53 protein-coding genes (1 of these 53 cut by a window edge) are annotated in these 56,434 nt (G+C 65.4%); 30 read left to right on the top strand and 23 right to left on the bottom strand.

Features of this window, described 5'->3' with window-relative positions:
• The first annotated feature begins 196 nt into the window (after positions 1–196).
• The 4 genes from mhpA (at position 197) to BMY06_RS07235 (ending at position 4,573) form a co-directional block, all read left to right on the top strand.
• On the top strand, positions 197–1,837 hold the full coding sequence (gene mhpA / locus BMY06_RS07250; RefSeq protein ID WP_074982364.1) for a bifunctional 3-(3-hydroxy-phenyl)propionate/3-hydroxycinnamic acid hydroxylase MhpA: 1,641 nt from the start codon (positions 197–199) through the stop codon (positions 1,835–1,837).
• Between the two features lie 15 nt (positions 1,838–1,852).
• Positions 1,853–2,911 (top strand): maleylacetate reductase, encoded by a 1,059-nt coding sequence (locus tag BMY06_RS07245; protein WP_074982363.1) that lies wholly within the window; start codon positions 1,853–1,855, stop codon positions 2,909–2,911.
• A gap of 33 nt (positions 2,912–2,944) precedes the next feature.
• A complete protein-coding gene (locus BMY06_RS07240) occupies positions 2,945–3,784 on the top strand; it encodes an intradiol ring-cleavage dioxygenase (protein WP_074982361.1) in 840 nt (279 codons plus the stop codon).
• 321 nt (positions 3,785–4,105) lie between these two features.
• Complete coding sequence (locus BMY06_RS07235; protein WP_244144367.1) at positions 4,106–4,573, top strand: hypothetical protein; 468 nt, start codon at positions 4,106–4,108, stop codon at positions 4,571–4,573.
• 31 nt (positions 4,574–4,604) lie between these two features.
• Here the strand turns inward: BMY06_RS07235 and BMY06_RS07230 are convergent, their stop codons facing one another.
• Complete coding sequence (locus BMY06_RS07230; RefSeq protein WP_074982357.1) at positions 4,605–6,356, bottom strand: IlvD/Edd family dehydratase; 1,752 nt, start codon at positions 6,354–6,356, stop codon at positions 4,605–4,607.
• Between the two features lie 574 nt (positions 6,357–6,930).
• Here BMY06_RS07230 and BMY06_RS07225 point away from each other — a divergent pair.
• Genes BMY06_RS07225 through BMY06_RS07215 form a run of 3 tightly spaced genes read left to right on the top strand, consistent with a single transcriptional unit; the run spans position 6,931 to position 10,774 of the window.
• Complete coding sequence (locus BMY06_RS07225; protein WP_231957582.1) at positions 6,931–9,075, top strand: TonB-dependent hemoglobin/transferrin/lactoferrin family receptor; 2,145 nt, start codon at positions 6,931–6,933, stop codon at positions 9,073–9,075.
• A 29-nt stretch (positions 9,076–9,104) separates the two neighbouring features.
• On the top strand, positions 9,105–10,181 hold the full coding sequence (locus BMY06_RS07220) for a hemin-degrading factor (protein WP_074982354.1): 1,077 nt from the start codon (positions 9,105–9,107) through the stop codon (positions 10,179–10,181).
• Between the two features lie 38 nt (positions 10,182–10,219).
• Positions 10,220–10,774 (top strand): Fur family transcriptional regulator, encoded by a 555-nt coding sequence (locus tag BMY06_RS07215; protein WP_124260535.1) that lies wholly within the window; start codon positions 10,220–10,222, stop codon positions 10,772–10,774.
• Positions 10,775–10,838: 64 nt separating this feature from the next.
• Here BMY06_RS07215 and BMY06_RS07210 read toward each other — a convergent pair whose 3' ends face one another.
• The 4 genes from BMY06_RS07210 to BMY06_RS07195 all read right to left on the bottom strand — a co-directional run bounded on the left by BMY06_RS07210 (position 10,839) and on the right by BMY06_RS07195 (position 14,112).
• A complete protein-coding gene (locus BMY06_RS07210) occupies positions 10,839–11,177 on the bottom strand; it encodes a zinc ribbon domain-containing protein YjdM (RefSeq protein ID WP_065060663.1) in 339 nt (112 codons plus the stop codon).
• A gap of 109 nt (positions 11,178–11,286) precedes the next feature.
• A complete protein-coding gene (locus tag BMY06_RS07205; protein WP_074982668.1) occupies positions 11,287–12,201 on the bottom strand; it encodes a glutaminase in 915 nt (304 codons plus the stop codon).
• A 181-nt stretch (positions 12,202–12,382) separates the two neighbouring features.
• On the bottom strand, positions 12,383–13,051 hold the full coding sequence (locus BMY06_RS07200) for a helix-turn-helix transcriptional regulator (protein ID WP_065060665.1): 669 nt from the start codon (positions 13,049–13,051) through the stop codon (positions 12,383–12,385).
• 71 nt (positions 13,052–13,122) lie between these two features.
• Positions 13,123–14,112 carry an ornithine cyclodeaminase family protein gene (locus BMY06_RS07195; protein WP_074982353.1) on the bottom strand — a complete coding sequence of 330 codons (990 nt, stop codon included), beginning with the start codon at positions 14,110–14,112 and terminating at the stop codon, positions 13,123–13,125.
• 196 nt (positions 14,113–14,308) lie between these two features.
• Here BMY06_RS07195 and BMY06_RS07190 point away from each other — a divergent pair, with 196 nt between their 5' ends.
• The gene (locus BMY06_RS07190; RefSeq protein WP_074982666.1) at positions 14,309–15,127 is read left to right on the top strand and encodes an ABC transporter substrate-binding protein; all 819 of its coding nucleotides are present in this window, start codon (positions 14,309–14,311) and stop codon (positions 15,125–15,127) included.
• A gap of 31 nt (positions 15,128–15,158) precedes the next feature.
• On the top strand, positions 15,159–16,403 hold the full coding sequence (locus BMY06_RS07185) for an NAD(P)/FAD-dependent oxidoreductase (RefSeq protein ID WP_074982351.1): 1,245 nt from the start codon (positions 15,159–15,161) through the stop codon (positions 16,401–16,403).
• Between the two features lie 12 nt (positions 16,404–16,415).
• Here BMY06_RS07185 and BMY06_RS07180 read toward each other — a convergent pair whose 3' ends face one another.
• Positions 16,416–17,996 (bottom strand): DHA2 family efflux MFS transporter permease subunit, encoded by a 1,581-nt coding sequence (locus BMY06_RS07180; RefSeq protein WP_074982349.1) that lies wholly within the window; start codon positions 17,994–17,996, stop codon positions 16,416–16,418.
• Between the two features lie 242 nt (positions 17,997–18,238).
• Here BMY06_RS07180 and BMY06_RS07175 point away from each other — a divergent pair, with 242 nt between their 5' ends.
• From BMY06_RS07175 to BMY06_RS07135, 9 genes are all read left to right on the top strand, one after another.
• Complete coding sequence (locus tag BMY06_RS07175; RefSeq protein WP_208490368.1) at positions 18,239–19,627, top strand: amidase family protein; 1,389 nt, start codon at positions 18,239–18,241, stop codon at positions 19,625–19,627.
• Positions 19,628–19,645: 18 nt separating this feature from the next.
• Positions 19,646–20,530: a polysaccharide deacetylase family protein gene (locus tag BMY06_RS07170; RefSeq protein ID WP_065060669.1), complete on the top strand. Its 885-nt coding sequence runs from the start codon at positions 19,646–19,648 to the stop codon at positions 20,528–20,530.
• An 83-nt stretch (positions 20,531–20,613) separates the two neighbouring features.
• Positions 20,614–21,951: an MFS transporter gene (locus tag BMY06_RS07165; protein ID WP_065060670.1), complete on the top strand. Its 1,338-nt coding sequence runs from the start codon at positions 20,614–20,616 to the stop codon at positions 21,949–21,951.
• 29 nt (positions 21,952–21,980) lie between these two features.
• Entirely contained in the window at positions 21,981–22,736 is a 756-nt protein-coding gene (locus BMY06_RS07160; RefSeq protein WP_074982347.1) for an SDR family NAD(P)-dependent oxidoreductase, read from the top strand.
• 79 nt (positions 22,737–22,815) lie between these two features.
• Positions 22,816–23,574 carry an SDR family NAD(P)-dependent oxidoreductase gene (locus BMY06_RS07155; protein ID WP_065060672.1) on the top strand — a complete coding sequence of 253 codons (759 nt, stop codon included), beginning with the start codon at positions 22,816–22,818 and terminating at the stop codon, positions 23,572–23,574.
• A gap of 74 nt (positions 23,575–23,648) precedes the next feature.
• Positions 23,649–23,948 (top strand): hypothetical protein, encoded by a 300-nt coding sequence (locus BMY06_RS07150; RefSeq protein ID WP_065060717.1) that lies wholly within the window; start codon positions 23,649–23,651, stop codon positions 23,946–23,948.
• Positions 23,945–25,045 carry a CobW family GTP-binding protein gene (locus BMY06_RS07145; protein WP_074982345.1) on the top strand — a complete coding sequence of 367 codons (1,101 nt, stop codon included), beginning with the start codon at positions 23,945–23,947 and terminating at the stop codon, positions 25,043–25,045. Before BMY06_RS07150 ends, BMY06_RS07145 begins: the two co-directional genes overlap by 4 nt.
• A 77-nt stretch (positions 25,046–25,122) precedes the next feature.
• Positions 25,123–26,337, top strand: a complete 1,215-nt coding sequence (locus tag BMY06_RS07140) for an ABC transporter substrate-binding protein (protein WP_074982662.1) — start codon at positions 25,123–25,125, stop codon at positions 26,335–26,337.
• A 19-nt stretch (positions 26,338–26,356) separates the two neighbouring features.
• Complete coding sequence (locus BMY06_RS07135; protein ID WP_074982343.1) at positions 26,357–27,412, top strand: GntR family transcriptional regulator; 1,056 nt, start codon at positions 26,357–26,359, stop codon at positions 27,410–27,412.
• A gap of 12 nt (positions 27,413–27,424) precedes the next feature.
• Here BMY06_RS07135 and BMY06_RS07130 read toward each other — a convergent pair whose 3' ends face one another.
• Genes BMY06_RS07130 through BMY06_RS07115 form a run of 4 tightly spaced genes read right to left on the bottom strand, consistent with a single transcriptional unit; the run spans position 27,425 to position 30,239 of the window.
• The gene (locus tag BMY06_RS07130) at positions 27,425–27,889 is read right to left on the bottom strand and encodes a tyrosine-protein phosphatase (protein ID WP_074982342.1); all 465 of its coding nucleotides are present in this window, start codon (positions 27,887–27,889) and stop codon (positions 27,425–27,427) included.
• Positions 27,876–28,391: a hypothetical protein gene (locus BMY06_RS07125; protein ID WP_074982340.1), complete on the bottom strand. Its 516-nt coding sequence runs from the start codon at positions 28,389–28,391 to the stop codon at positions 27,876–27,878. The genes BMY06_RS07130 and BMY06_RS07125 overlap by 14 nt, the downstream gene beginning before the upstream one ends.
• The gene (locus BMY06_RS07120; RefSeq protein WP_074982660.1) at positions 28,388–29,536 is read right to left on the bottom strand and encodes an MGDG synthase family glycosyltransferase; all 1,149 of its coding nucleotides are present in this window, start codon (positions 29,534–29,536) and stop codon (positions 28,388–28,390) included. Before BMY06_RS07120 ends, BMY06_RS07125 begins: the two co-directional genes overlap by 4 nt.
• Positions 29,537–29,555: 19 nt before the next feature.
• On the bottom strand, positions 29,556–30,239 hold the full coding sequence (locus BMY06_RS07115) for a YdcF family protein (RefSeq protein ID WP_065060677.1): 684 nt from the start codon (positions 30,237–30,239) through the stop codon (positions 29,556–29,558).
• A 430-nt stretch (positions 30,240–30,669) separates the two neighbouring features.
• Here BMY06_RS07115 and BMY06_RS07105 point away from each other — a divergent pair, with 430 nt between their 5' ends.
• The 3 genes from BMY06_RS07105 to BMY06_RS07095 all read left to right on the top strand — a co-directional run bounded on the left by BMY06_RS07105 (position 30,670) and on the right by BMY06_RS07095 (position 33,783).
• Positions 30,670–31,317 (top strand): alpha/beta hydrolase, encoded by a 648-nt coding sequence (locus BMY06_RS07105; protein ID WP_065060678.1) that lies wholly within the window; start codon positions 30,670–30,672, stop codon positions 31,315–31,317.
• 393 nt (positions 31,318–31,710) lie between these two features.
• The gene (gene mreB, locus BMY06_RS07100; RefSeq protein WP_065060679.1) at positions 31,711–32,784 is read left to right on the top strand and encodes a rod shape-determining protein; all 1,074 of its coding nucleotides are present in this window, start codon (positions 31,711–31,713) and stop codon (positions 32,782–32,784) included.
• A gap of 213 nt (positions 32,785–32,997) precedes the next feature.
• Complete coding sequence (locus BMY06_RS07095) at positions 32,998–33,783, top strand: alpha/beta fold hydrolase (RefSeq protein WP_065060680.1); 786 nt, start codon at positions 32,998–33,000, stop codon at positions 33,781–33,783.
• Positions 33,784–34,015: 232 nt separating this feature from the next.
• On the opposite strand, the gene BMY06_RS07090 is transcribed toward BMY06_RS07095, so the two are convergent.
• Positions 34,016–34,417, bottom strand: coding sequence for a hypothetical protein (locus tag BMY06_RS07090; RefSeq protein ID WP_065060681.1), 402 nt, complete (start codon positions 34,415–34,417; stop codon positions 34,016–34,018).
• A 364-nt stretch (positions 34,418–34,781) separates the two neighbouring features.
• Between BMY06_RS07090 and gltA the strand changes: the two genes are divergently transcribed.
• Together gltA and BMY06_RS07080 are read left to right on the top strand one after the other, a co-directional pair.
• On the top strand, positions 34,782–36,083 hold the full coding sequence (gltA, locus tag BMY06_RS07085; RefSeq protein ID WP_065060682.1) for a citrate synthase: 1,302 nt from the start codon (positions 34,782–34,784) through the stop codon (positions 36,081–36,083).
• 251 nt (positions 36,084–36,334) lie between these two features.
• Positions 36,335–38,605, top strand: coding sequence for an amylo-alpha-1,6-glucosidase (locus tag BMY06_RS07080; RefSeq protein ID WP_065060683.1), 2,271 nt, complete (start codon positions 36,335–36,337; stop codon positions 38,603–38,605).
• 80 nt (positions 38,606–38,685) lie between these two features.
• Here BMY06_RS07080 and BMY06_RS07075 read toward each other — a convergent pair whose 3' ends face one another.
• Positions 38,686–39,753: an asparaginase gene (locus BMY06_RS07075; RefSeq protein ID WP_074982336.1), complete on the bottom strand. Its 1,068-nt coding sequence runs from the start codon at positions 39,751–39,753 to the stop codon at positions 38,686–38,688.
• A gap of 67 nt (positions 39,754–39,820) precedes the next feature.
• Here BMY06_RS07075 and BMY06_RS39525 point away from each other — a divergent pair, with 67 nt between their 5' ends.
• Both BMY06_RS39525 and BMY06_RS07070 read left to right on the top strand, forming a co-directional pair.
• Entirely contained in the window at positions 39,821–40,249 is a 429-nt protein-coding gene (locus BMY06_RS39525; RefSeq protein ID WP_161495534.1) for a hypothetical protein, read from the top strand.
• A gap of 123 nt (positions 40,250–40,372) precedes the next feature.
• Positions 40,373–41,530 carry a porin gene (locus BMY06_RS07070; RefSeq protein ID WP_065060685.1) on the top strand — a complete coding sequence of 386 codons (1,158 nt, stop codon included), beginning with the start codon at positions 40,373–40,375 and terminating at the stop codon, positions 41,528–41,530.
• A 133-nt stretch (positions 41,531–41,663) separates the two neighbouring features.
• Here BMY06_RS07070 and BMY06_RS07065 read toward each other — a convergent pair whose 3' ends face one another.
• The gene (locus BMY06_RS07065; RefSeq protein ID WP_074982334.1) at positions 41,664–43,238 is read right to left on the bottom strand and encodes an MFS transporter; all 1,575 of its coding nucleotides are present in this window, start codon (positions 43,236–43,238) and stop codon (positions 41,664–41,666) included.
• A 133-nt stretch (positions 43,239–43,371) separates the two neighbouring features.
• Here BMY06_RS07065 and BMY06_RS07060 point away from each other — a divergent pair, with 133 nt between their 5' ends.
• A complete protein-coding gene (locus BMY06_RS07060; RefSeq protein ID WP_065060687.1) occupies positions 43,372–44,250 on the top strand; it encodes a LysR family transcriptional regulator in 879 nt (292 codons plus the stop codon).
• Between the two features lie 15 nt (positions 44,251–44,265).
• Here BMY06_RS07060 and BMY06_RS07055 read toward each other — a convergent pair whose 3' ends face one another.
• The 4 genes from BMY06_RS07055 to BMY06_RS07040 are packed head-to-tail and all read right to left on the bottom strand — an operon-like array spanning position 44,266 to position 47,846.
• Positions 44,266–44,715 (bottom strand): hypothetical protein, encoded by a 450-nt coding sequence (locus tag BMY06_RS07055; protein ID WP_074982332.1) that lies wholly within the window; start codon positions 44,713–44,715, stop codon positions 44,266–44,268.
• On the bottom strand, positions 44,702–45,385 hold the full coding sequence (locus BMY06_RS07050; RefSeq protein ID WP_080180206.1) for a nucleotidyltransferase domain-containing protein: 684 nt from the start codon (positions 45,383–45,385) through the stop codon (positions 44,702–44,704). The genes BMY06_RS07055 and BMY06_RS07050 overlap by 14 nt, the downstream gene beginning before the upstream one ends.
• A 48-nt stretch (positions 45,386–45,433) precedes the next feature.
• Positions 45,434–46,597 carry a M20 aminoacylase family protein gene (locus tag BMY06_RS07045; RefSeq protein ID WP_074982328.1) on the bottom strand — a complete coding sequence of 388 codons (1,164 nt, stop codon included), beginning with the start codon at positions 46,595–46,597 and terminating at the stop codon, positions 45,434–45,436.
• A 34-nt stretch (positions 46,598–46,631) separates the two neighbouring features.
• Positions 46,632–47,846: a diaminopropionate ammonia-lyase gene (locus tag BMY06_RS07040; protein ID WP_074982326.1), complete on the bottom strand. Its 1,215-nt coding sequence runs from the start codon at positions 47,844–47,846 to the stop codon at positions 46,632–46,634.
• A gap of 173 nt (positions 47,847–48,019) precedes the next feature.
• On the opposite strand from BMY06_RS07040, the gene BMY06_RS07035 reads away from it, so the two are divergent.
• From BMY06_RS07035 to BMY06_RS07025, 3 genes are all read left to right on the top strand, one after another.
• A complete protein-coding gene (locus BMY06_RS07035; protein ID WP_074982324.1) occupies positions 48,020–48,511 on the top strand; it encodes an Lrp/AsnC family transcriptional regulator in 492 nt (163 codons plus the stop codon).
• Between the two features lie 162 nt (positions 48,512–48,673).
• Complete coding sequence (locus tag BMY06_RS07030) at positions 48,674–49,783, top strand: NAD(P)H-dependent flavin oxidoreductase (RefSeq protein ID WP_074982321.1); 1,110 nt, start codon at positions 48,674–48,676, stop codon at positions 49,781–49,783.
• Between the two features lie 64 nt (positions 49,784–49,847).
• Positions 49,848–50,726: a LysR substrate-binding domain-containing protein gene (locus tag BMY06_RS07025; RefSeq protein WP_074982319.1), complete on the top strand. Its 879-nt coding sequence runs from the start codon at positions 49,848–49,850 to the stop codon at positions 50,724–50,726.
• Positions 50,727–50,767: 41 nt separating this feature from the next.
• Here the strand turns inward: BMY06_RS07025 and BMY06_RS07020 are convergent, their stop codons facing one another.
• Positions 50,768–51,445 carry a TetR/AcrR family transcriptional regulator gene (locus BMY06_RS07020; RefSeq protein WP_074982317.1) on the bottom strand — a complete coding sequence of 226 codons (678 nt, stop codon included), beginning with the start codon at positions 51,443–51,445 and terminating at the stop codon, positions 50,768–50,770.
• Positions 51,446–51,545: 100 nt separating this feature from the next.
• Here BMY06_RS07020 and BMY06_RS07015 point away from each other — a divergent pair, with 100 nt between their 5' ends.
• The gene (locus BMY06_RS07015) at positions 51,546–52,688 is read left to right on the top strand and encodes an FAD-dependent oxidoreductase (protein WP_074982313.1); all 1,143 of its coding nucleotides are present in this window, start codon (positions 51,546–51,548) and stop codon (positions 52,686–52,688) included.
• A 44-nt stretch (positions 52,689–52,732) separates the two neighbouring features.
• Here BMY06_RS07015 and BMY06_RS07010 read toward each other — a convergent pair whose 3' ends face one another.
• The 5 genes from BMY06_RS07010 to BMY06_RS06990 form a co-directional block, all read right to left on the bottom strand.
• On the bottom strand, positions 52,733–53,494 hold the full coding sequence (locus tag BMY06_RS07010; protein ID WP_065060694.1) for a YoaK family protein: 762 nt from the start codon (positions 53,492–53,494) through the stop codon (positions 52,733–52,735).
• Between the two features lie 255 nt (positions 53,495–53,749).
• Positions 53,750–54,025: a DUF4148 domain-containing protein gene (locus BMY06_RS07005; RefSeq protein WP_065060695.1), complete on the bottom strand. Its 276-nt coding sequence runs from the start codon at positions 54,023–54,025 to the stop codon at positions 53,750–53,752.
• Positions 54,026–54,116: 91 nt separating this feature from the next.
• On the bottom strand, positions 54,117–54,698 hold the full coding sequence (locus tag BMY06_RS07000; RefSeq protein ID WP_074982310.1) for a c-type cytochrome: 582 nt from the start codon (positions 54,696–54,698) through the stop codon (positions 54,117–54,119).
• A 255-nt stretch (positions 54,699–54,953) separates the two neighbouring features.
• Positions 54,954–56,249: a sensor histidine kinase gene (locus BMY06_RS06995; protein ID WP_074982307.1), complete on the bottom strand. Its 1,296-nt coding sequence runs from the start codon at positions 56,247–56,249 to the stop codon at positions 54,954–54,956.
• A gap of 40 nt (positions 56,250–56,289) precedes the next feature.
• Positions 56,290–56,434 carry the 3' end of a response regulator transcription factor gene (locus BMY06_RS06990; protein WP_074982305.1) on the bottom strand. Its footprint extends 545 nt past the window's final position, so the window shows 145 of its 690 coding nt (coding positions 546–690); the start codon falls outside the window, past its right edge; it ends in the stop codon at positions 56,290–56,292.

Genomic DNA, 56,434 nt, shown 5'->3' with positions numbered 1-56,434 from the left:
AATGATCCGCGATCATTGACTATGAGCGAATATCGTATCTGAGCGTTTACCATATGTGACGAACATTCAGTTTTGATCTACATTCTGTCTCAAGCGGCGTGCGGATGCGCGGGTGGCCGGGCGGCAGGCGTCCCGGGCAGCGGCATCGCACCTTGCAACATCAGCCCAGCAGGGCGACGAATCCAGGAGACAGAACATGAACGCCCCCGCCTCAAGCCCGAATTCCCGCTTCGATGCCGACGTCGCCATCATCGGCGGCGGTCCCGTCGGCACGCTGCTCGCCATCCTGCTCGGTCAGCGCGGCAAGCGCGTCACGCTGGTCGAGCGCTGGTCGAAGGCGTACGGGCGGCCGCGCGCCGTCACCTACGACCACGAAATCGCCCGCATTCTCGCGACGCTCGGGATCGACTCGGAGCACGATCCGGCCATCTCGTATCACGACGAGCTGTATTACTGGAAAGACGCGCGCGGCGAGAATCTGCAGATCGTCGATTGGCAGAGCCAGTCGGCGTCGGGCTGGCGCGTGCGTTACTGGTTCAATCAGCCCGACCTCGAAGCGCGGCTCACGCGCATCGTCGACGGTATGCCGGGCGTCACGCAATTGCGTGGATGGGAGGGCACGGAGCTGGTCCAGGACCGCGACAGCGTGACGGTGTCGCTCAGACGCACGCCGCAGGAAGTTGGCGAGGGTGGTGGTGATGTCGATGTCGATGCCGATGCCCGCGTGCTGCGCGCGCAGTACCTGGTGGGCGCGGACGGTGCGAACAGCTTCGTGCGCGAGGCGCTCGGCATCGAGAACGAGGACCGCGGTTATTTCTTCGACTGGCTCATTCTCGACCTCATCCCGCGCGAGGCCTACACCGCGCAGCCGACGCAGTGGCAACTGTGCGATCCGAAGCGGCCGACGACGATCGTGCCCGGCGGCCCGGGTCGTCGACGCTGGGAGTTCATGGTCCTGCCGGGCGAGTCGGCCGAGGAATTGCAGACGACGCGACGCGCGTGGGAACTGCTGGCGCCCTGGGGCATGACGCCCGACAACGCCGAACTCGAACGCAGCGCGGTCTATCGCTTTCAGGCGCGCTGGGCGAAGACCTGGCATCGCGGCCGTTGCGTGATTGCGGGCGACGCCGCGCATCTGATGCCGCCGTTCGCGGGCGAGGGCATGTGCGCGGGGTTGCGCGATGCGTTCGCGCTCGGCTGGCGTCTGAACGCGATGCTCGAAGGCCGGATGTCCGACGCCGTGCTCGACAGTTACACCACGGAACGCCTTGAACACGCGAAGCATTACATCGAGTTCAGCCAGGCGCTGGGCAAGATCATCTGCATTGCGAACGAAAACGAGGCCGCCGAGCGCGATGTGAAAATGAAGGCCGATTTGCTGGCACGCAACCATCAGCCGGTGCCGACCGATGTGTGCCATCTGGGACCGGGCGCCTGGTCCGCTGGATCGGCGCATGCGGGCGAGTTGTCGGTGCAGGGCGTGGTCGAGGCGAACGGGCGGCGCGACCGTTTTGATCAGGCCGTCGGGCATGGCTGGTTCGTGATCGGTCTGGATGCCGATCCGGCGCAGGCGCTCGGGCCCGAGCGGCTGGAGCAACTGGCGCTGATCGAAGGCCGCACGGCGCGCATCGCCACGCCGGGTGGTGAAAATACGGCTTGCGATGCGCTGGATATCGACTCAACGTACCAGCAGTGGCTCGAAAAAATCGAGGCAAGCTATGTCGTGCTGCGGCCCGACTTTTATGTGGCGGCCACGGCGAGCAGCGCGGCGCAGTTGCGTGAGCGTTTCGACGAAGTCATCGCGAAGCTCCATGTTCGCGTTCGCGACGTTGCCTGAGTACGGAGGGCGTTCATGACTGCGAGTTTCACCTACGATATGCATCCGGGCCGCATTCTGTTCGGACCGGGAACGCTTGACGCCGTCGCCGACGAAATCGCGCGACTGGGCGCGAAGCGCGCGCTGATTCTCTCGACGCCGTCGCAACGTGCCGACGCGCAGAAACTGGCCGCGCAGATCGGCCCGCTGGCGGCGGGCGTGTTCAGCGAGGCGGCGATGCATACGCCCGTGGCGGTCACGCGCGATGCGCTCGCCGCGTTCGATGCGGCGCGCGCGGATTGTCTCGTGTCGCTCGGCGGTGGATCGACGATCGGCCTGGGCAAGGCCATCGCGTGGCGCAACGACGCCCCGCAGATCGTGGTCGCGACGACCTATGCCGGTTCGGAAGTCACGCCGATCCTCGGCCAAACCGAAGACGGCATCAAGACGACCGTGCGCGATCCGAAGATCCTGCCGGAAGTGGTGATCTACGATCCGGCGCTGACGCTCGGCCTGCCGGTCACGATGAGCGTGACGAGCGGCCTGAACGCGATCGCACACGCGGTGGAGGGCGTCTACGCGCGGGATCGCAATCCGGTGACGTCGCTGATGGCCGTCGAAGGCGTGCGGGCGCTGCGCGATGCGCTGCCTGCGATCGTCTCGCGCCCCGACGATCTCGCCGCCCGATCCCGTGCGCTTTACGGATCGTGGCTGTGCGGCTCGGTGCTCGGCACGGTCGGCATGTCCTTGCATCACAAACTCTGCCACACGCTGGGCGGCAGCTTCGATCTGCCTCACGCGGAAACGCACGCCATCGTACTGGCGCATTCCGCGGCCTATAACGCCAATGCGGCGGCGCAGGAACTTCAGCCGCTTGCGCAACTGTTCGGTGGATCGATCGGCGGCGGCCTCTACGACTTCGCGCGCTCGCTTGGCGCGCCGCTTGCCCTGCGCGATCTCGGGCTGACATCCGCGCAACTCGACGCAGCCGCCGACCTCGCGGTGCGCAACCCGTACTGGAATCCGCGGCCTGTCGAGCGCGACGCCGTGCGTGCGTTGCTGCAGCGCGCGTGGGACGGCACGCGGCCGGAATAATGGCTCGTCAACATATTAAAAGGAATGCTAAACATGTCCCAGTTCTTTACCGAAGCCAGTTCGGAGCACGCCGTGAATGCACGCATGGGCGTGGAGGTCGACGCGCGCCTGAAGACGGTCATGGCCTCGCTCGTCAAGCATCTCCACGCCTTTATCAAGGACGTTCATCTCACGCAGGACGAGTGGGAAAGCGCCATCGAATTCCTGACGCGCACCGGACAGATTTGCGGCAACGAGCGCCAGGAGTTCATTCTGCTGAGCGATACGCTGGGTGTGTCGATGCTCGTCGATGCGATCAACCATCGTCGCCCTGATGGCGCGACCGAAAATACCGTGCTCGGTCCGTTTCATGTGGCCGAGTCGCCGCAGCGCGAGATGGGCGCATGCATCACGCTCGATGGCAAAGGCGAAAGCTGCATGTTCGAAGGGCGCGTGCTCGATCTTCAGGGCAATCCGGTGGCCGGTACGCGGCTCGATGTCTGGTCCGATAACCCGGAGGGTTTCTACGACGTTCAGCAGCCCGGCGTTCAGCCGAAATGGAACAATCGCGGCATCTTCACGACGGGCGCCGATGGCGCATACCGTTTTGTCGGCATTAAGCCGGTGTCGTATCCGATTCCCGACGATGGCCCGGTCGGCAAGATGCTGGCGGCGCTCGGGCGGCATCCGTACCGGCCCGCGCATATGCATTTCATTGTGACTGCGCCCGGTTTCGAGAAGATCGTCACGCACACCTTCGTGGGCGACGACGCCTATCTGAAATCCGATGCGGTATTTGGCGTCAAGGAGACGCTCGTTGCGCCGTTCGAACGCGTGAACGACGGCAGCACGCGCTGGCGGTCGACATTCGATTTCGTGCTGACGCCGGAGTGAATAAGGCGTTGAGTTTGCCGACTCGATTGCAAAGTGCTTAATAAGTCATCCAATTTACTTATTGAATGGGTGACGAAAAGCGCTATCCGCGCAAGGTGTGGATGGCGCGTTAGCGCGTTCGTCGTTTGCATAACCTGCCGTTTACCCTCGATAGTCCCGCTCACGCGCGTTTCCTATGTTGTGCAAGCTGGCCGTGAAACCGGCCGGCGAACCCACAACGGTCGAACAGGAACGACAATGAACGGCAGCGCAGGCGCTCGCGACAATGGCTACGGAAAGAGTGCAGTGAACGCCGCTGGCGGTTGGCCGAATACGGCCGCGATGCTGTCCAGCGGAATCGCGGCGGGCCTCACGGGCGCGATCTGCATCTGGATTTACGAAGCGGTGGTCTGGGTTGGCGTGCAGCATCTATTGACGCTCGGCGGCATCCCCAGCAACGCCACGGGCCTCGTGTTCGGCAAGCATGTCCAGCAGAGTCTGGGCATTGGCGCTTATGTGCTCGGCACGATTATTCACTTCGCGTTCGCCGCCGCGTGGGGCGTGCTGTTCGCACTCGTCTGGCCGTATTTCCAGCGTCGCGGCTACGAGGCGACATTCATTGCGTTGTTCTACGCGATCCTTGCCTGGATCGCCATGCACGTGGCGATTTCCATCGCGTCGGACAATCATCCGAATTACTTCGATCCCAATGTCGTTATCGGCGGATTCATGTCGCATTTCTGCTTCACGGTGCCGCTGGCGCTCGTGGTGAAGCGCCGATACGCCGCGCTGCGAGCATCGCAACGATAGGGCGCTGCGCTGCGCCGTCATGCGCGCCTGTCTACGCGGATGGCGGTTTGTTCTGCAGGCTCGCCGCTCGCAGGAAATCGAAATCCACGCCTTCGTCGGCTTGCGTGACGCTCTGCAGAAAGAGCTTGCGGTAACCGCGCTCGGCTGTGGGGCGCGCGATCGGCGTCTGTGCTGCACGCTGCTGTAGTTCGTCGTCGGAGACGAGCAGCGTGACCTCGCGATTGCGGACGCTCAGGCGAATGCGGTCGCCATTTCGAACATAAGCCAGCGTGCCGCCCGCAGCGGCTTCGGGCGTCACGTGAAGGACGATCGTGCCGAACGCGGTGCCGCTCATGCGGCCGTCGGAAATGCGCACCATGTCTTTCACGCCGGCCCGCGCGAGCTTGCGGGGAATCGGGAGGTAGCCCGCTTCGGGCATGCCGGGCGCACCCAGCGGACCGATGTTCTTGAGGACGAGCACGTCGTCGGCGTTCACGTCGAGCGCTTCATCGTCGATGCGCTGCATGAGGTCTTCGACCGTCTCGAACACCACGGCGCGTCCCTCGTGCTCCATCAATCGCGCGTCGGCGGCCGACTGCTTGATGATGGCGCCGCCCGGCGCGAGATTGCCGCGCAAAACGGCCAGGCCGCCTTGCGGATAAACCGGCTGCGAAAACGCACGCACGACCGTTTGCGCGAAGCCTGGGCCGCTCGCCTCGATCTGCTCGCCGAGCGTGAGACCGCTGACCGTCATCGCATCGAGATGCAGCAGCGGCTTCAACTCGCGCAGCAGCGTGGCGACGCCGCCGGCGTGATGGAAATCTTCCATGTAGTGCTGGCCGGTCGGTTTGAGGTCGAGCAGCACGGGCGTTTCCTTGCCCATCCGGTCGAGCGCGTCGAGATTGATCTTGTGACCGACTCGCCCGGCGATCGCGCTCAGATGCACGATGGCGTTGGTCGAGCCGCCGATCGCCAGCAGCACGCGCATCGCGTTGTCGAAGGCGTGAGGCGTGAGAATCCGGTCGATGCCCAGCCGCGATTTGGCGAGCTTCACGGCGGTTGTGCCGGTTTGCTCCGCCACACGGATACGATCGGCCGTGACCGCGGGCGGTGACGCACCGCCGGGAACCGTCATGCCGAGCGCTTCGGCAATACAGGCCATCGTGCTCGCGGTCCCCATGACGGAGCACGTTCCCACGCTCGCCACGAGCTGGTTGTTGACGTCGTCGATCTCGTCCTGATCGATTTCATTCGCGCGGAACCTGGCCCAGTAGCGACGGCAATCCGTACACGCGCCCACGCGTTCGCCGCGATGCGAACCCGTGAGCATCGCGCCGGTGACGAGCTGAATGGCGGGCAGACCGGCCGAGGCCGCGCCCATCAATTGCGCGGGCACCGTCTTGTCGCAACCGCCGATCAGCACGACGGCGTCCATCGGTTGTGCGCGAATCATTTCTTCCGTGTCCATCGACATCAGATTGCGCAGATACATCGACGTGGGCGACGCGAAGCTTTCGTGAATCGAAATGGTCGGAAAGTCGATCGGCAAACCGCCCGCGAGCATGACGCCGCGCTTCACGGCTTCGATCAGTTGCGGCATGTTCGCGTGGCAGGCGTTATAGCCGCTGCCGGTGTTGACGATGCCGATCACCGGACGTTCGAGCGCCTCGTCCGTGTAACCCGCTCCTTTGATGAACGCTTTGCGAAGGAACAGCGAAAACCCCTGATCGCCGTAAGAGGTCAACCCGCGCGTCATGCCCGTTGCTTCAGCGGGGTGGTGCGGGGCGTCTTTCTTGTCAGCCATGGCGTTCTCCGGAAGGTGTGCTGGCTTGTTTTGGCTATGCCGTTCGATCGCGCGACGACGTCGGTTTGCTGCCAGCGTACACCGCTTGCCGATTCGGCCACTCCGGGCGGAACGCGCGCCGGACTGCGAGGAGATCGCGCGTCTGAACACCACGCGCGACGCCGCCTCGAAGCACGCCAGATTAAATAGTGCCGCATCGGATTCCGCCGCCGCGAGCCCGCCCGTCAAGGCTTCCCGCGACCCGAAAACGCCCGATCTTCCTGACATCCACGAAACACGCCGTAATTTTCCGTGCGATGTAAATGAGAATGCTTCTCATGTATATTCACCAACCTTAATGATTCTGTCGGCTTGTGCGACGAAAAAGTAAGCCAATCAATAGGGGAAGATGGTGTTTCAGCGAAGAATTCTGGCGATTTTGATTCCACTGGCGCTCGCGGAACTCACGGGCGCGCAAGGGGCGCAGGCCCAAACGGCCCCGTCGGCGGCTGCCGCGGCTGCGGCCTCGGACGCTGCATCGAGCGGGAAAACTGCGAAGACCGCGACATCGCGCGCGGAAAGCCAGTTGAACGTCATGTCGGTGACGGCGAACCGCATCGGCAAGACGGACCCGACCAGATCGGCGGCGACGGTGTCGGTCATCACGTCCGACGACATGGAGGAGAACAACGCCAAGGACATCAAGGACGCGCTGAAATACGAGCCGGGCGTGGCCGTCAATCGCCAGGCCTATCGCCCGAGCGGCATCGGCAGCTCGACGGGCCGCGCCGGTAACGATGGCATCAACATTCGCGGTCTCGAAGGCAATCAGGTCCTGCTGCTCGAAGACGGCATTCCGCTGCCGCAATCGTTCTCCTTCGGCTCCGGCTCGGCAGGTCGCGGCGACTATCTGAACACGGACCTGTACGAACGCGTCGAAGTGTTGCGCGGCCCCGCGTCCGTGCTGTACGGCAGCGACGGCCTGACCGGCGCGGTGAACTTCGTGACGAAGGATCCCGCCGACTTGCTGAGCATCTACGGCAAGAAAACATATTTCTCCGTGCGCTCGGACTATGACTCGAGCGATCGCAGCTGGGGTGGCACTGCGACCACGGCGTTTAGCACTGCGAATGGCGCGGTGCAGGGTTTGCTGATGCTCTCGGGCCGTCACGGCCACGAACTGGACAATCACGGCAGCACCGGCGGCACGGGCGCGAATCGCGACGAAGCCGATCCGGCGACGTACAACAACCGCTCGGCATTGGCGAAACTCGTCTTCAGGCTCTCGGCGACCGACAAGCTCAAGCTGACCGCCGAAACGCTCAACAATTCCAATGAAGTCGACAGTCTGTACGAGATTGGCAATTACACCGCCAATACCACCTCGTACAACACGACCAACAACGTGACGAGCAATCGCGTGAAGCTCGAATGGGATCACGACGACGAAACGAATCGCTGGGTGCAGCACGTCAAGAGCTCGGTGTTCTACCGCAACGCGGCGACCGACCAGTCGCTGCTGATCGGCGAGACGACGACCGATGTCACGCGCTACAACCACTATGGCGAGAGCATCGTCGGTGGCAATAGCGTGGCCGAAAGTTCGTTCAAGACCGGTCCGTTCTCGCACAAGCTCGTGTACGGTTTCGACCTCAGCGTGTCGCAATACAGCACCGATTCGAACGGCAATACGGTCGATACGACCTCCGGGTATCTGGAGAATTTCCCGAAGACGCAAACGCTCAATCTGGGCGCGTACATGCAGGACAGCATCAGCTGGAACAAGCTGACTTTCGTGCCGGGCCTGCGCTTCGACTACTACCACATGACGCCCGATGCCGACAGCACCTATACGTCGGCCGCGAGCGCGTCGACGCAGCCGCTGTCCAATTCGAGCGGCAATGCGCTCTCGCCGCGCCTCGCGTTCCTGTATGAAATCAGCCCGGCGCTCGTGCCGTATGTGCAATACGCACGCGGCTTCCGCGCGCCGTCGGCCAATCAGGTCAACAGCTATTACGGCGGCGGCGTGGCGGCCTCGCTGTATCACACCTATTACGAGCAGGTCGGCAATCCGAATCTGAAGCCGGAAACCAGCAACTCGTTCGAAGCGGGTATGCGCGGCAAGCTCGCATTCGGCACGAATCGCGTGGCGTACAGCGCGTCGGCATTCTATGGCCGCTACAAGAACTTCATCGACTCGGAAGTGGTGGGCGGCAGCATTACTTCGGCGAGCGATCCGGAGAAGTTCCAGTACATCAATTTCAGCAAGGCGACCATCAAGGGCGTCGAAGCGAAATTCGACTGGTTCGCGGGCGAGTCGGTCGAGGTCAAGGGCGGCGTGGCCTATATCGACGGCAGCGAGCAGAACACCGACGGCACGAGCAGCGGGATCATGTCGGTTCCGCCGCTGGCCGCGGTGCTGGGGATCAAATACCGCGCGGACGATCGCTGGTTCGTGGGCGCCGACGTGACCTACAACTCGCGCCGCAACACCAGCGACGTGAATACGTCGAGCACGAAGTATTTCTCGACGCCGTCGTACACGATCGTCGATCTGCATGCGGGCTACAAGATCACGCAGCACGTGAGCCTGACGGCCGGCATCAACAATCTGTTCAATCGCAAGTACTGGCGCTGGAGCGACGTGCGAGACCTGTCGGGATCCTCGAGCTACGCGACGCTTAACGCCTATACGGCACCCGGACGAAACTTCAACGTCGGCATGAAGATCGACTTCTGAAACTCGTCCCTCACATACGAAGGATCGTTATGACTCAAACTAATTTTTCGGATTCCGAAGCATGTGCGCAATGGCGGGAATCTTATCTCGCGCACAAGACGGCGAACAAGCTGCGTCAGCGCGATGCCGCCGCGGCGATGCAGGTCAGTGAAGCGCAGGCGGTGGCGGCTTTTGTCGGCGTCAACGTCGTGCGTTTGAAGCCTGATTTCATGGGGTTGATCGCGCAAATGCCGCGACTGGGCGCCGTGATGACGTTGACCCGCAACGAAACGGCCGTGCACGAAAAAGACGGCGTATTCGAAAAGGTGAGCGCGGAGGGCCATGTCGGCCTCGTGCTCGGCGCGGATATCGATCTGCGTGTTTTTCATCGGCGCTGGGCCTTTGCGTTCGCGGTTCGCGAAGCGTCGGCCAATGGCGAGATGAAAAGCTTCCAGTTCTACGATGCGCAAGGCGAAGCCGTATTCAAGGTGTTTTTGCGCGCCCATAGCGATCACGCGGCATTCGACGCGATCGTGGCGGAATGGACCGACGCCGGGCAGTCGGCGGTGCTCGCCTTGCAGCCCGCGGAACCCGCACCGTCGCCGCGCGCCGATGACGCCATCGATCGCGCCGGATTCCACGCCGCGTGGGCCGAGATGAAAGACACGCACGAGTTTTTCCCGTTGCTGCGCAAGTTCGGCCTGACGCGCACGCAGGCGCTGCGGCTCGCCGAACCGCGCTACGTGACGCGACTCGCCGATGACGTGATCGAGACGCTGCTGGTCGAGGCCGCGCGCGAGCAGGTGCCCATCATGGTGTTCGTGGGCAACGCCGGCATGATCCAGATTCATACCGGGCCCGTGACGAACATCCGCACCATGGGCGAGTGGGTCAACGTGCTCGACGAACGTTTCAATCTGCATTTGCGCAACGATCTCGTTGCGAGCGCGTGGCTCGTGCGCAAGCCGACCGACGACGGCATCGTGACGTCAGTGGAACTGTTCGACGCGCAAGGCGAGAACATCGCCATGCTGTTTGGCGCGCGCAAACCGGGCGCGCCTGAATTGGCGGCGTGGCGTGAACTGGCCGGCGCGTTGCAATCGCATGCGCAATTGAGCGCGGCCTGAGGCGGCAACGTCTCGTTGCACGCCGACGTGCTGACACCTTGAAACTTTCCGGCCACGGGCCGGAGTTAGGGAAACCGGGGAGGGCATGCCGTTGCGGATGCCGCTTTCCCGGTATTGACACTATGGGAAAAATTGAGCCGGTTGGTTCGAAGTACTTTGCTCACCGTGATTCCGTCGTCAAGTACATGAACGAGATGGGCGTTCGTGTCACGCCGACGCGAATTGGCGTTCTGACAACGATGTTTGAAATCGAGCGCGGCGTGAAAGCCGACGAGATTTATAAATTCGCGCTCAGAAAGAAAATCGGCTTGAGCAAGGCGTCGATTTATCGCGCGCTCGTCGATTTCGAAAGCGCAGGTATCGTGTCGAGACAATGGGCGGCCGGCAATACCGGCGCGCGAGCGACGTTCTTCCTTCAATGCCCGTACGAAGCCGAAAAGATGCACTCGATTTCGTGCAGGAAATGCGGGCGGCGCGTGCGTTTCAAGAATCCGGGTTTTCTCGACGCGGTGAAAGCGGCGTCGCAGGTCGATATGTTTGGCTCGCTGGAGCAGACCGTCAACATTCTGATTGTCTGCGGGACGTGCGAGTGAAGGGCGGCGCGAATTAAAGCGAGTGGCGAATCCGGTTATTCGCCGCCCTTTAACGCTCGAAGCCTCAAGCCTTTCTGACAAACTCCGTCTTCAGGCTCATCGCGCCGAAACCGTCGATCTTGCAATCGATATCGTGATCGCTATCCACGAGGCGGATATTCTTGACCTTGGTGCCCATCTTGATCACGCCGCCCGAGCCTTTGAGCTTCAGGTCCTTGATGACCGTGACGGTATCGCCGTCCTGCAGCACATTGCCCGCCGAATCGCGATAAACCTTCGCGGTTTCCGCGGGCGCGCCCGCTTCTCCCGACCATTCATGCGCGCATTCGGGGCAGATGAACATGCCCGCGTCTTCGTAGGTGAACGCGGAACTGCATTTCGGGCAGGGCGGCAAAGTGCTCATGGGGAATCCTTGGTGCGTGGGCTGACAACGGCAGCGGACAACGGAAGCAGACAACGAAAGCGCGCAAGTATAGCGCGCTCGCCAACGCGCTCCGTCCGAAGCGGGCGTCTTAAAAAATCGAGCGGCCGATGCGCGTCGTCAGCCATTCGAGCGCCAGCGAGCCGACCGCCGAGTTGCCCGTCGCGTCGAGTCCCGGCGACCACACGCAGACGGCGAACTCGCCCGGCAGCACCGCGACGATGCCGCCGCCCACGCCGCTTTTCGCGGGCAGGCCCACGCGGTAGACGAAATCGCCGGCGGCGTCGTACGTGCCGCAGGTCAGCATCAGCGCCGAAAGCCGCTTGGCCGAACTCGCGTCGAGCACGCTTTCGCCGCTCGCGGGCGACACGCCGCCGTTGGCGAGAAAGAGCGCCGCGCGCGCGAGTTCCACGCAGCTCATCTCGATCGCGCATTGTCGGCAATAAGCGTCGATGACCGTATCGGCGGGCATTTCCAGGTTGCCGAAACTGGCGATGAAATGCGCCATCGCGCGATTGCGTTCGGCGTGCGCGAGTTCGGATTGCGCGACGCGCAAATCGTAGCCGATGCCCGCTTCGCCCGAGAGTCGCCGCACGAAATCGACGAGCGCGGTTTCGGCCTGCACGAAGCGGCGGCAGAGCACGTCGGTGACCACGAGCGCGCCCGCGTTGATGAACGGATTGCGCGGCTTGCCCGCTTCGAATTCCAGCTGCACGAGCGAGTTGAACGCGGTGCCCGACGGCTCGCGGCCCACGCGTTCCCAGAGCGCGTCGCCGAGCAGCTGAAACGCCAGCGTGCAGGCGAACAGCTTCGAAATGCTCTGGATGGAGAAGCGCACGTCGGCGTCGCCGGTGCGATAAACCTGGCCGTCGACGGTGACGATCGCCATGCCGAAGTGATCGGCGCGGACCTTGGCGAGTTCGGGGATGTAATCGGCGACGCGGCCCGAGCCGAGATGCGGTTGCAGGTCGCGGCGGATCGCGTCGAGGATGGGCGTGTAGTTCATGGACATCGCGGGCAAGGGCGAGGAGCAGGGGGCGAAGGGCGGCGCGGTGTCCGCCGCCATCCCGGCGATTGTAGCGGCTCCGCCGCGGTTGGCCGCTTCGTTCTTGCGTGGCGCGCGCTTGCCCGAATTAGCCCGGTTCGTCCGGCTTGCCCGATTCGCGCGCGACGATGCGCCTGCGGCTTTACGCCGCGTCGGCCTTCATCTCGCGCAGATGCTTGTAGACGGTCGCGCGCCCCATGCCCAGCACCTTGGCCACGTAATTCGCCGAACTCTTGCCCTTGAACGCGCCCTCGGCATGCAGCGCCTCGACCAGTTCACGCCGATGCTCGCGCGTGAGCGAGTTGAGCGCCACCTGACGCTCGCGCAGCCAGCCGTGCAGGAAGGTGTTGATGCGCTCCTGCCAGTCGTCCTTGAACAGCTCCTCGGGTTGCGCGATCACGCCCGCGCCGCGCAGGAACAGATCGAGCGTCGCCTGCATGTCCTCGAACGCCGCGATGTTGAGGTTGATGCACATGACGCCCGCCGCGCGGCCGTCGTCGTCGAACAGCGCGGTGCTCACGCAGCGCATGCGCCGGCCGTCCCAGTTCACTTTCTCGTACGGCCCGAGCAGCTTGTTGCGGGTGGTTTCCTCGATGTCCTCGAGCGCGGAATCGTCGCCGATCTCGCGCTTCGAGAGATTGTTCGACAGATACGCCACGGTCTGGTCCGCGAGGTCGTGGATCACGACTTCGGCGAACGGAAAGAACAGCGTCGTGATGCTGTCCGCGACGTGCGCGTAGCGCTCGAGCAGACGCGCGCGCGTGTCCGGAAGGCGGGGCGCGGCGGTTTTCGCGGGTGCTTTTTTCGGCATCGGAGCGGACCTGTGGGCGACGTATGGGTGGCGCGGTGTGGCGCGATTGCGGAGGACGTCGATGATACTGCTTATCGCGCCGCGTGCAGATGCGCGTAGAGCGCGTACGCCACGGCGATGTCTTCGAGGCCGAGGCCGATCGAGCGGAAAAACGCGTGGCGCGCGTAGTTCGGGCGCGGACAGGCGTCGTTGGCGAGATCGGCGAGATCGCCCACGATCGCGTCCGGCGACCAGCCGTGCTCGCGCGCGGCGATCGTCATCTCGCCCGCGCTGTGCGGCGTGGTGCGGCGATAGTCGCAAAAGACGTCGAGCGTGGGCAGCGCGGCCGGATCGATTTCGTGCGCCTGCGCGACGTTCGTGCTGATCGAGGTGATGAGCGCGGGTTTCGTCAGCGTGTCGAGCGCGAGCACCGGCTTGCCCGACGAGGTGCAGAGCATGATCACGTCGGCGTCGGCGACGCAGGCTTGCGCCGAGCTTTCGACGCTCACGCGCGCGTCGGTCGCGCGCACCTGCTCGGCGCGCGCGGCGTCGCCCGCGAGCGATGGCGAAAACACGCGGATGCTCTCCCACGCGCGCAGCGGCGCGGCGTGGCGGATATGCGCGAGCGCCACCGCGCCCGCGCCGATCACGGCGAGCCGGCGCGCCTCGCGCGGCGCGAGCTGGTCGACGGCGAGCGCCGTGGTGCCCGCCGTGCGCTCGGTCGTCAGCAAACCGGCGTCGCACCACATGAGCGGCTGGCCGGTCTGCATCGACATCAGCGCGGTCCAGGCCGTGATGATGGGCGCGTTGCCGCTCGTGCCCGCGATGTACGGCGAGAGCTTCGCGCCGAACACGCCCGCTTCGGCGAGCACGCCCAGATAGGTGATGAAGTCGCCGGCCTGCTGCGGAAACAGCGCGAGCGTCTGCGGCGGCTGCACGGCTTCGCCGCGTCCGAGCGAGGCGAACAGGCGCGCGAGCACGCCGCGCACGTCGAGGTGCGGCAGCGCGGCGCGCACCGTGGCGGCGTCGGCGATAAAGGGCGCGGCGGCGTGGGAAAGCGGCGAATTTGTCGTACCGGACATGCTGGATTCCTTCGAAATCTCGCGGCGGCGCGAGGATGTGGGGACGGGAAGGTGGTGGGAAAGTCGAGGTGGACTTTTTTGTCCATTCTAGACTTTATTTTGATTTTTCGTCTATATTCGTTCTGCGGACGCGCCGTGTGCGAGGCACCCTGCGCAGCGGCGCGCCGCCCGACCCATGAGACCAAGGATGACGACGATGAACACGAAGACGATTCGCTGCGCGCGCGCGGCGGGACTGGCCGGCCTGCTCGCCGCGGCGCTCGGCACGACCGCGCTGAGTTCGGGCGTGGCGCATGCGCAGGATCCGCAGACGCTGCGTTTCGGCGTGGAGGCGTCGTATCCGCCGTTCGAGAGCAAGGCGCCGTCGGGCCAGTTGCAGGGCTTCGACATCGACATCGGCAATGCCGTGTGCCAGCGCATGCAGGTGAAGTGCGTGTGGGTCGAGAACAGTTTCGACGGCCTGATCGCGGCGCTGGAGGCGCGCAAGTTCGACGTCATCAATTCGGCGATGAACATCACGGACAAGCGTCGTCAGCAGATCGACTTCACGCCGGCCGTCTACGTCATGCCGATCCAGATGGTCGCGAAGCGCGGCTCCGGTTTGCAGCCCACGCCCGCGAGCCTCAAGGGCAAGCAGATCGGCGTGCTGCAAGGCTCGACGCAGGAAGATTACGTGCGCAAGCACTGGGCGCCGCAGGGCGTGTCGATCGTCACGTACGAGAATCAGGACCAGATTTTCGCGGATCTCGCGGCGGGCCGTCTGGACGGCGCGGTCCAGGAAGTGCAGACTGCCACCGACGGTTTCCTCTCGAAGCCGCAAGGCAAGGACTACGATTTCGCGGGCGCGCCGCTCAAGGACCCGGCCACGCTGGGCGAGGGCACGGGCTTCGGTCTGCGCAAGAACGACGCGGCGCTCAAGGCCAAAGTGGTGGCGGCGCTCGATTCGCTGCGCAAGGACGGCACGCTCACGAAGCTGTCGATGAAGTATTTTGGCCGCGACATCGTCGCGAAGTAATTTTGAACGATACGGACTCCAGAGGAATCGCATGAGCAAGAGCGCGATCGTGCTCGGCGCGGGCATCGTCGGCGTGAGTGTGGCGTTGCATTTGCAGCAGCGCGGCGTGCGCGTGGCGCTGGTCGACCGGCGCGCGCCCGGCGAGGAAACGAGCCACGGCAACGCGGGGCTGATCGAGGCGTCGTCGGTCGTGCCGTATGGTTTTCCGCGCGACTGGCGCACGCTGCTGCGTCTCGTGCGCAACGACTCGACGGTGCTGCGCTACGACCTGCGCTCGATGCCCGCTTACGCGCGCTGGCTCGCGACCTTCTGGCGCGAGTCGTCGCCGGCGCGGCTGGCGGGCGCGGCGCGCGACATGCTGCCGCTGATCGAGCGCAGCGTCGCGGAGCATGAGGCCTTCGTCGCGCGCACCGATCTGCGCGCGCTCGTGCGGCCGATCGGCTGGCTCGAGGCGTATCGCTCGGCCGAGGCGTTCGAGCGCGAACGCGCGGCGGCGCAGCATGTGGCGGCCGATCATCATCTGCGTATCGAGACGTTCGACGCCGCCGGTTTGCGTGCGGCGGAGCCGTCGCTGGCGGCGGGTTATGCGGGCGCGATTCACTGGATCGATCCGGCCAGCGTCGCCGATCCGGGCGCGCTGGTGAAGGGCTACGCCGCGCTGTTCGAGCGCGAGGGCGGCGCGATCGTGAAGGGCGATGCGCGCACGTTGCGCGCGCAGGGCGGCGGCTGGTCCGTGCAGACCGACGACGGTCCGCTCGACGCGCAGCTCGCCGTGGTGGCGATGGGGCCGTGGTCCGATACGGTGACCGCGCCGCTTGGTTATCGCGTGCCGCTGATGGCCAAGCGCGGCTATCACATGCACTACGCGAGCGCGGCGCGCGCGCCGCTCACGCGGCCCGTGGTCGATATCGAAGGCGGTTATGTGGTCGCGCCGATGCGGCGCGGTCTGCGTCTCACGACCGGCGTCGAACTCGCCACGCGCGAGCGGCCGCCGAACTACGCGCAACTCGACGACGCGGAACGCAACGCGCGTCCCGTGTTCGGGCTGGGGCAACGTCTGGACGATACGCCGTGGATGGGCATGCGTCCGTGCACGCCCGACATGCGTCCGCTGCTCGGTCCCGCGCCGCGTCACGCGGGTCTGTGGTTCGCGTTCGGCCACAACCATCATGGCCTGACGCTCGGGCCGGTGTCGGGGCGCCTGCTCGCGGAACAGATAATGGGCGAGACGCCGTTTACGGATCCCGCGCCGTATTCGCCGGCGCGGTTTGGGTAATCGCGGCAGTGATTAGTGCGCGCCGGCCGCGCCGCCTCCACCGCCGCCTTTCGTCGATTTCGTGATCCAGATAAGCGGAATGATCGCGAGAAAAATAATCGCCGAGATATAGAAAATATCGTTCAGCCCCATCATCGCAGCCTGGGTCGTCAACTGAAAATCGAATAACGCGCGCGCCGACGGCTCGCTCAGATGCAGCACCTGCTGCGTCTGCTCGATCGATTGCCGGAACAGCGGATTGTCGATGCTCGCCTGTTCGGTGAGCCGTTCGTGATGCAGGATCGTACGGTTATTCCACGCGTTCGTCGAAATCGACGTGCCCACCGCGCCGCAAAACACGCGCACGAAATTCGACAGACCCGCCGCCGCCGGAATGCGTTGCGGCGGCTGCCCCGCGAGAATGATCGCCGTGAGCGGCACGAAGAACAGCGCCATCGGCACGCCTTGCAGCAGCGTCGGCAACACGAGGTGGAACGTGTCGATCTCGACTACGTAACGCGAGCGCATGAAAAACACCACCGCGAACAGCACGAACGCCGAAGTCGCGATCACGCGCGCATCCGATCGCGGCAAGATGCGGCCCACGACGGGCGAGAGCAACATCGCGAATATGCCGAGCGGCGCGGTCACGAGGCCCGCGTCGACGGAACGGTAATTCAGATACTCCTGCATCCATTGCGGCAAGAGCACGAGATTGCCGAAAAACACGCCGTACGCCACTGAAATCGCCACGGTGCCGCCGAGGAAATTACGTTGTCCGAATAATCGTAAGTCGACGATCGGATGTTCCTCGGTCAATTCCCAGACGAGAAAGAACGCAAAGCTGATCAGCGCGACGATCCCCAGCCCGACGATCACGGGCGAGGAAAACCAGTCGAGATCCTTGCCCTTGTCGAGCAGGATCTGCAGCGAGGCGACCCACGCGATCAACAGGCCGAGACCCACTATGTCGATGGGCGGCTTGCGCGTGGCCGACTCGCGCTGCCGGTAGATCGACCACGTGATCGAGGCGGCGAACAGGCCGACCGGAATGTTGATGTAGAAGATCCACGACCAGTTGTAGCTGTCGGTGATCCAGCCGCCGAGCGCGGGGCCCGCGATCGGGCCGACCGTGGTCGTCATCGCCCAGAAGGCGAGCGCGGTGGCGGATTTGTCGCGTGGCCATGAACCGAGCAGGATGGCCTGCGAGAGCGGAATCAGCGGACCGGCCACGGCGCCTTGCAGCACGCGCGCGACGAGCAGGAAGGGCAGCGTCGGCGCAATGCCGCAGAGCCACGAGGCAAGCACGAACGACAGAATCGACGCGACGAACAGGCGGATCTGGCCGAAGCGCTGCGTGAGCCAGCCGGTCAGAGGGATCGAGACCGCGTTGGCCGCCGCGAACACGGTGATGACCCACGTGCCTTCGTCGACGGACACGCCGAGGTCGCCGGAGATCGTCGGAATGGCGACGTTGGCGATCGAGGTGTCGAGCACGTTCATGAACGTGGCCAGCGCGACCGCGACGGTCGCGAGGATCAGCTTGCCGCCCTCTAGTGGCGGCGGGGGCGCGGGCGGCGCGCCCGGCGTGGTTGAGACGGCAGGCTGGTTCAAGCGTCTTCTCCGCGGATTCGGTTACGACTGGCTTTCGGCGTGCCGGCGTCTGACAGGCCGGATGACGCGCAAGGATAACCGCAATCGCAATACCCATGCCGCGCAGGGACTTTGGGCGCCTCTGCATTCCTGGACAAAAACACGCCGATACCCCGGTAAAACCCTGGTAGGCCGTTTTTTTGTTCACCTGCATCGTAAACGTATGTTGTCAACGACATACATTTATCGAAAGAGGAAACACAGTGACGGAGCAGGATCGCCCGGCGGCGGGCAGTACTTCGAACATCACGGCGCGCGCCATCGCGGCGGCGTACAAGGCGGGCGCGACCGATCCCGTCGAGGTCGCGAGCGAGGCGCTCGCGCGTGCGTCGCGTGCGGGCGCGGCGTTCATCAGCGTCGATGAAGCGGGCGCGCTCGATGCGGCGCGGGCCTCGGCGGCGCGCTGGCGCGCGGGTGCGCCACTGTCGGCGTTCGACGGCGTGCCGCTTGCCTGGAAGGATCTGTTCGACGTCGCGGGCAGCGTGACCACGGCGGCCGCGCAGATTTACCGCGAGCGCGCCGCCGCGACCGTGGATGCGCCGCTCGTGGCCGCGGCCCGGCGCGGCGGCGCGATCGCTATCGGCAAGACCAATCTCAGCGAGCTTGCGTACTCGGGGCTCGGCCTCAACCCGCATTTCGGCACGCCGGTGAATCCCGCGCTCGACGGCGAGCAAGGCGCGCGCGCGCCCGGCGGGTCGTCGTCCGGTTCGGCGGTCGCGGTCGCCACGGGCGTCGTGCCGCTCGCAATGGGCACCGACACGGCGGGCTCGATCCGCGTGCCCGCCGCCTTCAACGGCCTGACCGGCTATCGCGCCAGCACCGCGCGCTATCCGGGCGAGGGCGTGACCGGGCTGTCGCAGACCTGCGATACGTCCGGCCCGCTCGCGCACGACGTGACCGACTGCATCGACTTCGACGCGCTGTTGCGCGGCGCCGCGCGCGTCGCGCCGCTGCCGGATGTGCGCGGTCAGCGCTTCATTTACGACGAACGCAGCCTCGCGCGCTTCGGCGTGAGCGACGCCGTCGCGCGCAATCTCGACACCTTCGTGGCCCGCCTCGCGCGCGCCGGCGCGACGATCGACACGCGCACGCCCGCGAGTTTTCTCGCGGCCTGCGACGTGATTCGCGAGCTGGGCTGGATCGGCTCGCTCGAAGCGTTCGCGCGTTACCGCTCGCTGCTCGATTCGCCCGACGCGGTGCGGCTCGACGCGCGCGTGCGCACGCGGCTGGAAGCGAGCCGCAACGTGAGCGCCACGCGTCTGGCCGAACTGCACGCGCGCCGCGCGGACCTGCTGGCCGCGTTCGCGCAGGAACTCGGCGACGCCACGCTCGTGCTGCCCACGGTGCCGCACGTCGCGCCCGCGCTTGCGCCGCTCGAACGCGACGCCGATCTGTTCGCGCGCGTGAATCTCGCGACGCTCGCGCTCACCATGCCCGGCAGTTTTCTCGATACGCCCGCCGTCGCGCTGCCCAGCGGCCGCGACGACGCGGGGCTGCCCACCGGCGCGCAACTGTTGCGCGCGCAAAACGACGACGACCGTCTGCTTGCCGTGGCCGAAGCCGCGCAGGCGGTTTTTTCCTCGCAGCACTGAAAACAAGGAGCATTCGATATGGCAAAGGAAATCCTGATCGCATTCGGCATCGACGTGGACGCGGTCGCGGGCTGGCTCGGCTCGTACGGCGGCGAGGACTCACCCGACGACATCTCGCGCGGCCTGTTCGCGGGCGAAGTCGGCTCGATGCGCCTGCTCAAGCTGTTCGAGCGCGAAGGCATCAAGACGACGTGGTTCATCCCCGGCCACTCGATCGAAACGTTTCCCGAACAGATGAAAGCGGTCGCGGACGCAGGCCACGAAATCGGCATTCACGGCTACAGCCACGAAAACCCGATCGCGATGACGCCCGAACAGGAAGAGGCCGTGCTCGACCGCAGCATCGAACTCGTCACGCAACTCTCGGGCCGCCGTCCGACCGGCTACGTCGCGCCGTGGTGGGAATTCAGCCCGGTGTCGAACGCGCTGCTCGTGAAAAAAGGCATCAAGTACGACCACAGCCTGATGCACAACGACTTCCATCCGTATTACGTGCGCGTGGGCGATACGTGGACGAAGATCGACTACAGCAAGCATCCGGATACGTGGATGAAGCCGCTCGTGCGCGGCGAGGAAACCGATCTCGTCGAAGTCCCCGCGAACTGGTATCTCGACGATCTGCCGCCGATGATGTTCATCAAGAAGTCGCCGAACAGCCACGGTTTCGTGAATCCGCGCGACATCGAGCAGATGTGGCGCGACCAGTTCGACTGGGTGTATCGCGAGCACGATTACGCGGTGTTTCCGATCACGATCCATCCGGACGTGTCGGGCCGCCCGCAGGTGCTGTTGATGCTCGAACGCCTGATCGCGCATTTCAAGTCGCACGAAGGCGTGCGCTTTTGCACCTGCGATGAAATCGCCGACGATTTCCTGAAGCGCAATCCGCGCAATAAGGGCTGATTGTTTCGACCCGCGCGCGGCATGCGTCGCGCGCTTATACAACCATAACCTCCATGCCACACCTATCTGAAGGAGTGCGAACGATGCAAGAGAATCCGCTATCCGCCTCGGGCTTCAAACTCGAGAAGATCCTGCCGGGCGACGTGAAGCGGGCGACCGTCGTCGCGTTCTTCGCGTGGGTTTTCGCCGTCTACGATTTCATTCTGTTCGGCACGCTGTTGCCCGAGATCGGCCGTCATTACAACTGGGATGCCGCCGCGCAGGCCGAAATCGCGACGCTCGTGGCCGTCGGCACCGCGGTGATCGCGTTCGCGATCGGTCCGGTGCTCGACCGTCTCGGCCGTCGCGCGGGCCTGCTGTGGACCGTCGCGGGCGCGGCCGTGTGCTCGGGCCTGACCGTCGTGGGCGGCGCGATGGGGCAGGTGCCGCTGGTGCTGATCCGTTCGCTTTCGGGCCTCGGTTATGCCGAGGAAACCGTCAACGCGACCTATCTGAACGAACTCTACGCGGCGGCCAACGACCCGAAGCTCAACAAGCGCAAGGGCTTCATTTACAGCCTCGTGCAGGGCGGCTGGCCGATCGGGGCGCTGCTCGCTTCGGCGCTCACGGCGCTGCTGCTGCCGCGCATCGGCTGGCAAGGCTGCTTTATCTTCGCGACGTTTCCCGCCATCGTCATTTTCTTCATGACGCGCCGCCTCAAGGAAAGCCCGCAATTCCTGCTGCACAAGCAGATTCGCGTGCTGCGCGAAACCGGTCGTGACGGCGAGGCGCGCACGCTTGCGGGCGAACATCGCGTCGATTACGAGGAGCACAGCCGCGCGGGCATCGCGCAGGCGTTTCGCGGCAGCGCGCTGCGCGCCACGCTGGTGTTGGGCGGCGGCATTCTGCTGAACTGGTCGGCGATCCAGGTGTTCAGCGTGCTCGGCACCACGGTGCTCACGCGCGTGCACAACGTCTCGTTCGAAAGCTCGCTGCTGATTCTCGTGCTCTCTAATGTGATCGGTTATTGCGGTTATCTCACGCACGGCTGGATTGGCGATCGCATCGGCCGCCGCAATACGCTCGCCATCGGCTGGATGCTCGGCGGTCTCGCTTTCGCGGCCATGCTGCTGGGACCGAGCAGCACGGGCATGGTCGTCGCGCTCTACAGCCTCGGCCTGTTCTTTCTGATCGGTCCGTATTCGGCGGCGCTGTTTTTCATCGGCGAAAGCTATCCGACGGCGATTCGCGGCACGGGCAGCTCGATCGTGCACGCGATGGGTCCGATCGGCGCGATTCTCGCGGGCATCGGCGTGACCACGCTGCTCAATCAAGGCAGCGACTGGTTGCATGCCGCGCTCTGGTTCGGCGCGCTGCCGTGCTTTCTTTCCGGCCTGCTCGTGCTGTTCGCGAAGCACGTGACGCCGGACGGCGTGCAGTAACGCCACCCCCCATTCAAGGAGAGTCAAACGTGAAAGTCGCACTCGTTACCGGCGCCGCGAGCGGCATTGGCCAGGCGCTCGCCGTCGCTTACGCACAGGCCGGCGTGGCCGTCGTCGGCGGCTATTTTCCGGGCGATCCGCACGACCCGCAGGCCACGGCGCACGCGGTCGAAGCCGTGGGCGGACAGTGCCTGATGCAGCCGGTGAACGTGACCTCGGCGGAGGAGGTCGAGGCGTTCGCGCAAGTCGCGCTCGGGCGTTTCGGCCGCCTCGATTACGCGGTCGCCAACGCGGGCCTGCTGCGCGCCGCGCCGCTCACCGAGATGCGCGACGAGCAATGGCACGAGATGCTCGACGTCGATCTCACGGGCGTGATGCGCACGTTCCGCGCGGCCGCGCGTCATATGGCCGACGGCGGCGCGATGGTCGCGGTGTCGTCGATTGCGGGCGGCGTGTACGGCTGGGAAAACCACGTGCATTACGCGGCGGCGAAGGCGGGCGTGCCCGGTTTGTGCCGCGCCGTCGCGATGGAACTCGCGCCGCGCAACATCCGCTGCAACGCCGTGATTCCGGGGCTGATCGAGACGCCGCAATCGCTTGACGCGGTCAATTCGCTCGGACCTCAAGGTCTGCGCGAAGCCGCCGCCGGCATTCCGCTCAAGCGCGTGGGACGGCCCGACGAGATCGCGCGTCTCATTCGCTTCCTGACCAGCGACGACGCCTCGTACATCACGGGCCAGGCGATCGTCGCGGACGGCGGCCTCACGGTGCGCTGGCCGGGCTGACGCGCGTCGCGTCATTCGCGATACACGTGCAAACACGCACACGCAAGCACACACACGCAGGTAGAAGGACATCGACACCATGACTCAAGCGTTTTCACTCGACGGCCGCCGCGCGGTCGTCACCGGCGCGGCGAGCGGCATCGGCGCCGCGATTGCGCGTGCCTATGCGCAGGCCGGCGCGCGCCTCGTGCTCGCCGACCTCGACACCATGCGCCTCGAAGCGCAGGCCGACGCGTGCCGCGCGCTCGGCGCGCAGGTCGAAACCGTCACCGCCGACGTGGGGCAGGAGGCGTCCGCGAACGCGATCGTCGATCGCTGTATCGGCGCGTTCGGCGGCATCGACATTCTCGTCAACAATGCGGGCATGCTGACGCAGGCGCGCTGCGTGGATCTCACCACGCAGATGTGGGACGATATGATGCGCGTCGATCTGCGCAGCGTGTTTCTCTGCACGCGCCGTGCGCTGCCTGCGATGCTCGCGCAGAAGTGGGGCCGCGTGATCAATGTGGCCTCGCAACTGGGCATCAAGGGCGGCGCGGAGCTGTGCCATTACTCGGCGGCGAAGGCGGGCGTGATCGGCTTCACGAAGTCGCTCGCCATCGAGGTCGCGCCGCAGAACGTGCTGGTCAACGCCATCGCGCCGGGGCCGATCGAGACGCCGCTCGTCGACGGCATCAGCGCCGCGTGGAAGGAGGCGAAGTCGGCGGAATTGCCGTTGCGCCGCTTCGGCCGTGTGGAGGAAGTCGCGCCCGTGGCCGTGCTGCTCGCGTCCGATCCGGGCGGCAATCTGTTCGTGGGCCAGACGCTCGGCCCGAATTCCGGCGACGTGATGCCCTGATGGGCGAAGCGGCGATCGAGGCCACGAAAGCAGTACAAGCAAGGCAGTTCAAGCAAGGCAAGCGAGGTCAGGCAATGTGTGGAATGTGCGGCGTGCTCGGCGGCGGGCGTCATTGGTCGAATGCAACGGCGGGTGCGGAGGCGGGCGCTCGGCGGCATCGTTACGCGCAGGTTGCGCTGGCCAATCGCGTGCTGCGGCCGTTCCGGCTCACGCTCGCCGATTTTCATGGTCAGTCGTTCGTGCTCGCGTCGCCCACGGGCGCGCAGGAAATCGTCAGCGACTTCATGCAGGTCTGGCGCGCGGCCGAAAAAATGCTCGGGCGTCCGCTCGATCCGCTCGCGCTGTTCGACGACGCTGACGAGCGTGCCGCATGAGCCTCGCCTACGATGTGTTGCCCGTCACGCTCGTCACGGGTTTTCTCGGCAGCGGCAAATCCACCTTGATCGCCGACGCGCTCACGGGCGAACGCGCGCGCGATACGGCCGTGCTCGTCAACGAGTTCGGCGCGGTCGGGCTCGATCATCTGCTGATGGGCGAGGTCGGGCCGCAAACCGTGCTGCTCGACAACGGCTGCCTGTGCTGCGCGATGCGCGGCGAAATGAAAGAAGCGCTCGCGATGCTGTTCTCGCGGCGCGCGCGGGGCGAGACGCCGCCGTTTTCGCGCGTGATCGTCGAGACGACGGGGCTGGCCACGCCCGCGCCGATCATCGCGACGCTGCTCGGCGACGCCGTGCTCGCGAGCCACTACACGCTGGCGGCCACGCTCACCGTGGTCGACGCCGTGAACGCGCGCACGCAACGCGCCGCGCATCCCGAATGGCTCGCGCAGGTGAGCGCCGCCGACCGTTTTCTGGTGACGAAAACCGATCTCGCCGACGCCGCCGGTGTCGAGGCGCTGATCGGTGAATTGCAGGCGCTCAATCCTGCCGCGCAGGTGCATCTGCGCGATGCGCAAGCGCCGCATGCGCAGCTGGAGGACGTGCTGGGCGCGCCCGTTGCGGACCCGCTGCAGGCCGCCATGCACGCCGCGTCGCGCGTGGGCGGGGCGACGCGCGCGTTGCGTCTCGCAGGCGTCGTGCGCGCGGAGTCGGCAGAAAGCCCTGAAGCAAACCCTGAAGCAAACCCCACCGCGCACGAAGCCGAACTCGCGCGCATCGAAGCGTTCTGCGCGCGTTTCGACGAACCGCTCGACTGGGCCGTGTTCACGCTCTGGCTCACGATGCTGCTCAACCGTCACGGCGAACGCATCCTGCGCGTGAAGGGCGTGCTCGCGCTCGAGGGCAGCGATCTGCCCGTGGTGCTGCATGCCGTGCATCACCTCGTGCATCCGGTCCTGCATCTCGACGCGTGGCCCGACGCCGAGCGTTCGACGCGCCTCGTCTTCATCACCGACGGTCTCTCGCAAGACGCTATCATGGCGTCTTACCGGCGCTTTCATGCGCATCTACATCACGCCGACGTCCCGACTTGAATCCCGTCACTTCCCGCACTGCCAGATCGGGCGCCCATCCGGCCAACGCGAACGCCGCGGCGCCGCGCGCGCCCGCCGTGCATCCCTCGAAGGTCGAACTGCGCGTGCTCGGCACGTCGGTGACGCTGCGCGAGCATATCCGCAAGCGCGCCGAACAGGACCTCGGCATCAAGCTGCGCTTCATCGTCGAAGATGGACTCGACGTGCAGCGTCACGGCGTTATGCATCCCGAGCGCTATGAAATCTACGACCAGTGGATTCACAGCATCGATTGCCTGTGGCCCGCGCATGCGCTGCAACCGATCGACACGACACGCATCGCGCGCTGGAACGAAGTGAACGGGCTGGCGCGCACGGGACGTATCGACGTGCCGCCGGGTTCGAGCGCTGCCGCCGCGGGCACGACCGCCACGATATGCAACGCGGGCAGCGTGCCCGCCGACCGCCTCTTCGTGCAGCCCGACAACTCGCTCTCGCGCGAGCCGAGCGAGCGCATCAGCATGTTGCCGCTCACGCACAACGCCGACAGCTTCGTCTATCTCGAAGACGCATTGCCGCCTTCGCTGCGCAACGGGGAGGAAAGCTGGGCGTGGCTGCTCGCGCCCGAACTGGCGGGTCGCGTCGCCTTGCAAGCCGACGCGGCGATCGGCGCGATCGACGCCGCGCTCGCCGTGGAGGCCAGCGGGCTCATGCGTTTCGAGAACATCGGCAATCTGAGCATCGAGGAAATCGACGCGCTGATCGGCGTGCTCGTCGACTACAAGCGGCGCGGCCATTTCGCCGGTTTCTGGTCGACCTTTGCCGAGGCCGCGGATCTGATGATCGCCAACAAGGTCGCGATCCAGAGCATCTGGTCGCCGGCCACGATCGAACTCGAACGCGCCGGATTGCACTTTCGCCTCGCGTGCCCGAAGGAAGGCTATCGCGCGTGGTTCGGCGGCATGTCGATCTCGCGCACCGCGCATGGCCGCGTGCTCGACGCCGCCTACGAGTACCTGAACTGGTGGCTCGACGGCTGGGCCGGCGCGACGATGGCGCGGCAGGGCTATTACATGTCGAATCCGGCGCGCGCGCGTGCGCAGCTCGACGACGCCGAGTGGGCATACTGGTACGATGGTGCCCCCGCGGCGGCGGAGCTGCCGGGGCCGACCACGCGTCATCTCGTGCGCATGGGGCAGCGCCGCGATGGCGGCGATTATCTGTCGCGCATGGGCCGCATTGCCGTGTGGAACTCGGTGATGGACGAGCACAATTATCTGGTGCGCCGGTGGACCGAATTCATGCGGTCGTGACGGCGCCAGCAAAGCAACGATGACGAAACGCTCACGCGCCACCCAGCCAGAGCACGCCCTCACACCAGCGGCGGACCTACCCGAAACCAACGCGGACAGCCGCCTGCGTTACCGGCTGATTCACGACCAGTTGAAGAGCGCGATCGCGCTCGGCAAGATCGCGCCCGGGCTCGTGCTGCTCGAAGGGCCGGTTGCGCGCATGTTCGGCACGAGCCGCGTGCCGGTGCGCAAAGCCTTCGAAATGCTGCATGCGGGCGGTCTGCTGCATACCTTCGACGGACGCGGCTATCTCGTCGCGCATTCCGACGGCAGCGTGCCCGAACCGCTGCGCGCGCCGCTTTCGGAAGCCGCGCTCGGTTTCGACGAACCGCCCGCGCCGCTCGACATTCCCTCGACCAGCGAACGCATCTACGACGCGCTCGAAGCGGCCATTTCGCTGGGCGTCGTGTTCGGGCATTTTCGTATCGACGAAACGCTCGCCGCGCAGCATTTCGGCGTGAGCCGCGGCGCGATCCGCGAGGCGCTGACGCGTTTGCGCGATGTGGGTCTCGTCGAGAAATCGGCGTATTCGCACTGGTTGTGCGGGCCGCTCACCGCGCGCGCGGTCGCGCAGGATTACGAACTGCGCCTGCTGCTCGAACCGGCCGCGTTGCTCGCGAGCGCGCCGTCGCTGCCGCGCGAGCGCATCGAAGCGGCGCTCGCGCGTCTGGCCGACGCCATCGCCGATCCGGATTCCGTCGACGCCGCCGCGCTGTATCGGCTCGAAACGGATCTGCACGTCGATTGCCTGCGCCATGCGCCGAACCGCAAACTGCTCGCGACGATCACCGGCGCGCATATGCCGCTGACGGTGAATCACGCCTTCTACGACGCGTTCAATCTGCATCCTGACAACGGCATGCTGATCGAACATCGCAGCGTGCTCGAAGCGTTGCGCGACGGCGAGTTCCAGCGCGCGTCGCAAGCGCTGGCCGTGCATCTCGAACGCGGCCAGAAACGCACGCTCCAACGTCTGAAGGTGCTGGCGGTGCTGCCCGAGCCCGCGCTGCCGCCGTATATGCAGCGGCTCGCATAAAACCCCTTGTTTTCAGGGGTGTTTGCCGAGTTCGCGGCGTAGACGATCGATATCGACTTCGGTCAGATAGCGGCGGATGTTCTGCCAGATCGCATGAAAACCGAAGCCGCCGTTGAGCAGTTCGTCGAGCGCGGCTTCGCGCGTCCAGTCCTGATAGACGATGCGATACAGCGCGCAGACGAGGCCGGTGCGATCGGCGCCGTGCTGGCAATGCACGAGGATCGGGCCGTCGCGTTCGGCGTGGCGCAGCACGCGCAGCGCGGCGAGCATGTCGCGATCGCGGATATTCCAGGTGTTGATCGGAATGCGCAGCGTGGCGATGCCGGAGCCCGCGAGAATGCGGCGATCCGAATGAAACGCGCGAAAGCTGATGACCTTGCGCACGCCAAGTTCCTGCAGATGCGCGACATCCTTGCGCGAAAGGCGCGCGCTGCGAAACAGCGAGGGCGTGAGGCGAAACAGGTTATGAACGGCCATAGAACGGGTCTTTCGAAGTGCGCCACCAGCCGCGCGACAACTGGAACAGCACGAGCGCGACGGCGCTCATGGTCCAGTAGTCGGTGGGCGCGGGGCCGAACCAGTGGACGTGCCACGGCACGAAGGCGGGTTTGAATCGCGCGAGTCCGAACGCCGGGTTCAGCACGAACCACAGAAAATCCTCGGTAATCCAGAACACCATGATGCAGGCGATCAGGCGAGCTTCGATGCGCCACGACCAGCGCGCGCTGAAGATCGGCGGCAGATGGAAGAACAGCGCCACGAACGGAAAGACCCACGCGTGATAGCCGGTCATCGGGCGGCCGCCCCAGAATATGTCCTGCAGCCAGCTCTTTTCGATGCGCCACGTCGGCAGATTCGCCGCCCAGCCCGCGCTGCCTTCGATCTGGATTTCGACGTTGGCGAAAAAGAACGCGAGCAGCATGACCCACGCGACCAGCACGACGGTGCGGCGCGCGGGCACGAATCGCGCGAGCGTCATGCCGCGGCCCCGCTGCCGGTGCCGGTCACGAGGTCGAGCACCGTGCGCGCGGCGAGCGGACGTCCGAGCGGCACGCTGCGCTGACGCATCGCGTCGAGCTTCGCGGGATCGTGCAGCAAGGTGTGCACGCGATAAGCGAGGGCGTCGTCGTCGATGGCCTTGAGCGCCACGCCTTGTTCGAGCAGGAAGTCGGCGTTGCGCTCTTCCTGGCCGGGAATCGGCGAATTCAGCAGCATCGGCAGATTCATCGCGAGACATTCGGAGGTCGTCAGGCCACCGGGCTTCGTGATGACGAGGTCCGAGCAGGCCATCAGGCGTTCCACTTCGCGCGTGAAGCCGTGCGGAAACAGGCGGCCCGGATGCGCCTTCGCCTGTTCTTCGAGCGCGGCCAGCAGGTCGCGGTTGCGGCCCGCGAGCGCGATCAGCTGGAAGTCGCCGTCCATGTCGAGCAGACGCGTGGCGAGCTGATCCATCGGCCCGAGTCCCGCGCCGCCCGACATCATCAGCAAGGTGCGGCGCTTCGGATCGAGGCCGAGCGAGGCCGCGCATTCGGCGCGGTCGAGCGGCTGGCTGAACGCCGGCATCACGGGAATGCCGGTCACGTGGATCGCGTCCGGCGGCAGCCCGCGCGTGCGCATGCGCCACGCCACTTCGTCGTTGGCCGCGAAATAGCCGCTCAGATGCGGGACGACCCAGAGCGTGTGCAGATCGAAATCGGTGACCTGCACCCAGACCGGCACGTCGAGACGCGTCTTGCGGATCTCGCGCGAGAGCAGTTCGGCGGGCAGAAAATGCGTGCAGACGATAGCGTCCGGCTGCCATTGCTCGATTTCGGCGAACAGCGAGCGGCAGTTCAGGCGCTCGACGGCGCGGCGCAGTTTCTGCGAGAGCGCGGCCGGATCGGTGCGATCCGTCTTCTGGTAGAGATAGCTCCAGATGGCGGGCTGCGAGCGCACCAGCGCGAGATAGAGGTCGGTGTAGATCTTGCGGAACGTGGACGGCACGAAGTCCATGACGTCGAGATGCAGCGCTTCGATACCGGCCGGATGCGTCGCGGCGTAAGCGCTGATCGCTTCGGCCGCGCGCGTATGGCCGGCACCGGCGCTGACGCTCAGCACCAGCAGTTTCTTCACGGGTCGCTTCATTTCACGCAGGTCGTGCATTTCATGTTTTCCAGGCAGGGACGGACGGCGGGCCGGGCGCGCCGGTGGGCGCATCGGCGGCCTCGCCCGTGAACAGACTGCGGATCAGGTTGAACATCGACAGGAACGGGCGGATCGTCACGGGCTGTGCATCGGGATTCGCGCCGAGGCGCACGCGGTAAACGAGCCACGCGGGCACTTCGCGCCAGCTCGAATAGAGATCGCGCACGTGGAAGGTGCGCGGATAGACGCCGTAGACCGCGAACGCGTCGCCGCCGGCGCGCGCGACGGCGAGCCGGGCGCGCGGCAGGTGGTAGTACTGGCTGACCAGCGTGACCGAGCCGAGATGTCGTTCGCGCATATAGGCTATGAGATGCTGGGCGCTCGCAAGCGTGTTGTCGCCGGCGCGGTCGGGGACGATGTCGTGCGGCTCGACGCCGTGCTGAATCAGATAGTTCTGCATGGCGAGCGTTTCGTCGAGTCCCGGACCGTCGAGGCTGCCGCTGATGAAAAGCCGCTGGCAGCGGCCCGCGCGATAGCAGTCGAGACCCGCGTCGAGCCGCTCGGCGAGCAGTCTCGCGGGCGTGCCGTCGGCTTCGAGACCGTTGCCGAAGATCGCGCCGAGTTCGGACGGCTTTGCGGGTGTCGCAAGACCCGAGAGCGCGATCGCGAGGGCGGCGAGGACCCAGACGATTCCGATCAGCATGCAAAGGCGAAGAAGGCGGGACCGTCTTCGGTGTGTGTGCGTCATGACAACCTTGCTGGAGTGCGGGTGTTCATTGGCTGCGCGGCCGACGTGGGCTGCGGCGGCAACGATACCACGCGAGATGCGCGGCGGCCGCTTGTGGGGTACGAGCGCGGAGTGCGCCTGGCGCACGCGGATCGCGAACACACGGGCGCAGCGTAGCGCCGCGAAGTGCCGGTGCGCCGCGATTCTGGCGAACTGTGTCGGGCCGCGTCCGCGCGCGTCGACATTCCGGCATCGACCTTACCGCCGCCTTTCGTCCGCCCGACTCGCCGACGCCGCGCGCGCGGGCGTCGTATGCTTGCGGCTGGCGCGCGGCGCGCAAAGGGCGACGCCCGCTTCGCGATCCGCGCATGCATCCGGCGATCAAGCTCACAGGGGAATCGCAACAATGAGCTGGGAACAATTCGATGGCGGCTGGCGTCTAGCGCCGGCCGAAGGCGCGCCGCGCGCGCTGGTCGTGCTGCTGCACGGCGTGGGCAGCAACGCACGCGATCTGGTGCCGCTCGCCGACGCCTGGCGCGACGCGCTGCCCGGCGTGGCGTTCGCGTCGCTCGACGGCAGCGAGCCGTTCGATGGCGGCTTCGGCGGCCGCCAGTGGTTCAGTCTGCGCGACGTGAACGAAACGAATCGCGGCGCGCGCGTCGCGGCGGCGCTGCCGGTGCTGCAAAAACGTCTCGCCGACGAACTCGCGCATTGGGGCCTCGGCGTCGACGCACTCGCGCTGGTTGGCTTTTCGCAGGGCTCGATTATGTCGCTTTATTACACGGCGACGCAGGAGCAGGGCGCGGCCGCCGTGGTCGCTTTCGCGGGCCGTCTGTCGACGCCGGTCGTGGCGCATAGCCAAACGCCGATCACGCTCGTACATGGCGAGGACGACGAAGTGATTCCCGTGCAGGAACTCGAACGCGCGGCCGTGGCGTTCAGCGACGCGGGCTTCGCCGTCGCCGCGTATGCCTTGCCTGGCGTGGGTCACACGATTACGGCACAGGGCGCGATGCTCGGCCGCGACGCGTTGGTGCGCGCACTGCAGCCCTGAGCGCGCACGCGTTCGCGTGCAATGCGCGGACGCGAAACATCGCGCGGATCGCGCCTGAAAACGGCGCGTATTCCGCAGACGAATTCAGCCGCTATTGCGCTGACGTTTCGCCTGGAACGGGCCGCCTGTCGCGGCGGCCCGACATCATTTCTTTACATTTGTGAATTAGGCTGCCGGGTTATTTTTGGCGCGATTAAAGTCTCGCCCGGCTTGGCCGTTAACAGGAGCCAGTGGGCCACGGGGCCCCACGTGCCCGATCGCGTTTCACAGCGCGCGCAGACCTTCAGACAGGCGGTATCCACGAGATGCCGACGCTCGTTTCTGACGGCTGCACACCGGGTTGAAGATCCGGAACGGTCCGCCGGCAGGGCCGCTCCATACAGACAAGACGACATGGCTCAAGCCGCGCGGCATTCTTCCTTTTTGCACAAGCTGTCCCGCCACGACGTGGCGCTCGATCTCGGCACGGCCAACACGCTGATCTATACGGCGGACGAGGGCATCGTGCTCGATCAGCCCTCGGTCGTCTGCTTCGAGCGCGGCGGCGCCTTGGGCAAGGCCGGCGAAACGACGGTCGCCGCCGTCGGCCGCGACGCGAAAGCGCTCGTGGGCCGCGCGCCGCAGAACCTCGAAACCGTGAAGCCGCTGGTGCATGGCGTGATCGCCGACTTTTCGGCCGCCGAGCACATGATGCGCCGCTTCGTCGCGATGGCGCAGCCGCGCCGCCTGTTCGGCCGTCGTCCGGCCTTCACGGTGTGCGTGCCGGGCGCGGCCACGCGCGTGGAGCGCCGCGCGATCCGCGAGGCGGCGTTTTCGGCGGGCGCGGCGAGCGTGAACCTGATCGGCGAATCGCTGGCGGCGGCGCTGGGCGCGGGGCTGCCGGTCGGCTCCTCGACCGGCTCGATGGTCGTCGATATCGGCGGCGGCACCACCGAAGTGGGCGTGATCGCGCTCGGCGCGGTGGCCTGCAGCGGCTCGATCCGCGTGGGCGGCGACCAGTTCGACCGCGCGATCATCGACTACGTGCGCGGCCTGTACGGCGTGATCATCGGCGACCAGACCGCCGAGCATCTGAAAAAGACCATCGGCAGCGCGTTGCGCGGCGAGCCTATCGAGCGCCTGCGCGCGACGGGCCGCAGCCTCGACGACGGCCTGCCGCGTACCGTCGAAGTCACGAGCGAAGACATCGCTGATGCGCTCGCCATGCCGCTGCGCCAGGTGATCGGCGTGGTGCGCCAGGTGTTCGAGACCGCGCCGCCCGAACTCGTGACCGATATCGCCGACACCGGCATCGTGCTGACCGGCGGCGGCGCGCTGCTGGGCCGCCTCGATCAGTGTCTGCAGGCCGAACTGGGCGTGCGCGTGCGTATCGCCGACGAGCCGCTTTCCTGCGCCGTGCGCGGCGCGGGCGCGGCGGCGGCGGGTGCCGTCGAGGCCGGCCAGCCGGACTTCCACGGCCACGACTGAGCCTTTGCGCGCCCCGGCCGGCGCGTCGCCCAGGTCACTCCTCACGCGCGGCGGGCCGACGTGCGACAATACGCGCCTTTCCCGGCGCGCCGCACGTTTTGCGCATGCTGACGCGCACGCGCAGCCGGTTTGTCGTCTCCATATCATCCAGCCGTGAATCAAGCCGTTTTTCCCGCTCCCGGGTCGTTTGTCGAACTCCCCGGCGGGCAGCCCATGCCGTATGTCGAACGCGGCGAGGGCGAATTGCTCCTCTTCATCCACGGGTCGCTGTGCGATTACCGCTACTGGCAGCCGCAGATGTCGGGGCTCTCCGAGCACTACCGCTGCGTCTCCGTGAGCCTCACGCACTACTGGCCCGCGGCCGCGCCCACGCCCGACCAGCCGTTTAGCTGGAGCCGTCACGCCGACGAGATCGCGCAGTTCATCGACGCCCTGGGTGCCGGTCCCGCGCACGTGATCGGCCATTCGCGCGGCGGCTCGGTCGCGTATCACTTCGCCCGCCGCTATCGGGATCATCTGCAAAGCCTGATGCTCGCCGATCCCGGCGGTCCGGTGCAGATGCCGGGGCAGAGCCTCGCGAAGCTGCCGGAAACCGTCAACGCGCTGCGCGCCCGTGCGGTGCAGCTGATCGAGTCCGGCGACGTGAACGGCGGTCTCGAACTGTTTGTCGACTCGGTGAGCCGTCCCGGTTTCTGGGGCAAGAGCACGCAGTCGTTCCGCCAGATGGCGACCGACAACGCGCACACGCTCGGCCCGCAGTTCCTCGACCCGCTCGCCGCGTACACGCGCGAAGAGGCCGCCGAGGTGACGTGCCCCGTGCTGCTGATCGACGGCGAATTGAGCCCGCAGATGTTCCAGCGCGCGGCGGCGGCGCTTGAAGAGTGGATGCCCGATGCGCGTCGCGCGACGGTCGAAGGCGCGTCGCACGGCATGAATCTCGCGCGTCCCGGCGCGTTCAACGATCTCGTCGATCACTTCGCGAGCGGGCACGGGCGCTGAGTTTCAGCGCCGCGCCGGCGTCACGCCGGCGCCTCGCGGAAAACACGAACGGCCGCATTGCGCGGCCGTTTTCGCATCCGCCGATTCAGATCGGAATCCTGAATAATCGACGTAGAAGAAAACCGCGAATGCGCGTCGTAAGCAGAAAGTAATGCGGGCGGGGCGGCCCGAAAATCAATATGTCGATCCCGGCCCGCCCGAGGCCTGACGCGCGCGAATCGCGCGGGAATGCTTAGTCGCGGCCGTGCGCGTGCGCGTCGAGCTTGTGCTCGGCGGCTTCGCCAACGAGGCCCGCGTAGTAGAGGTGCACGCCGATGGCGAGCGAGTCGTTGCGGATTTCGTGGAAGGCCTTCCATGCCTTCACCGGATCCTTGAACACGAGGTAGTGCGCTTCCTGAGCGACGAGGCGCGCGACCTGATGCAGGCCGTGGCCGTGCAGCGCGTCGACGAGCGCGTCGAGGCTGCGGTGCGTGCGCGCATCGGTGCGCGGATACAGCATGTGGAGCACCGCCACGCGTTCGTTCGCGAGCGCTGCCGACAGGGCGACAACGATGTCCTGGTGATTGAGGGCCGTGACGACGGCGCCCTCGGCAAGTTCGTCTTCCGCGAACAGGGTGTCGATCGAGATGTTCATCTGTTCATTCCTTACGTTTTGCGTACAGCGCGTGTGGCCTTAGAAAAAAGGCCCGCCTTCGAGGGCGGGCCAATGATGCATGCTCTGACAGGGGAAGTCGTTGCATGTCAAGCAGTATGTCAGAGCTAAACCCGCTCATGTTGTGTTGCAGAGCAAAATATTGTTGCAGGAATCGATGTTAAGGAAGCTGCAAGTATTCAGTGTTGCGGGGTTCAATAGGCATTGTTGCAGCCTGGGCTATCAATCGATGTTGCATTGCGCCGTAAAATGCGTCAAGTGGTCGCAGTGAGGCCGGTCCGGAAATTCGGGCGACGGGCGGCGCTGCGTCTTGCGAGATGACTGCAATTCAATGCAAGGACAAGACATGATCGATTCGAAGACTCACGCCACTCTCACCATCCCTGGTTCGGCCGAAGGCATTCAGCTGCCGGTCTACAAGGGTACGCTGGGCCCGGACGTGATCGACATCCGCAAGCTGTACGGCCAGACCGGCATGTTCACGTATGACCCGGGCTTCATGTCGACGGCATCGTGCAACTCGGCGATCACCTATATCGACGGCGACAAGGGTGAACTGCTGTACCGCGGCTACCCCATCGACAACCTCGCGCAGAACGCCGACTTCCTCGAAAGCTGCTACCTGCTGCTGAAGGGCGAACTGCCGACGCAGGCGCAAAAAGACGAATTCGTCGCGACCGTCACGAACCACACGATGGTTCACGAGCAGATGCACTTCTTCTTCCGTGGCTTCCGCCGCGACGCGCATCCGATGGCGATTCTGGTCGCGGCCGTCGGCGCGCTGTCGGCGTTCTATCACGACTCGCTCGACATCAACGATCCGAAGCATCGCGAAGTCTCGGCGATCCGCATGATCGCGAAGCTGCCGACGCTCGTCGCCATGGCATACAAGTACACGGTCGGCCAGCCGTTCGTGTATCCGCGCAACGACCTCTCGTACAGCGCGAACTTCATGCAGATGATGTTCTCGAACCCGGCCGAGGAGTACAAGGTCAACGACGTGCTGGTGCGCGCGCTCGACCGCATCCTGATCCTGCACGCCGACCACGAACAGAACGCCTCGACTTCGACGGTGCGTCTGGCCGGTTCGTCGGGCGCGAATCCGTTCGCGTGTATCGCGGCCGGTATCGCATGTCTGTGGGGCCCGGCGCACGGCGGCGCGAACGAAGCCGCGCTGAACATGCTCGAAGAGATCGGCTCGGTCGACAACATCCCCGAATTCATCCGCAAGGTGAAGGACAAGAACTCGGGCGTGAAGCTCATGGGCTTCGGTCACCGCGTGTACAAAAACTACGATCCGCGTGCGAAGCTGATGCGCGAAACGTGCCACGAAGTGCTCGAAGAACTGGGCCTGCACGACGATCCGCTGTTCAAGCTCGCGATGGCGCTCGAAAAGATCGCACTCGAAGACGAATACTTCGTGTCGCGCAAGCTCTACCCGAACGTCGACTTCTACTCGGGCATCGTGCAACGCGCGCTGGGCATCCCGACCGCGATGTTCACCTGCATCTTCGCGATGGCGCGTACGGTGGGCTGGATCGCGCAATGGAACGAAATGATCGGCGATCCGGAGCAGAAGATCGGCCGTCCGCGTCAGCTCTTCATCGGCAATACGCCGCGTGAAGCGAAGCCGATCGCGCAACGTTAATCGACAACGCCGAACCCGATCGCCGGACACCTTGCATGAACGCTGCATAACGTTTGAACACGCGGCGGCCACGAGCCGCCGCGCCGCGATCGACGGGCGCCCGCACGTTTTACCGTGCCGGCGCCCGTAATTTTTTCCGGCGCGCGGTTAGACACCCATCGGGCATGCAGGATTTGACGCGAACGGGTCCTGAGCCACTACAATCGAGCGGAAGGCGATGTGTACGGAACGGCTCTAAAGGAGACAACGTAATGCAGGATCCTGAAACACTCGGTGGCGTCTCGCGTTCGAGCGGCGTGGATCATCCCGATCAAACCGCCGACGGCGCCTTCATCGCGCCCGAAACCCCCGAAGTCGCAAGCGCCGACCAGCATGTGCTGAAGTCGGGCGACACCTTCATCGTCAACGATCCGCTCGGCGATATCACCGGCATCGACGACGGTCTCTTCGTCAACGACACGCGCGTGCTGTCCTCGCTGCGTCTCACGTTCGGCGGCCGCGTGCCGTCACTGCTTTCGGGCAGCGTGAGCAGCGACAACACGGCGTTCACCGCGCATTTCACCAATCGTCCGCTGCCGCCGCTCGGCGGCACGAGCACGCCCGAAGGCGTGATTCACGTCGAACGCGAGCGCGTGCTCTCGGGCACGATGATGACCGAGGCCATCGAGCTCACGAATTACGGCACGGAAGAAGCGGTCGTGCCGCTGTCGATCTCGTTCGCGAGCGACTTCCGCGACATGTTCGAAGTGCGTGGCCTCAAGCGCGAAGTGCGCGGCGAACTCAAGCCGCCGCGCGTGGAAGGCAGCGAAGTGCGGCTCGAATATATCGGCCTCGACAAAGTTGCGCGGCGCGTGAGCATCGAGTTCTCGCCGAAGCCCGACAAGCTGCTCGCCGATCGCGCCGACTTCACCGTCGCGCTGCCGGCGCAGGCCTGCGTGTCGCTCTATCTCACGGTCGCGATCGAAGTCGAGCCGCTCGAAGGCGCGGCGCCCGATACGCCGAGCGCGGGCATCATCAAGCCGGGCCATTGTCTCGCCGACTCGAACGGCCAGAGCGTGGGCCGCGCGGCGATTCGCGCCGCGCTGGTCGACGCGCACATCGTGATGCGCGAACGCCGCCGCCAGACCGCGCGCGTGCGTTCGAGCAATCCGCTCTTCAATTCGTGGATCAACCGTTCGATCGCCGACCTCAGTCTGCTGACGACCGATCTGCCGACCGGGCCGTATCCGTACGCGGGCATTCCGTGGTTCTCCACGCCGTTCGGCCGCGACGCGATCATCACGTCGCTGCAAACGCTGTGGCTGCAACCGGCGCTCGCGCGCGGCGTGCTGCGCTTTCTCGCCGCGCATCAGGCGCGCGAGGACTCGGCGTTCCGCGACGCCGAGGTCGGCAAGATCATGCACGAGTTGCGCAAGAGCGAAATGGCGGCCACGGGCGAAGTGCCGTTCGCGCTCTACTACGGCGGCGTGGATTCGACGCCGCTGTTCGTCGTGCTGGCGGGCGCCTACGTGGAGCGCACCGGCGATCTCGCGCTGATCGACGAACTCTGGCCCGCGCTCGAACGCGCGGCGGGCTGGGTCGCGGGCGTGTGCGACCGCAATCCGCATGGTCTGCTCGATTACCGGCGCGAGTCCGAAGGCGGGCTCGCGAATCAAGGCTGGAAAGACAGCCATGATTCGGTCTTTCACGCCGATGGCCGCTTTCCCGACGGGCCGATCGCGCTCGTCGAGGTGCAGGCCTATGCGAGCGCGGCGTTCGAGACGATGTCGCGTTTCGCGACGCAACGCGGTCTGATCGAGGACGCCGCGCGCTACGCGGGCCGCGCCGCGAAAATCCGCCGCTGCGTGGAAGAGAAGTACTGGATGCCGGAGTCGGAGTTCTACGGCATCGCGCTCGACGGGCACGGCGATCTGTGCCGCGTGCTCGCGTCGAATGCCGGGCATCTGCTGGCCTTTGGGTTGCCCGAGTATGAACGCGGACGCGCGGTCGCGGAGATTCTCGAATCGGCGCTGTTTCATACGGGCTGGGGCGTGCGTACGCTCGCGGCGGGCCAGGCGCGCTTCAATCCGATGGCGTATCACAACGGCTCGGTCTGGCCGCACGACAACGCACTCTGCGCGCGCGGCCTCGCGCGTTACGGGCGCAAGGAAGCGGCGGTGCGATTGCTGCAGGCGCTGTTCGAGGCGGCGGTAACGTTCGACATGCGTCTGCCCGAGCTGTTCTGCGGTTTCCCGCGTCGACGCGGCTCGCCGCCCACGGCGTATCCGGTCGCGTGTCTGCCGCAGGCCTGGGCGGCGGGTTCGCCGTTCATGATGCTGGAGGCGTGTCTGGGCGTGAGCATCGACGCCACGCGCCGTGAAGTGCGCATCGAGCAGCCGATGCTGCCCGAAGGCATCGACTGGCTCGAAGTCGGACATCTGCGGGTGGGCAACGCGTCGGTCACGCTCACGTTCCGTCGCGTGGACGGCAAGGTCGTGGCTTCGGCGGACCGCAGCGACGTGAAGGTCGTGGCGGTGCTCTAACGCCTGCGTCTCGTGTTGCCGGCGCCGCGCGGTGAAGACCGCGCGGCGCTTTCTCGTTTATCGCTTTCTCGTTTGATCGATCAGGCTTGGGCGAGCGTGAAACGCGCTTCGAGCGCGCCTGTGTCGACGCCTCGCGTATTGAGCACGTGCGGCGTGTCGTACGCGCGCAAGGCGGCCAGTTGCTCAGGCGTGCCAATGCCGAGCTGCCGCAACACCTCCACGACGATCGCATACAGCGCGGTCTGATTCCCGTCTTCCACTTTCACGGCGATGCCGAGCGCGTTCGCTTGCTGTGAGCCGCGCTTCCCATTCGGTCTCACGCCGATCGCGTAGCTGCCCGCCGCGCCCACCTTGCCGACCACGTCGCCGCCGAACGCCCGCATGAGCGTCGTGCAGAAGCGCTGCTCGCCCGCGACCATCTCCGGATGCGTGGTCATCGCGCGATGGATGCGGGCGAGCGCCTGCGTGCGCGGGGAAGCGCGGGTGGCGTCGTCGCGTTCGAGGGTGTCGGCTGCGTCGGCGAGCTTTGCGTACAGGCGCGCGAGACGATCGAGCGGGAAGGCCGGCGTGGGCAGATTGCAGCCGTCGATCGCCCATTGCACGCCGTCGTCCGGTAAATCGCAGACCTCGGCGACCGCGTGCTTCACGCGCAGTTGCAGCGGATGCCCCGCGAGGTGGTAATCCTCCAGCGGCGCGCCGATCGCGCGCGCCCCCGCGAGCATTCCCGCGTGCTTGCCCGAGCAGTTGCTGCACGCCGGGCCCGGCTCGAAGCCGCGTTTGATCCAGTCGCGCCAGACGGCATCCGACAAGGGCGGATGGCCGCCGCAGCGCATGTCGGCTTCGTGCGCGCCCACCTTCGCGAGCATGGCGAGCGTGCGTTCGATATGGCGCGCTTCGCTGTTGTTCGAGCCGCACATGAGCGCGAGATCGACGTCGTCGAAACCGAAACGATCGAGCGCGCCCGTTTCGATGACGGCCAGCGCCTGCGCGGGTTTGGCCGCCGAACGCACGAGCGTGAGCCGATGTGGATCGCCGAACGCGTAAAGCAGCGCACCGTGCGCATCGACGACGGCGATATGGGCGAAGTGGGTGGTCTCGACGAGGCCGCCGCGATACAGAACGGCGGCGGGCGGCGTAGCGGTCGTCATGGGGTGTCTCCGTGGCTGGCGGTTCGGGTCGCGCGACGGCTCGCGCCGGATCGGACGTGGCGCACGCGTGCTGCGGATTCTAACGCCGCATGGCGAGCGCATTCGTCATCTGAATGGCGATTTGAATCGCGTCTTGAATACGCTTATGAATTACGCATTGAACGCGCGTAATGTTCACGTCCGGCTTAATCGATATATCGCGATTCAGATTTCATTTTCTTTACGATCGCGTCTGAATGGTCGATTTATTGCATCGCATGCGCTTTTTTGGGGCGCGAATTGCACCGCCGATGCACGCGTTATTGGCAGGTGTTCTTTCGGCGCAACGCCTGCCTCAATTTCAACGCAATTTTTATTTTCGAAGCCTTATGATGCGCCTGATCGTTATTTCCGCCACTGGGCGCGGCGCCACGAGCGGCCTGCCCGGCATGCCTGCCTTGTCTTGCAAGTTAAGGTCGGCATTGCGTCGTTCGCAATAATCGCTTGTCGTTATTGAGGTATTTCGCAATTCAAGCGCGATTCGCATGGATCTGCGAAACGCACTGGCCGCCTCGACAGGTGTTGTGTGGAAAGCGCATTCGATTCAATGAATTAACGCCAAAACCCGGAGCCATAAAACATGAAAAAATCGCTAATCGCCCTCGCACTTACCGGCGCTTTTGCCGTCTCCGCGCATGCCCAGAGCAGCGTCACGCTGTACGGTCTCATCGACACCGGTCTCGTCTACACGAACAACCAGATGGGCCATAGCAACTGGCAGCTCAACAGCAGCTCGACGCAGAACACGGTGTTCGGCCTGAAGGGTACGGAGGATCTCGGCGGCGGTCTGAAGGCGATCTTCAAGCTCGAGCAAGGCTTCATCCTCAACAACGGCGCGCAGGCATTCTCGGGCGACATGTTCGGCTCGCAGGCGTGGGTCGGTCTCCAGGCGGATCAATACGGCACGGTCACGTTCGGCCGCCAGTTCGACGTGATGAACGACCTCGTCGGCCCGCTGACGGCGGAATTCAACACGTGGGGCGGCAGCCTCGCGGCGCATCCGTTCGAAAACGACAACCTCGCGGCGAACTCGGTCGTCATCAACAACTCGGTCAAGTACGCGAGCCCGACGTGGTACGGCGTCACGTTCGAGACGATGTACTCGTTCAGCAACCAGACCAGCTTCGCAAGCAACCGCTCGTACGGCTTCGCGGTGTCGTACGCACAAGGCCCGATCAACCTCGCAGCCGGCTACCTGCAACTGAACGGCGCGGGCAACGGCAGCGGCGCGGTGCAAACGAGCGACGCGAGCGCGAACTTCGTGGCGCAACGTCAACGCGTCTGGTCGCTGGGCGGCAACTACACGTACGGCCCGGTCACGGCCGGCCTCGTCTGGAGCCACTCGCAGATCGACAACGCGTCGGGCGTGTTCTCGTTCGGCACGGGCACGTACCTCGGCAGCGGCGACAACTCGGCCGGCTCGCTCGCGGGCTCGCTGCGTCTGGACAACTTCGAAGCGAACGTGAAGTACGCACTGACGCCGGCATGGTCGGTGTCGGGCGCCTACACGTACACGCACGGCGCGTACAACGGCTCGAACCCGGGCTGGAATACGGCGATGCTGCAAACGGACTACGCGATCAGCAAGCGCACGGACTTCTACCTCGAAGGCGTGTACCAGAACGTCCACGGCGCGCCGGAAGGCTCGGTGCTCTCGCACGCGATGATCAACACGCTGTCGCCGTCGTCGACGGACACGCAGGTTGCCGTCACGGTGGGCATGCGTCACGCGTTCTGATCGACGGGTCGTGTGACTGGCGCGCGCGGCTTGGGCCGCGCGTGTCGATCGAACGATGCGGGTTCGTCCCTCGCGGCGAGCCCGCATTTTCTTTTTTGTCGAATTATTCGGATGACGAAATAATTGGCGCGATTCAATCGCGTGCGTCGGCCATCAGTTTGACTGCGATGGCGCTCGCCAGCGCCACGACGCCGCTCACCAGCAACGCCCGCGCGAACCCGTGCGCGAACGCGAGCGGCGCGGCCTGCGCCAGCAGATGCGCGGTGGGCGCGTCGAGCGTGCGCAGCGCCTCGCCGGGGTCGCCTGCGAGCAGGCTCGCCATGAAACGCGCGTCGACGGCATGGAGCGCGGCCGGGACGCCGGCGATCGACTGCACGAGCGCGCTGTGCGTGCGCACCGCGAGCACGGCGCCGAGCACGCCGACGGCGGTCACGATGGCCGTGAATCGCGTGGTCGTGCTGATGCCCGAGGCCATGCCCGTGCGCTCGCGCGGCACGCAGGCCATGATGGCTTTTTGCGTGTCGCCGTTCATGACGCCCGCGCCGGTGCCGGTCACGAGCATCGCGAACGCCACGGCGAGATAGTGGCCGCCCGCCGCGCACGCGGCCATCGCGAGATTGCCCGCGCCGATCAGCGCGAGGCCCGCGCTCAGCACGCCGCCCGTCGTGACGCGCCGCGCGAGCGCTGCGCCGAGCGACGGCCCGGCGATCATCGCCGCCGCGAACGGCAGCATGCCGAGACCCGCCTGCAGCGCGGTGAAGCCGAACGCGATCTGCAAATAGAGCGGCAGGAAGGTCATCATGACCTGAGCGCAGGCCGCGTAACCGAACATGCCGAGCAGCGCGCCGACGAAGCGCGCGCGCCGGAACAGGCGCAGATCGATCATCGGCCGTGTTTGCCAGCGCTGGCTGCAGATGAAGAGTGCGAACAACGCGATGCTCGCTGCGCCCCGTCCGAGCGTGGCGCCCGATTGCCAGCCGTGCGCGGGAATGCCGATCAGCGTCGACACGGCGCACGCGAGCGCCGCTGCGAAAAGCATGCCGCCGGGCAGATCGAGGCGCTTGGCGTGCGGATCGCGCGATTCGTCGATGGCGCGCCGCGCGCCGAGCGCGAGCACCGCGCACACGGGCAGATTCATCAGAAAGATCCAGCGCCAGCCGACCCATTGCGTGATCGCGCCGCCGACCCACGGCGCGATGGCGGTCGCGATGCCCATGCACATGCCCCAGATCGCCCATGCGCGCTCGCGCGACGGGCCCTGCGCGAAGCGGTGCGCGATCACGGCGAGCGCAGACGTGAGCAACAGCGCCGCGCCCAGGCCTTTCACGGCGCGCGCGGCGATCAGCAGCGCCGCCGTGGGCGCCGCGCCGCAGCCGAGCGAAGCGAGCGCGAACAGCGCGAGGCCGCATTGCAGCACGCGACGGCGGCCGAAGCGGTCGGCGATTGCACCGGCAGGCAGCAGGCAGGCGGCGAACGCGGTCATGTAGGCGCTCACGACCCATTCGATGTCGGCGAAACTCGCGTGAAAAGCGTGCGCGATCGCGGGCAACGACACGGCGACCACGTTGGTGTCGAGCACGATCAGCGCGCAGGTCGCGGACGCGACGGCAAGCGTGACGTTCGGATGGCGGCTGGAAAACGAATCCGGGTGCGGATCGGTCGGCGCGGCGGAGTCGAGCGCGACGCTGGAAACGGACGAATCGGACATGGCGATGAGCGATGGTGGCGCGCTGGAAAAGACGTGAAGAGAAAGACGCGAAGAAATAGCCCGCATCGTCGCATCATCGACGGTTATCAGTCATTACCATAAAATGGCAATTTGCTTCACGAAACCGGTAATCATGAGTCGTCTCGAACTGCGCCACGTGCGGGCCTTCCTCAGCGTGGCGCGGCATCTGCATTTCGCGCGCGCGGCCGAAGAGCTCGACATGGCGCCGCCCGCGCTCACGCGCCACGTTCAGGAGGCCGAGCGTCATCTGGGCGCGCGGCTGTTTCATCGTTCGCGCACGGCGGTGTCGCTGACCGCGGCGGGCGAGGCGTATCTGCCCGAAGCGGCGGCGGCGCTCGAACATCTGCAGCGCGGTCAGGAACTCGCGGCGCTGGCGGCGCGCGGCGAGGTGGGGCGGATCGTGGCGGGCTATGTGTCGTCGGCGGTCTATTCGGGCGCGCTGCAACGCTCGATCGGCGAGTTTCGCGCCGCGTGGCCGCGCGTGGAAGTGAGCGTGACCGAGATCCCGATGGAAGACGTGGCGCGGCGTCTGGAGACGGGGCTGCTCGACGTCGCTTACGTGCGTCCGCCGCTCACGCTGCCCGACACGGTGCGCGTGTTCACCTTGCAGCGCGACGCCTTCGTGGCGGCGGTGCCGGCGGATTCGCCCTATGCGGCGCTGGAGACGCTGCGGCCGGCCGATCTCGCGGAGGCCAGTTTCGCGGTGCCGGAGCAGGAGTTCGGCACGCTCGAACTCGCGCGTCGCGGGCGCTTCGTGCCGCGCATCGCGGCGCGGCCGGGCGGCTTGCTGGCGGTGCTTGCGTGCGTGTCGGTGAACGGCTGGGTGGCGGTGATTCCCGACGCGCTGGCGGGCTGTGTGAGCTTGCCGGGCATCGTGTATCGGCGGATTGCGGGCAAGCCGATTACGTCGGAGTTGGCGCTCGTGTGCCGCAGGCACGAGCGCGCACCCGCGGTGCGGGCGTTTTTGCGGTTGGTGCCGAAGGCGAAGTGAGGGGGCGAGTCGCTTTTACTTGAGCAGCGTCGCGGCGTTGGCCTGGAGCCAGTCGAAGACCTTCGCCTGATACGTCTGTGCCGTTTCGATCGCCTCGGCCACATCGCCTTCCGTCGCAAGAAAAGCCGCCACATCCTTGCGGTTCCGCCAGTCCTGCAAGGCCTCGACGCTGTCCTGCAGGCGTTGCGGCGTCTTCATGACGATGGCCGCCGCTTCGAGCACCTTGACGTGATGCCCGGGCCTCGCCGTCGCGCGACAGCCCTGCGTGGAGAGCACGCCGAGGGCGCAGAAGAAGACCGCGTCGTAGGCGGCGTCCATGCGTGTGCTTTCGCTGATATCGGTATTGCGTGCGTCGCGCAGTTTCTTGTCGGCCTCGCCGATCCACGCGCGCAGATCCGCCTTGTTCGCCGCGCGGCGAACGAGGGGTGTGTTGGGCTCGTTCAGCAGGTCGTCAAGTGTGGGCATCCAGCGCTCCGATTAACGGAATCGTTGGATTGTGCAGCACGTCGGTGACGAACGCGTCCTGCTTGTTGACGAGTTCACGATATAGCGCAGGCCGAATGACGCTTGCATTGATGGGGCGCCCGCATCGACGCGCCAGCGGCTTGAGCAGTGCGTTGACTTTCAGTTCGGGCACATCGCCGACAATCAGCACGTCGATATCGCTCTCGGCCTTTTCCTCGCCGCGCGCGTAAGAGCCGAAGATCACGGCCGCCACGATGCCCGGGACGGCTTCGAGCGTGTTTCGCAGACCGTCGACGAGTTCGCTGCTCTGACGAAAGAGGGCACCGAGCGGCACGAGCGCCGGATCGAGCGACGCCTGATAACCGGTTTTGCCCGAACCGCACAGGATGCCCACATCGGTCCATTTGCGCAGCCAGCGATGAATGTTGCCGGGATCGACGCCGGTTTCCTCGGCGAGCCTGCGCGCGCTGTAAAACTGCGCGGGATGTTCGAATAGATGTCGCAATACCTTGTAGCGGCCGCTGCCGCCAAACAGCTCGGAGAAAAGTGCTTCATTCATGGCGGCTCCTGTCGAACGGCGAGGGTTGTTGTGTATTAGACAACAAATGTTGTGTTTTGTACAACATTCGAACACCACTTGGCCGCCATTTGACGACTGGTTGTTGTCCATTCTACAACGTTTGTTGTTCAATATACAACGAAACTCCCCACACGCCGCTCACCTCACCGCCAACTGCATCCGCGCAATCTCCGCAAAATACCGCGCGCCTGTCGTCAGGATGCTGTCGTTGAAATCGTAGCCGGCATTGTGCAGCGGCGTGCCGCCGTCGTCCGCGTCGATGCCGTTGCCGATGAACGCAAAATTGCCCGGCACGACCTGCAGAAACGCGCCGAAATCTTCCGAAATCATCATCGGCTGAACATTCGCGTCGACCTTGTCCGCGCCGACGACCATGCTCGCTGCTGCCGCAGCCACGTCGACGAATGCCGGTGTATTCACGGTCGGCACGAATTCGTGTGTGTACTCGAACGTGCATTCGGCGCCATGTGTGCGGCAAATGCCTTCGCTCACTTCGCGCATGCGGGTCGCCAGCAGACGCTGCACGTCGGGCGAATAACTGCGCGTATCGCCTTTGATGACGACGTTCGAAGGAATCACGTTGCGCAGACCATCCGTGATGATTTCCGTGCACGAAATAACGGCGCTCTGGCTCGGATCCAGATTGCGCGAAACGATCGTCTGCAACGCGAGCACGATCTGCGCGGCAATCACCACAGGATCGACGCCCATATGCGGCCGCGCCGCATGCGTGCCACGCGCTTTGATATGGATAACGAAGTTATCTTCACTGGCCATGACGCCACCGGATCGCGTCGAGATGCTGCCTGCGGGCAGGCCGGGCATATTGTGTACGCCGAAGATGGCGTCGACGGGAAAGCGCTCGAACAAACCGTCGGCCATCATGGCCTTGGCGCCGCGTCCGTGTTCTTCGGCGGGCTGAAAGATGAAGCGCACCGTGCCGTCGAAATCGCGACGTTCCGCGAGCAGTTGCGCCGCGCCGAGGATCATCGCCATATGTCCGTCGTGGCCGCAAGCGTGCATCTTGCCCGCGTTGCACGACGCATAGGGTCGGCCGGGCGCCTGCTCGGCGATATTCAGCGCGTCCATCTCGGCGCGCAGGCCGATCGCCCGCGTTCCGTTGCCGACTTTCAGATTGGCGACGAGTCCGGTTCCGCCGATGTTCCGGTGCACGTCCATGCCGAGCGTCTTGAGAATGTTCGCGACGTAATCGGACGTTTGGACTTCTTCGAACCCGGTTTCGGGATGCTGGTGCAACTGGCGGCGCCAGCCTTGCAGCTTTTCTTGCAGCGAGGTTTCCATGTCGTGACCTGTCTCGTGACTTGTTGTGCCGATGTCAGTGTTCGATCGCGTTCATCCGCGCCGCCTGGCGCGTGCCGACGCTGATCGCCGACTCGCCGACCAGCGCCTCGTAGACGCCGGGCGCCGTCGCGCCTTCCGTGTTGATAACGAGCACGTGCGATGCCGATCCCAAGCCGACTTGCAGTGAAAATTCAGGATTCCGTATGAGTTCGCTCAGGCCGGCGAATCCTGCCGCGCCCGATTCGCCCACGACCAATGGCGCATCGCGTTCCGAGCCGGCGGCGAGCGCACGCATGGCGGCCACGGCGTCGTCGTCGCTGATGGTCATGAAGTGGTCGATGCAGCCCTCGAGAATTTTCCACGCGAGCGGCGAGGCTTCGCCGCAGGCCAGTCCGGCCATCACCGAATCGACGCTGCCCGTTGCGCGAGTCGCGCGGCCCGCCATCGCGCTTTGATACAGACAGTCGGCCTGTTGCGGTTCGACGACGATGAATTGTGGTCGCTGCGCGCCGAAGTGTTCCCAGAGATAGCTGGCGACGCCCGCCGCCAGGCCGCCGACACCGCCTTGCAGAAACACGTGCGTGACCGGGCTGTCGAGTTGCGAAAGCGTCTCGGCCGCAATCACGCCGTAGCCCTGCATGACGTCGCGCGGAATTGTTTCGTAGCCGTCGTACGAGGTGTCCGAGACGACATGCCATTGATTGTCCGCCGCGAGTGTCGCGGCATGTTCGACGGACGCGTCGTAGTCGCCTTCAATCCGGACGATGCGTGCGCCGTAGTGCGCGATGGCGTCCTCGCGTTCGCGGCTGACGTTGGCATGAAGCACGATCACGCATTGGCAGCCGATATCGCGTGCGGCCGCGGCCAGCGCTTTGCCGTGGTTGCCGTCCGTCGCACTGATGACCGTGAGCGACGCGAGCAGGTCGGCGTAATCGCCGCGCAGCAGGCGCTGTGGATTCAGCTCGTGCGTGTGCCAGAGACGCAGGATCAGCCGCGTGAGCGCGATCGGCGCGCCGAGCGCCTTGAAACTGCCGAGCGGCGAGCGCAATCCTTCGTCTTTCACGCTCAGGCGCGCGATGCCCAGCGCCGAGGCCGCATCGGGCAGATCCCACAAAGGCGTGGCGGAGCGCGAAAGCTGGCCCCAACTGGAGAGCCACGCTCCGCTTTCATCCGCCGCGCGCACGTTCAGGATAGTTTGCAGCGAGGAAGGGTAAGCGGCACACGTGGCGCGCGGATTGGCGATCAGCATTTAACACACTCCGTAAGACATGGCGTCGATTCGATGCGTGAAATAATATTGCGATGCGTGCGTTATTTGTAATCGTAATTCGAGTGAAGAATGCAATAAATTCTCACGCTCGACTGCGGTTTACGCACGTAAATCCGGCTTCTTCCTTGCACTTCAATACGAGAATTTTTCTCATGGCCACGACCGACCGCGGCATCGAACTCGATGATTTCGACCTCAAGATTCTCGACATCGTCCAGCGGGACAATCAGGTTCCGCATCGGGAAATCGGTCAGCAGATCAATCTTTCGGTGCCGTCCGTCGCACGGCGTCTGCAACGTCTGCGCAAGAGCGGTGTGATCGAAAGCGATTGCAGCGTGTTGAATCCGGGCGCGCTCGGTTCGCATGTCACGGTGATCACGCATGTATCGGCCGAGAATGAAGCGGTCGAATTACTCGACGCAATGAAGGCACGCTTCGAAGCGTGCGAGCAGGTCCAGCAGTGTTATTACGTGACCGGCGATGTCGATTTCATTCTGATTTTCTGCGTGCGGGATATGGCCGAGTACACCGCGCTGACACGCTCGCTGTTTTTCGCGGAAGGGAATGTGAGGAGTTTCCGAACCTTCGTGGCGATGGAGCGTGTGAAGACCACGCTCAACGTGCCGGTGGGCTTGCGCGCTTGAGCGCGCGCGTCGGGCAATCTGACATCGAAACATGATGGCCTGCGCGCCTGCGCGATTAATCTCATAAAAAGATTGATATTATGTACATAATTTCCATGTAAGATGATGTCGTATCGACAGGCGCATCACTCCTCGCGGTTCAGCGAACGAAATGAGGTCATCATGAACGTGAAATCTTCAGGCACGCTTCTGGAAATCCTGGGCATCGAGAAGCCCATCATTCAGGCGCCGATGGCAGGCGTGGCGACGCCCGCGCTGGCTGCGGCAGTGTCGAATGCCGGCGGCCTCGGCTCGCTTGGCCTGGGCGCCATGAATGCCGCCGACGCGCGCAAGGCCATCGACGCCACGCGCGCACTGACGCAGAAACCGTTCAACGTGAATCTCTTTTGCCACGCGCCCGCGGTGGCGAATCGCGAGGTCGAGCAAACCTGGCTCAAATGGCTACAGCGCTACTTCGCGCTGTACGACGCCGAGCCGCCGGCGCAATTGCGCGAGATCTACACCAGCTTCGTCGCCGACGAGGCGATGCAGACGATGCTGCTCGACGCGCGTCCGGCAGTCGTGAGTTTTCATTTCGGTTTGCCGGATGCCGCGCTGATTGCCGCTTACAAACAGGCTGGGATTCGTCTGCTCGCGAGCGCGACCAATCTGGATGAAGCGCGTCAGGTCGAGGCGGCCGGTGTCGATGCGATCGTCGTGCAAGGTATCGAAGCGGGCGGCCATCGCGGTATCTTCGACGCCACGCCGCACGACGACGCGCTCGGCACGTTCGCGCTCACGCGGCTCGTGGCCGCGAAATGCAGCCTGCCGGTGATCGCGTCGGGCGGCATCATGGACGGCGCGGGCATCGTGGCGGCGCTGGCGCTCGGCGCATCGGCGGCGCAACTGGGAACGGCGTTCGTTTCGTGTCCGGAAACGTCGGTCGACGACGGTTATCGCAAAGCGTTGCTCGGCGCTGCCGCCGAACACACCACCTTCACGGAGGCCATTTCCGGCCGCGCGGCGCGCTCGATCGTGAACAAATTCACGCAGATCTTGCACGAGGCAGGGAGCCCGAAAACCGTGCCCGCCTATCCCATCACCTACGACGCGGGCAAGGCGTTGAATGCGGCGGCCAAGGCCAAGGGCGAGTTCGGTTATGGCGCGCAATGGGCCGGTCAGGCTGCGCCCTTGTCCCGCGCGCTGCCCGCTGCGGAACTCATGCGGACGCTCGAAGTGGAAATGCGCGACGCGGTGGCGCGACTCAATTCGGTCGTTTCGAATGCCGCTTGAGTGGCAGTAAGATCTCAAATTGAGATGATTGTGATTGACGTATTCGCTATTTGGGAATCGACGTATGGAACTGCTCGATCTGGAGATTTTCAGCCTGGTCGCGAAGGAACAGAGCGTCACGCGCGCGGCGCAATTGCTGCAGCGCGTGCAATCGAACGTCACGACGCGCGTCAAGCAGCTCGAAGAAGAACTGGGCGTGCAGCTCTTTTCGCGTGAAGGCAAGCGTATGACGCTGACCGAAAACGGGCAGCGTCTGCTTGGCTACGCGCATCGCATGCTCACGCTCGCTGAAGAGGCGCGGCAGGCGATGCAGTCGGACGTACCCGTCGGCAAGCTGAGAATTGGGGCGATGGAAAGCACGGCGGCGGCGCGGCTGCCTGGGCTACTGGGCGCGTATCAGAGTTTGTGGCCCGACGTGCAGCTCGAAATCTCCACGGGCACCACGCGCGCGTTGATCGACGACGTGAAGGCCAGCCGGCTCGATTGCGCCTTCGTGGCGGAAACCGACGAGCGCGCCGCCCTCGAATTCAACACGGACGACGATACCAGTCTCGCGGCGGTGCCGGTGTTTCGCGAGGAGTTGCTGCTGCTGGTGCCGGGTCGCGCGGGCGCTGCGTCCGCGAGCGTGGCGCATTATCCGCTCGCGGCCTTTCCGAAGGGCTGCACCTATCGCCGGCTCGGCGAGCAATGGCTGGAGTCGCAACACGCGGACGCGGGATCTCGTCCCGAGATCATCGAATACCACTCGTATCACGCGATTTTTGCGGCGGTATCCGCCGGAACAGCCGTGGCGGTGTTTCCGAAGTCGGTGCTCGCCACGCTCGCGGTTGCGAGCACCGTGCAGTCCATTCCGCTGACCGCCATCCAGACCTGGATGGTGTCGCGTCCTGCTTATCAAAGTCGGTCGCTGGACGAATTGAGCCGGCTCTTGCCCACATTCTGAGGGGCACGCACCATTAATTCGGATGGCTGATTAATTGCCGATCAGGACACGATCGTGTTCTGTACGATGCCGGCCAGAATGAAATCGATACCGGCGAGAAACTGCTCGCGGTCGTCGTGACCCGACAGCATGGCCGCCACCTGACGTACAAACGGGTGTTGTGCCGCATCGAGCTGCGCCCATTTCGCGGCGACGTTTTCCAGCACCGCCGCCCGATCCACGCCTTCGAGCGCCGCTTGCGGACGCGTCGCGTACTGCCCCGCGAGTCCGAGAATGAAGCTCAGAATGGCCGTCGCCGCGTTGAATTGCGCGGGCTCGGGCACGCCCATCGCCTGCACCTGCACGCCGACGCCTTCGAGTATCCGCAAGACCGCGTACTGCCACGGATCGCGCGCCAACTGCGCGCCGACCCATGGATGGGCGTCGATGGCATCGAAGACGCCGAGCGCCAGCGCGCGGATCGCGTCCTGCGGTTGCGGCCGCGTTGCCGCTTCGTGTAGCGCGGCGGCAACGATCTGGTCGGTGGCCTGGGCGAGCAAGGTCTGCTTGTCGGCGACGTGCCAGTAGAGCGCGCCGCTGCCGGTCGCGAGATGCGCCGCAAGGGCGCGAAAGGTCAGCGCGTCCTCGCCGTCCTGGTCGAGGATCTCGATCGCCGCTTCGACGATCCGCTGTTGGGTGAGCGCGTCCGCGCGCCGCCGTGTCCGGTTTTCCGTGGTCATCCCCGTAGCTTGACACTTATGGAACTTCGTTCCAAACTATTTTTCCTCTGGAACGTCGTTCCATGAGTGTTTCGTACATGACCAATTGAAAGGAAACGCGATGACGACACCGGTGACGATCGTCGGCGCGGGACTCGGCGGGCTGGTGCTCGCGCGCGTTCTGCATCTGCACGGCATTCCCGCGACCCTTTACGAGGCGGAGCCGTCGGCGCAAGCGCGCACGCAGGGCGGCATGCTCGACATCCACGAGCAGGACGGGCAGGCCGCGCTGGCGGCGGCCGGTTTGAGCGACGCGTTCCGGGCGATCGTTCACGTGGGCGGCGAGGCCACGCGCGTGCGGGACTCGCAGGGCACGCTGCTGCTCGATGAGCCCGACGACGGCACGGGCGGGCGGCCCGAAGTGTTGCGCGGGGAATTGCGCGACATGCTGCTGACGTCGCTGCCGCCGGGCACGGTGCGCTGGGGCAAAAAGCTCAGCGAGGTCGCGCCGCTCGGCGATGGCGAGCACCGGCTGAGGTTCACCGACGGTTCCAGCGTGATCAGCCGGTTGCTGGTGGGCGCCGATGGCGCGTGGTCGAAGGTCAGGCCGCTGCTGTCGGCGGCGGTGCCGGAGTATGCCGGCACGACGTTCATCGAAACGCATTTGCGCGACGTCGATACGCGCCACGTCGCGGCCGCCGAGGCCGTGGGCGGCGGCGGCTTGTTCGCGCCCGCGCCCGGCAAAGGGATCTTCGCGCATCGCGAACCCGGCGGCGTGCTGCACGCGTATATCGCGCTGAATCGCCCGCTGGCGTGGTTCGACGCGATCGACTTCAACGACGCGGCCAGTGCGACGGCTGCCATCGCGGCGGAATTCGTGGGCTGGGCGCCCGCGCTCACGGCGTTGATCACCGATGGCGAGGGCGCGCCGGTCCCGCGTCCGCTGTTCATGCTGCCGGTCGATCATCGCTGGACGCGCGTGCGCGGGGTGACGCTGCTCGGCGACGCCGCGCATCTCGCGCCGCCCGCGGGCGAAGGCGCGAATCTCGCCATGCTCGACGGTGCGGAGCTAGGCGCGGCGATCGCCGCCCACCCCGGCGATGCCGAGGCCGCGTTCGCCGCCTACGAAACGAAGATGTTTGCGCGCAGCTACGCGGCGGCGGTGGATTCCTGCACCACGCTCGCGCTGTGTCTCGACGAGCGCACGCCCGCGAGTCTCGTCGAATTCCTCAGCGGCGGCGCGGCGAGTCGCGCGACGGCATAGCGAGACTCGCCGCGGCCGAACCGATCAACCTGAACTGGGACGGATCAAGCCGGATCGCGCGGCGACCATCGGCGCAGATCGTCGGCGAGCGGCACGCAGGCGAGCGTGAGCAGCGCGGCCGCAAGCAGGGCCGCGGACGAAAAACCCAGATGCCGGAACGCCAGCGCGCCACCCAGCCCGCCGATCAGGAACATGCCGAGCAGCGAGGCCAGCACGCGCACGCGCAGCATGTCCGCGCGCACGTGCTGCGCCGCGCCCGCCGGCACGCCCCAGTTCCAGTACAGCCCCTTGCCGAGCTCGATGCCGAGATCGGTCACGATGCCGGTCATATGCGTCGTGCGGATTTCGGCGTGCGAGATCTTCGTGATCATCGCGTTCTGCAGGCCCATCACGTAGCAGAGCAGTGCGACGGTGGCGGGCACGAACAGTACGCGATGGTGTTCCATGTTCGCGCCGAGCACGGCGAAGCCCGTCAGCAGCAGGGCTTCGAGCATCATCGGCAAGGCGTAGACGCTGTGGACGGCGCGGCGGCGTCCCCAGTTGATCAGGACCGCGGACGTGGCCGCGCCGCCCGCGAAGGCGAAGATCGCGCTGAGCGCGGCGAGCGCGAGGCCGATATCGCCGAGCGCGAGGTTGTCGGCCACCGACGAGACGATGCCGGACATGTGCGAGGTGTATTGCCCGACCGCCAGGAAGCCGCCGGCGTTGGCCGCGCCCGCGATGCACGCGAGCGCGCGGCCGAGCCGGAGATTGGCTTTCTCGGTGCGTTCCACGGACGTGAAGCTGCGCAGATACTGGATAGGCACGGGCGGTTCCTCGGCGGGCGACGGTAACCAGTGTAAGACCTGTCGGCTTGACGGGATCGAGGTCCGTCGCACTATAGCGGTGCGGCGGATTGCCGCGATCCGGCGCCCGAGCGCGCGTCGTGTGCCGCGCGCACGCTCGGTTTCATGTTCCGTTTGCACGCTCGGCGCGGCTTGCCGGTCATGCGTCAGCCGCAACCGCGCCGCGCCTGTGAAGCCGACGGGCGCTCATCGGCGCTCATCGACGCTCACGAGGCCTTACTGGCCCGCTTGCGAACGGCCGCCTGCTGCCGACGAACCGGCCGCGGCGCCGCCCACTGCGCTGTTCTGCGCGGCGACCTTGGCTTCGGCGGCCTGGATCGCTTCCGGGTAGTGGGCGTTGTCGCCGTCGCCCGGGCGATAGCCGGCCTGTTCGAGCTGCACGAGTTCGGCGCGAACCTGCGCGCGGGTCATGCCGCCGTTCGACTGGGCGAACGAGGCAACCGGGAGCGTGAGAGCAAGGGCAACAGCAGCAACCTGGACAAGCGACTTCATGACAACCTCCGATCTGTTTCGTGATTGGCTGCGGCAACTCGCCGCAATCCATGACTAAAAGTCTAGAGGTCTTATCTCCCAGGGTTAACCACTAATCCGCCAAGGGACTCTTCCGGCCGGTGGAAGGATCGCCGCTCGCGTCCGCTACCGGGCCGGTGAGCGCGCGATAGTCCCCGGCGTCGATGCCGCGTCGGGCGCGCAGGAATGCCGCGAGCTGCCAGAGCTGCGTGTCGTCGAGCGATTTGCCGAAGGCGGGCATCGCGGTCATCTTGACGCCGTGGCGCATGACCCAGAACGTCGATTGCGGCCCGTTATGACGTTTGGCCGCGAGCAGATCCGGCGCGCGTGGCGAGATGCCCGCGCCGATCGGATCGAGACGCACGCCGGGCGCGCCGTGGCAGTAGACACAATGCTGCGCATAGAGATGCGCGCCCGCGCGCACGTTGACGTCGTTCACGAGATTGTCCGGCACCGCGACCGCGGACGACTGCCGGTCGAGCGAGCGCTGGTAGGTCGTGTGCAAAAACCACGCGACGAGCGCATTGTCCTTGTCGGTCGCCGCCACACCGACGTAACCGGAAAACGCCCAGACCGATGCGCCCGCGCCGATCAGCGCGAGCAACAGGAGGGCGGTGAAAATCGTGCGCGTGGCGAAGGCGCGGCGTGAAGTCATACCTGTGCTCATGAACGTGCGTGCGCAATGGCGTTGGCGGAAAACTCCGCATCCTACCGTTGCACGCGTGCGCCGACGTTGAGTAATTTCGCTGACTTCATGAGTTGCACGCATGGTGAGGTGTCACTGTGCGCGCGGAACGACGTCTTAACGTTTTCTTGATGCCGGCATCGCTATGATTCGGGCGAGGGTAGATTTCGCCGATGCGTGGCCGATGCCCGGTCGATGCGAAAAGCCCTTGATTCAAGGCATTTTTCAGTCGATCGCGGCCTTGCTCGCCGTGAGTTCGATACGAAAGCGCGTGCCTGCGCCGGGCGCGGAATCGAGCGTGACAAGCCAGCCTTGATGCTCGCAGATGCGCTGGACGAGCGAGAGCCCGAGGCCGAGATTGTCCGCGCCCGCTTCGCCGCCGCGCACGAATGGGGTGAAAACATGGGGCTTCACGCTCGCCGCGATGCCAGGACCGTCGTCGGCGACTTCGAAACTGGCGGCGTCGGCGCGCACGAGAATACGCGTGCCGCTGGCCGCGTGCTGGAGCGCGTTGCGGATCAGATTCGAGAGCACGATACGCAGCAGTGCAGCCGGAAAAAGATTCGTCATCCCAGGTAATGGATTAGCAGGGGCGAATTCGCCTTCCATGCGCAAGCCGAGTTGCGTGGCGCGTGGCGACCAGTGCGCGATTTCCTCGCGCACCACACTGGCGACGTCGCTTTGCGCGAAGCCCGTGGCCGTGGCCGAACCGCGTGACAGCATCAGATACGCGGCGAGTTGCTGATGAATATCGCGCGAGGCCGCGTGCGCGCGTTCGAGTTTCGCGCGTTGCGTGGCGGTGAGCGCGGGGTCGTCGAGCAGCAGTTCGCACGAACTCGAAATAACCGTGAGCGGCGTGCGCAATTCGTGGCTCACATCGGCGGTAAAGAGTTTTTCGCGTTGCAGCGCGGCTTCGAGTTCGTTGTAGGTGGCGTCGAAAGCGGCAGCGAGCCGGCCGATTTCGTTCTCCGGATACGCGTGCGCGAGACGCGTTTGCGGCGGCAGCGCAGGACGTTTGACGACCTGTTCCGCGAGCCGGATCAGCGGGCGCACGAAGCGGCGCGTGACGGCGCCGCCCAGCAGAAACGCCACCAGCAGACTCGCGACCACGCTGAGCACCGTGAGCCAGTGCGAATGCACGCGGCGCTCCTCGAAAGCCGTGTAGTCGCGCAGCAGCATGTAGCGCACGCCGTCGCGGTCGTCGGCCATCACATGCCAGTCGCGGTCGCCGTGTTCGAGGCGCGAGAAGCCGGGCTCGACGTCGCGCAGCCAGGTCGGAAACGTATCGCTGCCCGGTTCGCCGTGAAAGAAGCGGTTCACGCGGCCAACGCTCTTGCCCGCGAGATATTCGTCGCGCACGCGGTCGAGCGCCATGCCCATATCGATCTGCTGCAAATGCGTTTCGAGGCGGTTGACGGTCCACATCGAGACGAGCGAGAGCAGCGCGCCGACGATCAACGCGAGCACCAGATAGGCGAGCACGAAGTCGCGCGCGAGCGTGCGGCGCGGACGCGTTTCCAACCGAGTCTGCGGCTGAGTCTGGCTCGCGTCTCGCGGCGCGTCAGCGCGCATCGTCTTGCGCCGCGCGTAGCTGATAACCCACGCCGTGCACCGTCTGCAGCAGCGCTTGTTCGAACGGCTTGTCGATCACCTGGCGTAGCTGATGAATGTGCGTGCGCAGGCTGTCGCTGTCGGGTGGCGAGTCG

Origin of the sequence: Paraburkholderia tropica (assembly GCF_900109265.1) — a bacterium.
GTDB classification, from domain to species: domain Bacteria; phylum Pseudomonadota; class Gammaproteobacteria; order Burkholderiales; family Burkholderiaceae; genus Paraburkholderia; species Paraburkholderia tropica.
The sequence above is the reverse complement of the archived record's forward strand: the minus strand, read 5'-3'. Positions and strand labels throughout refer to the sequence as shown.

Coding starts and splice junctions, on each gene's coding strand:
- mhpA (WP_074982364.1), top strand. CDS start 197: ATGAACGCCCCCGCCTCAAGCCCGAATTCCCGCTTCGATGCCGACGTC.
- BMY06_RS07245 (WP_074982363.1), top strand. CDS start 1,853: ATGACTGCGAGTTTCACCTACGATATGCATCCGGGCCGCATTCTGTTC.
- BMY06_RS07240 (WP_074982361.1), top strand. CDS start 2,945: ATGTCCCAGTTCTTTACCGAAGCCAGTTCGGAGCACGCCGTGAATGCA.
- BMY06_RS07235 (WP_244144367.1), top strand. CDS start 4,106: ATGCTGTCCAGCGGAATCGCGGCGGGCCTCACGGGCGCGATCTGCATC.
- BMY06_RS07230 (WP_074982357.1), bottom strand. CDS start 6,356: ATGGCTGACAAGAAAGACGCCCCGCACCACCCCGCTGAAGCAACGGGC.
- BMY06_RS07225 (WP_231957582.1), top strand. CDS start 6,931: ATGTCGGTGACGGCGAACCGCATCGGCAAGACGGACCCGACCAGATCG.
- BMY06_RS07220 (WP_074982354.1), top strand. CDS start 9,105: ATGACTCAAACTAATTTTTCGGATTCCGAAGCATGTGCGCAATGGCGG.
- BMY06_RS07210 (WP_065060663.1), bottom strand. CDS start 11,177: ATGAGCACTTTGCCGCCCTGCCCGAAATGCAGTTCCGCGTTCACCTAC.
- BMY06_RS07205 (WP_074982668.1), bottom strand. CDS start 12,201: ATGAACTACACGCCCATCCTCGACGCGATCCGCCGCGACCTGCAACCG.
- BMY06_RS07200 (WP_065060665.1), bottom strand. CDS start 13,051: ATGCCGAAAAAAGCACCCGCGAAAACCGCCGCGCCCCGCCTTCCGGAC.
- BMY06_RS07195 (WP_074982353.1), bottom strand. CDS start 14,112: ATGTCCGGTACGACAAATTCGCCGCTTTCCCACGCCGCCGCGCCCTTT.
- BMY06_RS07190 (WP_074982666.1), top strand. CDS start 14,309: ATGAACACGAAGACGATTCGCTGCGCGCGCGCGGCGGGACTGGCCGGC.
- BMY06_RS07185 (WP_074982351.1), top strand. CDS start 15,159: ATGAGCAAGAGCGCGATCGTGCTCGGCGCGGGCATCGTCGGCGTGAGT.
- BMY06_RS07170 (WP_065060669.1), top strand. CDS start 19,646: ATGGCAAAGGAAATCCTGATCGCATTCGGCATCGACGTGGACGCGGTC.
- BMY06_RS07165 (WP_065060670.1), top strand. CDS start 20,614: ATGCAAGAGAATCCGCTATCCGCCTCGGGCTTCAAACTCGAGAAGATC.
- BMY06_RS07155 (WP_065060672.1), top strand. CDS start 22,816: ATGACTCAAGCGTTTTCACTCGACGGCCGCCGCGCGGTCGTCACCGGC.
- BMY06_RS07150 (WP_065060717.1), top strand. CDS start 23,649: ATGTGTGGAATGTGCGGCGTGCTCGGCGGCGGGCGTCATTGGTCGAAT.
- BMY06_RS07145 (WP_074982345.1), top strand. CDS start 23,945: ATGAGCCTCGCCTACGATGTGTTGCCCGTCACGCTCGTCACGGGTTTT.
- BMY06_RS07135 (WP_074982343.1), top strand. CDS start 26,357: ATGACGAAACGCTCACGCGCCACCCAGCCAGAGCACGCCCTCACACCA.
- BMY06_RS07130 (WP_074982342.1), bottom strand. CDS start 27,889: ATGGCCGTTCATAACCTGTTTCGCCTCACGCCCTCGCTGTTTCGCAGC.
- BMY06_RS07125 (WP_074982340.1), bottom strand. CDS start 28,391: ATGACGCTCGCGCGATTCGTGCCCGCGCGCCGCACCGTCGTGCTGGTC.
- BMY06_RS07120 (WP_074982660.1), bottom strand. CDS start 29,536: ATGAAGCGACCCGTGAAGAAACTGCTGGTGCTGAGCGTCAGCGCCGGT.
- BMY06_RS07115 (WP_065060677.1), bottom strand. CDS start 30,239: ATGCTGATCGGAATCGTCTGGGTCCTCGCCGCCCTCGCGATCGCGCTC.
- BMY06_RS07105 (WP_065060678.1), top strand. CDS start 30,670: ATGAGCTGGGAACAATTCGATGGCGGCTGGCGTCTAGCGCCGGCCGAA.
- mreB (WP_065060679.1), top strand. CDS start 31,711: ATGGCTCAAGCCGCGCGGCATTCTTCCTTTTTGCACAAGCTGTCCCGC.
- BMY06_RS07095 (WP_065060680.1), top strand. CDS start 32,998: ATGCCGTATGTCGAACGCGGCGAGGGCGAATTGCTCCTCTTCATCCAC.
- BMY06_RS07090 (WP_065060681.1), bottom strand. CDS start 34,417: ATGAACATCTCGATCGACACCCTGTTCGCGGAAGACGAACTTGCCGAG.
- gltA (WP_065060682.1), top strand. CDS start 34,782: ATGATCGATTCGAAGACTCACGCCACTCTCACCATCCCTGGTTCGGCC.
- BMY06_RS07080 (WP_065060683.1), top strand. CDS start 36,335: ATGCAGGATCCTGAAACACTCGGTGGCGTCTCGCGTTCGAGCGGCGTG.
- BMY06_RS07075 (WP_074982336.1), bottom strand. CDS start 39,753: ATGACGACCGCTACGCCGCCCGCCGCCGTTCTGTATCGCGGCGGCCTC.
- BMY06_RS07070 (WP_065060685.1), top strand. CDS start 40,373: ATGAAAAAATCGCTAATCGCCCTCGCACTTACCGGCGCTTTTGCCGTC.
- BMY06_RS07065 (WP_074982334.1), bottom strand. CDS start 43,238: ATGTCCGATTCGTCCGTTTCCAGCGTCGCGCTCGACTCCGCCGCGCCG.
- BMY06_RS07060 (WP_065060687.1), top strand. CDS start 43,372: ATGAGTCGTCTCGAACTGCGCCACGTGCGGGCCTTCCTCAGCGTGGCG.
- BMY06_RS07055 (WP_074982332.1), bottom strand. CDS start 44,715: ATGCCCACACTTGACGACCTGCTGAACGAGCCCAACACACCCCTCGTT.
- BMY06_RS07050 (WP_080180206.1), bottom strand. CDS start 45,385: ATGGACAACAACCAGTCGTCAAATGGCGGCCAAGTGGTGTTCGAATGT.
- BMY06_RS07045 (WP_074982328.1), bottom strand. CDS start 46,597: ATGGAAACCTCGCTGCAAGAAAAGCTGCAAGGCTGGCGCCGCCAGTTG.
- BMY06_RS07040 (WP_074982326.1), bottom strand. CDS start 47,846: ATGCTGATCGCCAATCCGCGCGCCACGTGTGCCGCTTACCCTTCCTCG.
- BMY06_RS07035 (WP_074982324.1), top strand. CDS start 48,020: ATGGCCACGACCGACCGCGGCATCGAACTCGATGATTTCGACCTCAAG.
- BMY06_RS07030 (WP_074982321.1), top strand. CDS start 48,674: ATGAACGTGAAATCTTCAGGCACGCTTCTGGAAATCCTGGGCATCGAG.
- BMY06_RS07025 (WP_074982319.1), top strand. CDS start 49,848: ATGGAACTGCTCGATCTGGAGATTTTCAGCCTGGTCGCGAAGGAACAG.
- BMY06_RS07020 (WP_074982317.1), bottom strand. CDS start 51,445: ATGACCACGGAAAACCGGACACGGCGGCGCGCGGACGCGCTCACCCAA.
- BMY06_RS07015 (WP_074982313.1), top strand. CDS start 51,546: ATGACGACACCGGTGACGATCGTCGGCGCGGGACTCGGCGGGCTGGTG.
- BMY06_RS07005 (WP_065060695.1), bottom strand. CDS start 54,025: ATGAAGTCGCTTGTCCAGGTTGCTGCTGTTGCCCTTGCTCTCACGCTC.
- BMY06_RS07000 (WP_074982310.1), bottom strand. CDS start 54,698: ATGACTTCACGCCGCGCCTTCGCCACGCGCACGATTTTCACCGCCCTC.